Source organism: Paenibacillus silagei (assembly GCF_017874735.1).
GTDB classification, from domain to species: Bacteria; Bacillota; Bacilli; order Paenibacillales; family Paenibacillaceae; genus Paenibacillus_AQ; species Paenibacillus_AQ silagei.
Map to the genome: position 1 here is coordinate 172388 of NZ_JAGGLV010000002.1, position 57671 is coordinate 230058.

45 protein-coding genes and 1 pseudogene (2 of these 46 running past the window's edge) are annotated in these 57671 nt (G+C 53.0%); 13 read left to right on the forward strand and 33 right to left on the reverse strand.

The window, feature by feature from the left end; all coding sequences use genetic code 11:
- The 4 genes from J2Z70_RS04135 to J2Z70_RS04150 all read right to left on the reverse strand — a co-directional run.
- Positions 1-5, reverse strand: the 5' portion of a protein-coding gene (locus tag J2Z70_RS04135) for a response regulator transcription factor (protein WP_036733129.1). Its footprint begins 685 nt before the window's first position; the window shows 5 of its 690 coding nt (coding positions 1-5); it begins with the start codon at positions 3-5; its stop codon lies off the left edge, out of view.
- Positions 6-179: 174 nt separating this feature from the next.
- Positions 180-776: a hydrolase gene (locus J2Z70_RS04140; RefSeq protein WP_209869717.1), complete on the reverse strand. Its 597-nt coding sequence runs from the start codon at positions 774-776 to the stop codon at positions 180-182.
- 27 nt (positions 777-803) lie between these two features.
- Positions 804-2012 (reverse strand): multidrug efflux MFS transporter, encoded by a 1209-nt coding sequence (locus tag J2Z70_RS04145; protein WP_209869720.1) that lies wholly within the window; start codon positions 2010-2012, stop codon positions 804-806.
- A gap of 104 nt (positions 2013-2116) precedes the next feature.
- Entirely contained in the window at positions 2117-2950 is an 834-nt protein-coding gene (locus tag J2Z70_RS04150) for a helix-turn-helix domain-containing protein (RefSeq protein WP_209869722.1), read from the reverse strand.
- Between the two features lie 156 nt (positions 2951-3106).
- On the opposite strand from J2Z70_RS04150, the gene J2Z70_RS04155 reads away from it, so the two are divergent.
- The 3 genes from J2Z70_RS04155 to J2Z70_RS04165 all read left to right on the forward strand — a co-directional run bounded on the left by J2Z70_RS04155 (position 3107) and on the right by J2Z70_RS04165 (position 4949).
- A complete protein-coding gene (locus J2Z70_RS04155; protein ID WP_076081715.1) occupies positions 3107-3343 on the forward strand; it encodes a DUF6199 family natural product biosynthesis protein in 237 nt (78 codons plus the stop codon).
- Positions 3344-3574: 231 nt separating this feature from the next.
- Positions 3575-4156, forward strand: a complete 582-nt coding sequence (locus J2Z70_RS04160; protein ID WP_209869725.1) for a LysE family translocator — start codon at positions 3575-3577, stop codon at positions 4154-4156.
- A 16-nt stretch (positions 4157-4172) separates the two neighbouring features.
- Positions 4173-4949, forward strand: a complete 777-nt coding sequence (locus tag J2Z70_RS04165) for a helix-turn-helix domain-containing protein (protein WP_209869728.1) — start codon at positions 4173-4175, stop codon at positions 4947-4949.
- A 96-nt stretch (positions 4950-5045) separates the two neighbouring features.
- Here J2Z70_RS04165 and J2Z70_RS04170 read toward each other — a convergent pair whose 3' ends face one another.
- The 4 genes and pseudogenes from J2Z70_RS04170 to J2Z70_RS04185 form a co-directional block, all read right to left on the reverse strand.
- A complete protein-coding gene (locus J2Z70_RS04170) occupies positions 5046-11420 on the reverse strand; it encodes a DUF8202 domain-containing protein (protein WP_209869731.1) in 6375 nt (2124 codons plus the stop codon).
- A 656-nt stretch (positions 11421-12076) separates the two neighbouring features.
- On the reverse strand, positions 12077-12757 hold the full coding sequence (locus tag J2Z70_RS04175; protein ID WP_209869734.1) for a hypothetical protein: 681 nt from the start codon (positions 12755-12757) through the stop codon (positions 12077-12079).
- A 183-nt stretch (positions 12758-12940) separates the two neighbouring features.
- On the reverse strand, positions 12941-13495 hold the full coding sequence (locus J2Z70_RS04180) for a hypothetical protein (RefSeq protein WP_209869736.1): 555 nt from the start codon (positions 13493-13495) through the stop codon (positions 12941-12943).
- 107 nt (positions 13496-13602) lie between these two features.
- Positions 13603-14144: pseudogene (locus J2Z70_RS04185) on the reverse strand (GNAT family N-acetyltransferase).
- Positions 14145-14337: 193 nt separating this feature from the next.
- On the opposite strand from J2Z70_RS04185, the gene J2Z70_RS04190 reads away from it, so the two are divergent.
- Entirely contained in the window at positions 14338-15285 is a 948-nt protein-coding gene (locus J2Z70_RS04190; RefSeq protein ID WP_209869739.1) for a serine hydrolase domain-containing protein, read from the forward strand.
- A gap of 912 nt (positions 15286-16197) precedes the next feature.
- Here the strand turns inward: J2Z70_RS04190 and J2Z70_RS04195 are convergent.
- Complete coding sequence (locus J2Z70_RS04195; protein ID WP_209869741.1) at positions 16198-16956, reverse strand: CPBP family intramembrane glutamic endopeptidase; 759 nt, start codon at positions 16954-16956, stop codon at positions 16198-16200.
- A 167-nt stretch (positions 16957-17123) separates the two neighbouring features.
- On the opposite strand from J2Z70_RS04195, the gene J2Z70_RS04200 reads away from it, so the two are divergent.
- Positions 17124-17501, forward strand: coding sequence for a hypothetical protein (locus J2Z70_RS04200; RefSeq protein ID WP_209869744.1), 378 nt, complete (start codon positions 17124-17126; stop codon positions 17499-17501).
- A gap of 78 nt (positions 17502-17579) precedes the next feature.
- Here J2Z70_RS04200 and J2Z70_RS04205 read toward each other — a convergent pair whose 3' ends face one another.
- From J2Z70_RS04205 to J2Z70_RS04220, 4 genes are all read right to left on the reverse strand, one after another.
- Positions 17580-17753 (reverse strand): hypothetical protein, encoded by a 174-nt coding sequence (locus tag J2Z70_RS04205; protein ID WP_155991697.1) that lies wholly within the window; start codon positions 17751-17753, stop codon positions 17580-17582.
- Between the two features lie 83 nt (positions 17754-17836).
- A complete protein-coding gene (locus J2Z70_RS04210) occupies positions 17837-19828 on the reverse strand; it encodes a chemotaxis protein CheW (protein WP_209870203.1) in 1992 nt (663 codons plus the stop codon).
- 18 nt (positions 19829-19846) lie between these two features.
- Entirely contained in the window at positions 19847-20272 is a 426-nt protein-coding gene (locus J2Z70_RS04215; RefSeq protein ID WP_036700854.1) for a chemotaxis protein CheW, read from the reverse strand.
- Between the two features lie 23 nt (positions 20273-20295).
- Positions 20296-21885 (reverse strand): methyl-accepting chemotaxis protein, encoded by a 1590-nt coding sequence (locus tag J2Z70_RS04220; protein WP_209869748.1) that lies wholly within the window; start codon positions 21883-21885, stop codon positions 20296-20298.
- Between the two features lie 308 nt (positions 21886-22193).
- Between J2Z70_RS04220 and J2Z70_RS04225 the strand changes: the two genes are divergently transcribed.
- Both J2Z70_RS04225 and J2Z70_RS04230 read left to right on the forward strand, forming a co-directional pair.
- The gene (locus J2Z70_RS04225; RefSeq protein WP_209869751.1) at positions 22194-23531 is read left to right on the forward strand and encodes an MFS transporter; all 1338 of its coding nucleotides are present in this window, start codon (positions 22194-22196) and stop codon (positions 23529-23531) included.
- A 374-nt stretch (positions 23532-23905) separates the two neighbouring features.
- Positions 23906-24661 (forward strand): PIG-L deacetylase family protein, encoded by a 756-nt coding sequence (locus J2Z70_RS04230; protein WP_209869754.1) that lies wholly within the window; start codon positions 23906-23908, stop codon positions 24659-24661.
- Between the two features lie 268 nt (positions 24662-24929).
- Here J2Z70_RS04230 and J2Z70_RS04235 read toward each other — a convergent pair whose 3' ends face one another.
- Entirely contained in the window at positions 24930-25760 is an 831-nt protein-coding gene (locus J2Z70_RS04235) for a GNAT family N-acetyltransferase (protein ID WP_209869757.1), read from the reverse strand.
- A gap of 132 nt (positions 25761-25892) precedes the next feature.
- Here J2Z70_RS04235 and J2Z70_RS04240 point away from each other — a divergent pair, with 132 nt between their 5' ends.
- Complete coding sequence (locus tag J2Z70_RS04240; RefSeq protein WP_209869759.1) at positions 25893-26930, forward strand: asparaginase; 1038 nt, start codon at positions 25893-25895, stop codon at positions 26928-26930.
- Here J2Z70_RS04240 and J2Z70_RS04245 read toward each other — a convergent pair.
- Together J2Z70_RS04245 and J2Z70_RS04250 are read right to left on the reverse strand one after the other, a co-directional pair.
- Complete coding sequence (locus J2Z70_RS04245) at positions 26927-28306, reverse strand: sensor histidine kinase (protein WP_245367973.1); 1380 nt, start codon at positions 28304-28306, stop codon at positions 26927-26929. The two genes, J2Z70_RS04240 and J2Z70_RS04245, sit on opposite strands and share 4 nt — an antisense overlap.
- 29 nt (positions 28307-28335) lie before the next feature.
- The gene (locus J2Z70_RS04250) at positions 28336-29043 is read right to left on the reverse strand and encodes a response regulator transcription factor (RefSeq protein ID WP_209869762.1); all 708 of its coding nucleotides are present in this window, start codon (positions 29041-29043) and stop codon (positions 28336-28338) included.
- A 157-nt stretch (positions 29044-29200) separates the two neighbouring features.
- Between J2Z70_RS04250 and J2Z70_RS04255 the strand changes: the two genes are divergently transcribed.
- Positions 29201-29872 (forward strand): hypothetical protein, encoded by a 672-nt coding sequence (locus J2Z70_RS04255; RefSeq protein ID WP_209869765.1) that lies wholly within the window; start codon positions 29201-29203, stop codon positions 29870-29872.
- Positions 29873-29963: 91 nt separating this feature from the next.
- Here J2Z70_RS04255 and J2Z70_RS04260 read toward each other — a convergent pair whose 3' ends face one another.
- The 5 genes from J2Z70_RS04260 to J2Z70_RS04280 form a co-directional block, all read right to left on the reverse strand.
- The gene (locus J2Z70_RS04260) at positions 29964-30605 is read right to left on the reverse strand and encodes a cupin domain-containing protein (RefSeq protein ID WP_209869768.1); all 642 of its coding nucleotides are present in this window, start codon (positions 30603-30605) and stop codon (positions 29964-29966) included.
- A 105-nt stretch (positions 30606-30710) separates the two neighbouring features.
- Positions 30711-31589 (reverse strand): methyl-accepting chemotaxis protein, encoded by an 879-nt coding sequence (locus J2Z70_RS04265; RefSeq protein ID WP_209869770.1) that lies wholly within the window; start codon positions 31587-31589, stop codon positions 30711-30713.
- A gap of 56 nt (positions 31590-31645) precedes the next feature.
- Positions 31646-37069 (reverse strand): diguanylate cyclase, encoded by a 5424-nt coding sequence (locus tag J2Z70_RS04270; RefSeq protein WP_209869773.1) that lies wholly within the window; start codon positions 37067-37069, stop codon positions 31646-31648.
- 12 nt (positions 37070-37081) lie between these two features.
- Positions 37082-38248 (reverse strand): small-conductance mechanosensitive channel, encoded by a 1167-nt coding sequence (locus tag J2Z70_RS04275; protein ID WP_209869776.1) that lies wholly within the window; start codon positions 38246-38248, stop codon positions 37082-37084.
- 162 nt (positions 38249-38410) lie between these two features.
- The gene (locus tag J2Z70_RS04280; protein ID WP_209869779.1) at positions 38411-38872 is read right to left on the reverse strand and encodes a GNAT family N-acetyltransferase; all 462 of its coding nucleotides are present in this window, start codon (positions 38870-38872) and stop codon (positions 38411-38413) included.
- A gap of 151 nt (positions 38873-39023) precedes the next feature.
- On the opposite strand from J2Z70_RS04280, the gene J2Z70_RS04285 reads away from it, so the two are divergent.
- From J2Z70_RS04285 to J2Z70_RS04295, 3 genes are all read left to right on the forward strand, one after another.
- Positions 39024-39950 carry a TIM barrel protein gene (locus tag J2Z70_RS04285; RefSeq protein ID WP_209869782.1) on the forward strand — a complete coding sequence of 309 codons (927 nt, stop codon included), beginning with the start codon at positions 39024-39026 and terminating at the stop codon, positions 39948-39950.
- 99 nt (positions 39951-40049) lie between these two features.
- Positions 40050-40475: a VOC family protein gene (locus J2Z70_RS04290; RefSeq protein ID WP_209869785.1), complete on the forward strand. Its 426-nt coding sequence runs from the start codon at positions 40050-40052 to the stop codon at positions 40473-40475.
- Between the two features lie 195 nt (positions 40476-40670).
- On the forward strand, positions 40671-41075 hold the full coding sequence (locus J2Z70_RS04295) for a CBS domain-containing protein (RefSeq protein WP_036733033.1): 405 nt from the start codon (positions 40671-40673) through the stop codon (positions 41073-41075).
- 103 nt (positions 41076-41178) lie between these two features.
- Here the strand turns inward: J2Z70_RS04295 and J2Z70_RS04300 are convergent, their stop codons facing one another.
- From J2Z70_RS04300 to J2Z70_RS04340, 9 genes are all read right to left on the reverse strand, one after another.
- On the reverse strand, positions 41179-41448 hold the full coding sequence (locus J2Z70_RS04300; protein ID WP_036733063.1) for an STAS domain-containing protein: 270 nt from the start codon (positions 41446-41448) through the stop codon (positions 41179-41181).
- Positions 41449-41458: 10 nt separating this feature from the next.
- On the reverse strand, positions 41459-43468 hold the full coding sequence (locus tag J2Z70_RS04305; RefSeq protein WP_342592987.1) for a methyl-accepting chemotaxis protein: 2010 nt from the start codon (positions 43466-43468) through the stop codon (positions 41459-41461).
- Between the two features lie 21 nt (positions 43469-43489).
- On the reverse strand, positions 43490-43882 hold the full coding sequence (locus tag J2Z70_RS04310; protein WP_209869788.1) for an ATP-binding protein: 393 nt from the start codon (positions 43880-43882) through the stop codon (positions 43490-43492).
- A gap of 110 nt (positions 43883-43992) precedes the next feature.
- On the reverse strand, positions 43993-45423 hold the full coding sequence (locus tag J2Z70_RS04315) for a PAS domain S-box protein (RefSeq protein WP_209869791.1): 1431 nt from the start codon (positions 45421-45423) through the stop codon (positions 43993-43995).
- Positions 45424-45601: 178 nt separating this feature from the next.
- The gene (map, locus tag J2Z70_RS04320) at positions 45602-46348 is read right to left on the reverse strand and encodes a type I methionyl aminopeptidase (protein ID WP_036733023.1); all 747 of its coding nucleotides are present in this window, start codon (positions 46346-46348) and stop codon (positions 45602-45604) included.
- Between the two features lie 240 nt (positions 46349-46588).
- Positions 46589-48304 (reverse strand): assimilatory sulfite reductase (NADPH) hemoprotein subunit, encoded by a 1716-nt coding sequence (gene cysI, locus J2Z70_RS04325; protein WP_209869794.1) that lies wholly within the window; start codon positions 48302-48304, stop codon positions 46589-46591.
- 33 nt (positions 48305-48337) lie between these two features.
- Entirely contained in the window at positions 48338-50191 is a 1854-nt protein-coding gene (locus J2Z70_RS04330) for an assimilatory sulfite reductase (NADPH) flavoprotein subunit (RefSeq protein WP_209870212.1), read from the reverse strand.
- Between the two features lie 250 nt (positions 50192-50441).
- Entirely contained in the window at positions 50442-50906 is a 465-nt protein-coding gene (gene lspA / locus J2Z70_RS04335) for a signal peptidase II (protein WP_209869796.1), read from the reverse strand.
- Positions 50907-51127: 221 nt separating this feature from the next.
- Positions 51128-52102, reverse strand: a complete 975-nt coding sequence (locus J2Z70_RS04340) for an aldo/keto reductase (RefSeq protein ID WP_209869799.1) — start codon at positions 52100-52102, stop codon at positions 51128-51130.
- A gap of 194 nt (positions 52103-52296) precedes the next feature.
- Between J2Z70_RS04340 and J2Z70_RS04345 the strand changes: the two genes are divergently transcribed.
- Positions 52297-52719, forward strand: a complete 423-nt coding sequence (locus tag J2Z70_RS04345) for a hypothetical protein (protein ID WP_209869802.1) — start codon at positions 52297-52299, stop codon at positions 52717-52719.
- Between the two features lie 196 nt (positions 52720-52915).
- Here the strand turns inward: J2Z70_RS04345 and J2Z70_RS04350 are convergent, their stop codons facing one another.
- The 3 genes in view from J2Z70_RS04350 to J2Z70_RS04360 are tightly spaced (at most 49 nt apart) and all read right to left on the reverse strand, a layout consistent with a single transcriptional unit that may run on beyond the window.
- Positions 52916-56203, reverse strand: coding sequence for an ATP-binding protein (locus tag J2Z70_RS04350; RefSeq protein ID WP_209869805.1), 3288 nt, complete (start codon positions 56201-56203; stop codon positions 52916-52918).
- Entirely contained in the window at positions 56190-56561 is a 372-nt protein-coding gene (locus J2Z70_RS04355) for a response regulator transcription factor (protein ID WP_076079258.1), read from the reverse strand. Before J2Z70_RS04355 ends, J2Z70_RS04350 begins: the two co-directional genes overlap by 14 nt.
- Positions 56562-56610: 49 nt before the next feature.
- On the reverse strand, positions 56611-57671 hold the 3' portion of the coding sequence (locus J2Z70_RS04360) for a GGDEF domain-containing response regulator (RefSeq protein ID WP_209869808.1). It continues 574 nt past the right edge of the window; the window shows 1061 of its 1635 coding nt (coding positions 575-1635); its start codon lies beyond the right edge, outside the window; the stop codon is at positions 56611-56613.

Here is a 57671-nt window from a genome sequence, read left to right on the forward strand (position 1 = left end):
AACACAAAGGACTCTCCTTCAGAAGAAATACTATCGGACTATTATACTTCACATCGCTGAATTGACAAAGGTTGGGACATGTCCCTTCTTTCCTGGTCCAGAACCGCAGGGAGCTTCGATTTATCTTAAGTGTACCTCAAACCGCCGCAATCCGTTAAGTTGAAGATGTACCTTATGGCTTATTTCAGTCCTGCTGCGATTTCTTCGCTAGTCCGGATACGTCCTATTCGCGGGAAGATCGTCCGGCAGACATAATCATGCTCTTCCCTTGTGCTTGCTGTCATCGCGTCCTCTGCGAATACTTGCTGATAGCCCAGCTGATAGGCTTCTCTGGCTGTAGTATCCACGCCAATGCTGGTGGAGATGCCGCAGAGTACTATACTCTGAATTCCGCGGCGGCGCAGCTGCAGGTCCAGATCGGTGCCGAAGAAGGCTCCCCATTGCCGTTTCGTAACCGTGTAAGTATTCTTGAATCCGGCAATAGCCGGTACAATCTGATCCCAGCCTTCAGGATAATTCACCGGTGCTGCTACGGAATCGGTCACAGGTCTGACCATATCCCTGCCATCCAGGCTGGATACCCTGACAAGCACCACAAAGGCTCCTTTCTGTGTAAAAGCATCCACCAGCTTTACCGCATTCCCTATCACCTGATCAGCTGTATAAGGAGCAGCCTGACGGCCGCTTGCGGCGATGCCGTTCTGCAGGTCAATCACGACTAACGCCGATGTGGCCGCATCAAGGGTTAATGCCGCTGTTTCATCCAACTCTTCCATATCCTTCACTCCTGTTGGTTTATAATTTTATTCTCCTGCTGCCAGACGGGTGGCGTTCAGCTTCCGGTAGACTTTGAAGTATACCCATATAGCATTCATCAGCAGCAATCCGCTCGTAACTATAAATACATACCGCGTGCCGAAGGCCGCAGCCACTTGTCCGCCCAGCACAGAACCGCCGAAGACCCCCAGATACCCTGCCGACATATTGAGGCCGAACACTCTGCCGGTCAGTGCCTGCGGGGTGATCTTTTTGACGAGAATCGATACCGAGGGGACCAGCCCGCCTGCCGCTAAGCCCAACATAAAACGCAAACCCATCAGCTCCCAGGGACTCCGGACAAAGGCTTGCGGGATAAAAATCAGTCCGGCCGCGATCAGGGCGAACAGGATCACCTTATGCGCCCCGATCCGGTCCGAGAGCCGGCCGAGTCTTGGCGCAGCCACAATATTGGCCAGCCCGGAAGCGGAGAAGGTGAGTCCTGAGATCAGCGCCACATGGCTGGCGGTCCGGGACAGCTCGGTTACATAGACCGTCATGATCGGCTCGATCGAGTACAGGGCTACCGTCAAGATGAAGAAGGTTACGAATAGGGTAAGCGTCAGACTTTTCTGCGGAACACTGTCCCAGACATCCTTCATGCGCAGCGTCTTCGTGTGCTCACGGGTGAATGATTCCTTCACGAAGGCCAGTGTCAGGGCAAAGACCACCAGCATCAAGGCGCCGGTCACAAAAAAAGTATTCTGCACCCCCAGATTCTCGGCGGTAAAGCCGCCGATCGTCGGGCCCAGCAGAGAACCGGCGATATTCGCCGTGGACAAGGTGCCCAGTGCATACCCTGCGTTCTCCTTATCGGTCTGAGTGGCAATCAGTGTCGTGCAGGCGGTGCCGTAACCAGTAATTGCCCCCTGCAGCAGGCGCAGTATGATTAAGGTATACACATGATGCGCAAACCCCATGCAGCCGATAACGAGCGCCATCCCTAGACTCGTCCGCAGCAGCATCGTCTTGCGCCCCACCTTGTCTGCAGCCATTCCCCAGACCGGAGAGAAGATCGCGGATATAATATAGGTAATGCCAAAAGCAAAACCGGACAGCTGTGCAACGGAGCCCGCATGTTCCACTCCCAGCTGCCGGATATACAGCGGCAGTACCGGAGCAATCTGGCTCATGCCTACGCCTGTCACGAACATGCCGAACCAGCATACGATTAGGTTTCTTTTCCATACCGGCATAACCATAAGCCTTCCTTCTGTTATGAATCAGCTCTTGTGTGTGCGCACTTCACAATAACATCCTCATGTTATCAGCCGGAATGGCTTAAATACCATGCATTATTTTAAACTCCATGGACATTTTTGCTGTAGAATTCGGAAGGGCTGATACCCTCCATCCGCTTAAAGATCCGGCTGAAGTAGAATTCATCGGTATACCCGAGCTCCCCGGCGATTTCTTTTACCTTTTTGCCGCCGCCTTCGAGCATCAGCTCCTTAGCCTTATCTATTTTGATTCTGCTGAAGAATTCTATTGGAGAATAGCCGGTGATCCCCTTGAATGCCCTGGACAAATACGCAGGTGACAGCTGTACCAGCCCGGCCAGCTCCGGCAAAGTAACGGTAGTGCAGACATGCTCCTGCATGTACCCGATGAGCTTCTCAACCTTCAGGGAGGTGGAGAAATTCTGGTGATTCCGCTTGTTGTTCTGGTAAATGGCAATCAGGAGCTGCTGCAGTGCTGTCTTCGCGGCAAATTCATATCCGGGCAGCTTGGCATTCCAGCCTTCAACCAGCCTGCTGAAGCTCTCTTCAATCTGATAATAATCCTTCAGATCCTGCGCGGTGTGCAGGGGGAGCGTCTCCGGCTGTTCTCCCAGTGACCACTGTCCCTCCATCAGCTGGACCTGTGCATAACTGAAATGTACAGCCAGGAAGCAGATCGGGTCCTCCAGATCGAACTCTATCGAATGAAATACACCGGGGCGGATATAGAACAGCATTCCTGCCCTGAACGGATGCTTCTTATGGTCCACCATCACACTGCCCCGTCCCCCAATGACCAGGATCAGCTCATGATGATCAAGGGTCCGGGCAATCCGCTTCGAATAGGTCCGTGTATCCTTGAATCTTCTGAAGTTGCAGTAATGGATATGAAAAAAAAGATTGCTGATGTTCATTTGTCCCTCCGTATGTTCAAGTTCAATCTATATAGTTGAAACAATGCGCTTCACTCGCTAGTTCAGTGCATTCATTTTTGCTTATTATAAAACTTTCCTAAGCCAAGTGACGTATTAGTTATTAACGGCTGAAATTTTGAACATACAGGGGAGCTGATGATCATCGGAACTTTTGATGGAATTATCATATTGCTGTTCGGAATCGGAATCAATGCGTTTGGACTATATGTCCGCCGGAATCCCACCTTCACCTGGCAGGCGAGTGAGAGCTGGAAAACGAAGGGCGACGGGGAGCCCAGTGACGCCTATATCAGCTCCATGCGCTTCAGAGGGGCAGTTGCCCTATGGATCGGATCCTTCGTTATGGTAATGGGGATATTGAACCTGTTGTAGCACTCCCTTATAACGGAGCAGCTTCGTCAGACATTTCCTGCCTGATTGAGTAAAGGGACTGTCTCAAAAGTAGTTTTTCTACGAGTAGAGACAGCCCTTTCTCACTTCCAAAACCCGTCTACCTTCTTGTTCAAATATTTATGATTTATTTTCTGCTACCCTGCAATAATGTACTATAGCCATTCCCGGTACCGGTGTATATTCATGGAACTACTTACACCGGAGGTCATCATGAATATTCTTTCCTTTATCATCTATTGTATTGTGGTTACCTTCACACCCGGTCCGACCAATATTGTGATTCTATCCTCTGTACAGCACCACGGGGCCAGGAAAACAATGAGATACGTCGGCGGAGCCACACTCGCCTTCGGACTGCTCCTTGCCGCATCCGCTCTGCTGAACCGCCTGCTTGCTGATATCCTTCCGCATATTCTCGGTGTCATGCAGATCATCGGCAGCCTGTACATGCTCTACCTCGCTTATCAGGTGTACAGGATGGGCCGTTCAGAAGCAGCAGGCCAGCAGGCCTCCGGCTTCCTCTCCGGGCTACTGATGCAATTTGCCAATCCGAAGGTGCTGATGTTCACGCTGACCGTTATCCCGAGTTATGTCATGCCCTACTATAGCTCGCCCGCAGCTTCCTTCATCTTCGTCATAGTCATTACGGTGATCGGTTTCCTGGCTTTTACGGCCTGGGTCGTGTTCGGCTCCGTATTCAAGAGCTTTCTGCAGCAGCATCAGATACTGATGAATAGTATAATGGCTCTGTTTCTAGTATACTCTGCTGTAATGGTATCCGGAATTTTATAGAACGGCGGTGGTCAGGGTGGAGCAATTCAATTACAGGAAGTCTGCCGAGATCCTCGCCTTATCGGCCAGCATGACGGATTTCACCTACAAAAAGCATTGCCACGAAGAATACGCCGTCGGCGTTACCCTGCGCGGCATTCAGCAATATACACTGGACGGCAGCTTTCAGGCCTCGCACAGGAATGGGGTCATGCTGTTTAACCCGGAGCAGCTTCATGACGGCAGTTCTTATGACCGGGCCGGCATTGACTATGTCATGCTGTATATCAAGCCTGCCCTGATGGCAGAGATTCTGGGCAAACAGGAATTGCGTTTCGCCGCTCCTATCGTATATGACAGGGAGCTGGCGCAGAGTATCTGTAATCTCAGTCACGCTGTCCAGAGCGGGGCCGACGAGTCACTGGGCAGCGAAATGCTTATTCAGCTGGTTAGCCTCTTGTCCCATACGGAAATACAGACCGCGCAGCGGATTGACAATGCTTTTGTCGCCAAAGCCAAAGAAATGATGTACTTCAGCCTGGACCACGTACTGAAGCTCGACGACCTTGCGCGGGAGTTCAACCGGTCCAAATACCAGTTCATCCGCGAGTTCAAAGCCCATACCGGAACCTCACCCTATCAATTCTTCCTGAACTGCAAGGTCGAGCATGCCAGACAGTTCATCGAGAAGAATAAGGATATCTATGCCGCTGTGGCCGAATTCGGCTTCACGGACCTGACCCATCTGAACCGGCATTTTAAAAGTGTGTATGGCATCACTGCCCATGAGTATATGCTGCATCTGCAAAATTAAGCGGGGGCCTGTTTAAAAGATCTCCTGTTGAAGCATTCCAATAAAGAAGGGCTGCCCTCGTCATTTTCATGACTTGGACAGCCCTTCTGTTTTTAGTTATAACTTGATCATCGTCTCGCCGCCTTCTGGCCGGCTGGTGAAGCTGTGCTTGCGGGAAGCTTCCTCAATCTGATAGAACGCCCAGTGGATCACTGGCACATCGGACCATAACTGCGAAGTTTCTCCGTATAGCGGACCTCTTTCCAAGACCCGGTTAAATACAGTAACTCCCTCGGCACGGGTCAAAGCCTTGTTAGGCTGGAAGCTGCCATCCAGCATGCCTTCCATATAACCAGCGTCTTTCGTCCGACCGATTGCTTGCTCTGCCCAATGACCAAGAGCGTCGTTATAGCTGTGTTTCCCTGTGCCCGTGAGTGATTTCCAGCGTGCAATGACAACTGCCATTTCCGCTCTGGTAATGCTCTGCTCCGGTCTGAAGCTTCCATCGGTCATGCCCTTCATAAGTCCGGCAGCAGTAACCTGACGAATGGCTTCTGCGGCCCAGTGGCTGCCTGCTACATCCGAATAACGGGCTGTCCCTGAACCCTGCAGCTCCAGCACCCGGTACAGAATCATGGCTACCTGCGCCCGGGTCATCGCGTTCTCCGGCTTAAACGTTCCGTCCGGCATGCCTACCATATAAGCTTGGTGGCTTTCGGCACCCCCGTTATCCAGATTAAGAATGGTGAAGGTGCTGAACTTCCCGATGGTGAAGGTCAGGCCCAGCTTGTTATCTCCATACGTTACAATTGCGGGCTTCACCAATTCCCGTTCTCCGTCACTGTGCTCAATGAACACAGCCAGCTTCGACAGATAAGCTTCCCTTGCACTTGCCTCTGCCGGTACATGACTGCTGTCGAGCGGCAGGGTGATTGTTACCGGGCGGCTAGTCATATTGGTCTCAATCGTAATTGGACGATCCACCACGTAGACGTTGCCGTTGTTCAGTACCTTCCGGACAATCTCCTCTGTTCTGGCCCTTTCTTCTACCTGCTTGCGCTCGCTTTCCTGTTTGACAGGAACGAGGTGGAAATACAGATTCGGATTCAGTCCGTTAAGCGAGGCATTCGGAATGGTAATGATTCCGTTATCCGTATAGATTTCCAGGTTGAGTCCGGCTTCCTGCACAGCCTTCACTGCCGCATCCGGCAGCGCCACACGGACATCTTTTACGACATCCTGTTTGTCCGGAATGACAATGCGTACGCTTGGAGAATGCGCAGCCAGGGTCTTTTCAACCGCTTCAAGTGCTTTGGCCGTTGTAAACGTCACTTTATCGCTCTTGCTGCCATCATTGTTTGTCGTTCTTTCAATTTCTGTTTTGGCAACAATTCCATAGCCTATGGCCTCAACATCTACTGTTATTCTCTCTATTACCGGTAGGGCCGGTGTAGGCGTATTAGAAGGAACATAAGGCGTCTGGGAAGGCTCATTAGGCTCAAAAGGCGCGGATTGGCGTCTCACGGTAACCGTGTACGTTTTTTCGCTGCCATCCGTTTCCCGAACTACAATGGTTACGGTATTATCGCCTACATTCAGTGTCACCGCAGCACTTGCTTGCCCCGTCCCGGCAGCCTGGCCGTTAACCGTAATGGCCGCGTCCGGATGAGCGGCTGCCAATGCCAGTTTAAGCTCGGAGACATTGTACTCCACATTAAGACTGTATTCGTACACGCTCGCCGTCACATTGGGTTGAATCACACCAGCAGATGGCGCAATGCTTGCCAGACCGCTCTTCGGAACCAATGCCCGGTAAGCCGCCTGCAATGCTTCCAGTGCTGCGTCCACTTCGGCCTGCGTGGCAGTAGCACTTGCCAGTACTGCTTGCGCGTCGGTCAGCATGGACTCGTAGCTCGTCCAGCTTGCTGGCGTGTAGGTCTCCTTGTCCAGAATAGCGGACAAGTCCACTTCCGCTTGCAGCTTGCTCTTGTCCACTACTGGCACCACTGGTTTCAGCACCAGCGCTTCACGCGCTGCCATCAGCTCCGCCAGTGCCGCGTCCACTTCGGCTTGCGTAGCTGTCGCACTGCCCAGCACCGCTTGTGCGGTGGTCAGCTTGGACTCATAACTCGTCCAGCTTCCCGGTGTGTAGTCTTCCTCAACCAGCGTGGAAGACAGATCCACCTCCGCTTGCAGTTTGCTCTTGTCCACCACTGGTTTCAGCACCAGCGCTTCCCGTGCTGCGGTTAGCTCCGCCAGTGCCGTGTCCACTTCGGCCTGCGTGGCCGTGGCGTTACCCAGCACCGCTTGCGCGGTGGTCAGCTTGGACGCGTAGCCCGTCCAGCTTCCAGGTGTGTAGTCTTCCTCGTCCAATGTGGAAGACAAATCCACTTCCGCTTGCAGCTTGCTCTTGTCCACCACTGGTTTCAGCACCAGTGCTTCACGCGCTGCGGTCAGCTCCGTCAGTGCTGTGTCCACTTCGGCTTGCGTAGCCGTCGGACTGCCCAGCACTGCCTGCGCGGTAGTCAGCTTGGACTCATAACTCGTCCAGCTTCCCGGTGTGTAGTCTTCCTCTTCCAATGTGGAAGACAAGTTCACTTCCGCTTGCAGCTTGCTCTTGTCCACCACTGGTTTCAGCACCAGCGCTTCACGCGCGGCCGTCAGCTCCGCCAGTGCCGCGTCCACTTCGGCTTGCGTAGCCGTGGCGTTACCCAGCACCGCTTGCGCGGTGGTCAGCTTGGACGCGTAGCCCGTCCAGCTTCCCGGTGTGTAGTCTTCCTCGTTCAGCGTGGAAGACAGATCCACTTCCGCTTGCAGCTTGCTCTTGTCCACCACTGGTTTCAGCACCAGCGCTTCACGTGCTGCGGTTAGCTCCGCCAGTGCCGTGTCCACTTCGGCTTGTGTAGCCGTCGCACTACCCAGCACCGCTTGCGCGGTGGTCAGCTTGGACTCATAATTCGTCCAGCTTCCCGGTGTGTAGTCTTCCTCGTCCAATGTGGAAGACAAGTTCACTTCCGCTTGCAGCTTGCTCTTGTCCACCACTGGTTTCAGCACCAGCGCTTCACGCGCTGCAGTCAGCTCCGCCAGCGCCGTGTCCACTTCCGCCTGCGTAGCCGTCGCACTTCCCAGCACCGCCTGCGCGGTAGTCAGCTTGGACGCATACCCCGTCCAGCTTCCCGGTGTATAGTCTTCCTCTTCCAATGTGGAAGACAAGTTCACTTCCGCTTGCAGCTTGCTCTTGTCTGGTTTCAGCACCAGCGCTTCACGCGCTGCCGTCAGCTCCGCCAGTGCCGTGTCCACTTCGGCTTGCGTAGCCGTCGCACTACCTAGCACTGCCTGCGCGGTAGTCAGCTTGGACGCATAGCCCGTCCAGCTTCCAGGTGTGTAGTCTTCCTCGACCAGCGTGGAAGACAGATCCACCTCCGCTTGCAGTTTGCTCTTGTCCACCACTGGCTTCAGCACCAGTGCTTCACGCGCTGCGGTTAGCTCTGCCAATGCTGCGTCCACTTCGGCCTGCGTGGCCGTGGCGTTACCCAGCACCGCTTGCGCGGTAGTCAGCTTGGACGCATAATCCGTCCAGCTTCCAGGTGTGTAGTCTTCCTCATCCAATGTGGAAGACAGATCCACTTCCGCTTGCAGTTTGCTCTTGTCCACCACTGGTTTCAGCACCAGTGCTTCCCGTACTGCGGTCAGCTCCGCCAGTGCTGCGTCCACTTCGGCCTGCGTGGCCGTGGCGTTACCCAGCACCGCTTGCGCGGTAGTCAGCTTGGACGCATAGCCCGTCCAGCTTCCAGGTGTGTAGTCTTCCTCGACCAGCGTGGAAGACTGATCCACTTCCGCTTGCAGCTTGCTCTTGTCCACGACTGGCTTCAGCACCAGTGCTTCACGCGCTGCCGTCAACTCTGCCAGAGCCGCATCCACTTCCGCCTGCGTAGCAGTCGCACTTCCCAGCACCGCCTGCGCGGTGGTCAGCTTGGACGCATAATCCGTCCAGCTTCCAGTAGTATAGTCTTCCTCGACCAGCGTGGAAGACAGATCCACCTCCGCCTGCAGTTTGCTCTTGTCCACCACTGGCTTCAGCACCAGCGCTTCACGCGCTGCGGTTAGCTCTGCCAGAGCCGCGTCCACTTCGGCCTGCGTAGCCGTCGGACTGCCCAGCACCGCCTGCGCGGTAGTCAGCTTGGACGCATAGTCTGTCCAGCTTCCCGGTGTGTAGTCTTCCTCGTCCAGCGTGGAAGACAGATCCACTTCCGCTTGCAGCTTGCTCTTGTCTACTACTGTAATCGTTTTGGAGGCCAAGCTGGTTTTTCCATTTTTAGCCGAAGTCACTTCTACCGTGTATTTGCCATACGGCAGTGCCGCTTCCGGCTTAAAGCTCCATGTGCCATCCGCATTCACAGTAACTGCAGGAGTCCCGATGGTTTGACCATTCTCGTCTTTGATGACTGCCGTTACTGCAGCTCCAGGATCTGTCGTTCCCTGGAACTCCGGCTTGGGATCGGTTACCGTCTCCCCGCCCGGAGCTGTGATCTCAATTGCGGGCACCGGAAGATTAACCGTAATCCCCTTGGCGGCAACTGCAGATTTCACACCTTTGGTTGCTGTCGCCTCAACGGTGTACTCCCCATCGTATAAGTCTCTGCCCGGGGTGAACGACCATGTCCCGTCCGCTTCAACGACAGCATTTCCGCCTGCGCCAGTTACGATCTGTCCATCTTTATCCCTGATTACAATTGCTACGGCAGAACCCTCTTCAGCCTCTCCTGTAATCTCAGGTTTAGGTACATTGACCGGACTTCCCGCAGGCTGGGTGATCTTAAGTGAATCAATGAATTGATCCCTTGGACTCACCGTAAACGGCTTAGCAGGGGCTCCGTAAGTGCTCTTGAGCGAACCCGTGCCATCATAGGCTACGGTAACCGTTTTCCCTTTAACGTCCGTTCCCTCAGGCAGCGTCAAAATCAGCTTCTTGGAATCGGCAGAGTCCACTCTGTAGGGGAGGCTGCTTATAGGCACGGCTGCGCCTCCAATCTGAACACTGAAGCCTGCCAGATTCGCCGTGGTCATCTCCTGGTCGAAGGCCAGAACGATCTCATGCCCATCCTCCGCAATTTGTTCCAGCAGAGAATACTGAAGCTCAGGAGCCTCTGCCGCAAAAGTGAAGTATTGTCCATCCTTGAGCGTCACCTTAACAGCATAGTGTGCTGTATTGCCAAGTATGATGGGACTCAACTCATACTCGGTGGCTTGTGAGAAATCCGTATCCGTATCACTCACTAGCAGCTTTACCGTTTCCGGAGCAGCCGCCGCAGGAATGGCGATCTCCACCTCTCCAACATTCCCGTTATTCTGAACCTTCCAGATCCGTTCGGCCTGATACCAATCTGTCGATCCAAGCTGCTGCGTGAACTTAAGCGGCTCACCGTTATCTCCCCAGATCAGGTATTGCCCGTTGGCAAGCGCAGCCGTATTTCCGCTGTTTGCTTCAGCAAGTCCGCCCAGACCGATTGCGACTTGTGTGTCTTTATTAATGCTTCGGCTTTGCTTCTGGTTCAAGTCCTCCAGATTATCTCTGCCGAGGCCCGCCACATTGTGATGGTATGCCGCATTGGCCGTCTTACTCCACAGCAGTGTACCATCTGTACCAATATAATCATGGTTTAAGGTGATGCCATATTTTACAGCCAGATATGTCTCAATCTTCGCTGCATCAGCACTTGTGATGGTGTCATACAAAATAATTTCCGCTACTTCCGCCTGCAGACCTGTCCAGTTATTACTATTGGGTGCATTCGTAGCTCCGATCACAGGCATGAACGTGAATGGAGTAAAAGTTGTCGATTGAAATCTCACATTTTTGTTCTGACCATCAATACTGGCAGTATGAGCTGTTTCTCCTATTTCGTAATTAATAAGCTGGTAACGATCCCGTATATTGGAACTAGCGTAGCTATATACCTTTTCTCTACCAGGACCATTACTAATATCTGATCCATATCCACCCATAACGATAACTCCGTTGGAAGGTTTAAGATCGGAACTGCCTACGAGAGTGCCTGCACTTCCCGCTTCAGGCCATTTGTAAACGGCATATCCGGACTGGAATGTTATATTTTTATCACCGAGTAATTTCGCCGATGAATTATAATGGGACCAGTTCGCCGGATTCGCAAACTTCACACTCGGATTAAAATTCACTCCGCTTTCATTGTACTGCGGTACTTTTGCCCCATTAGGAAGGTCGAGTGTGAACGCCACAGGGTTCGGAGAACGATCCTCCCAGCCGGTTAATCCTCCGTTTTCGGCTGCCGCCCCATCATCAGCCTTCAGCCATAATACCGGCTCCTGAATGCTCCCGCCTGGAGTACCGCTGGCCGCTTCTGCCTTCGACGGTGCACCTGCCGCCGAGAAACCGCTGGCCACCAGTGTCAGCGACAGCAAGGCTTTTGCCGGCCTGCTCCACCAGCCTTTTCGTTTTGCATGAGATTCCATTGTTAACTTTCCGCCCCTTCTATAGTCCTTGTCTACAACTCGAGGAGCTAAAAGGCAGACGGTTCCTTTTGGTAAATCACCATCTCGAGTTCCAAACAGAACTCTTTGTAATAGAAATACAAGTCTGGCCATTCGAAATCTGCAAATTTCTGAATCCATATGCAAGCTATGCTATCTTCCGTCAACAACAGTGCTGACCTCTTCACTACCAGCACTCCAAGATCGCTCTCTGAATCCCTCCTTTGGCTTGCCATGTAAGAACTGCTGACAGTCTGTCAGACTGCTCAAGGGGAGAAAACTGACGTTCAATCCCTGCATTCAACGGGCGCCAGTTCCCGGACCTAAGCTATCCTGGCACACAGAGTTGTGCCTCCAATCATGTTAATAAGGGCATGTGAACAAAATCTGAACATTTTCGACAAAATGGCGGTTTTTTATACCAAAATCTCATATCACCCTATGAAATATGCGCTAAAACACTGGAAAATGATTCGAATTATATTTTTGTCATTTATTTTTGTCACATCTGCCGATAAAGATTTTTACAGACAAAAACTCCGGCAGTCCGCATAAATGCAGATCCGGAGTCTTCGGCATTCTTCCCTATCATAAATACCAGAACTAATCGCTCTACGCCAATCCTATACATGAATGATTCACTTGCTTGAATCCATTGTCCCGCTGCCCCGGACATCTGTAATAACCTTGGTAGCAATAATCTTCCCGGCCTGATCCAGCCCTTCGATTTCGAACGGAACGCCCGCCGTCGCCGCTTGAAAAGCAAACCAAATTGTCCGGCCCTGCGCCGTCTTAATCAGCTTTGCCTCGGACTTATCGGTCCCGGTCTGCTTTTGCTGAACGATAATCTGCTGAATGGACGGGTCCAGCACCTCACCGAACACCATAGGAAACGGAGTGGAGATTTGCTCCAGCTCAGGCAGCCTCATATAATTCATTGCCGACACGGTAGGGTCTCCGTCCATCCCATAGCCCGCCCCCCAGACCCACTTCCAGCCGATCCAGGTTTTGCGGACATATTCGACTTGAAGATTGCTGCGGTCCTGATCGCCCGAACCGGTCAGAAAAACAAGCTTCCCCCTGCCAACAGTCTCCTCATGTACCACCGTCATGGAATCAGACTCACGGAATAACCGCACAGCCTCCTCCGGACTTGAGCCCAGGGGAATCTGGAGCGACTGATTCATTCCCAATGAGCGGGACATCCGCTGGTCCGACCACCCGCCGGGTCTTTCATACATATATAACAATAAATAGAGTACCGCTACAGAAGCCAGAATCACTCCCGCAGCCATCCCCCATCTCCGTGTAGTTTTCATGAGTGCATCTCCCGTCCCGATTGTTTGCGCTTACAACAGCTTCCATTTAACTATAGATGATTTCGGTCCAGATTACAAAATCCCCCCATAACATATAAAAAGCCTGTAGCGCAAGCCCCTCCGGGACCCTGTCTACAGGCTGTATTTCATTATAGTAATTGAATGGATTCCAATATACTTAGTTTATTTAACTTCAGTAGCTCCGGTAACTTTACCTTCAAGCACAGCCGTTGCCTTCACGTCTTCGCTGGAGAAGTACAGGTTGCCGTCGATTGTAGCATCCTTGTAGAGGTTGAAGCCGTTAGCTTCTACATATACATCACCCTTGATCGTACCGCCTTGAACGCGGAAGTTCTCGCTCTGTACAGTTACTTTTGGTGCTGTAAGGGTGTAAGTAGCTGTAACTTTGTGGTCTGCATCCTGTGCGTACAGGGCAAGCTTGCGGTAAATCTCCTTGCTGGCATCGTTCTTGTCATGGAACTGGCCTGCTACCACTACATCCTTATCCACTGTCAGGTCGTTCAGAACAGCAACGATCCAGGTTCCTTTGTCGCTTACTGCACTAATGAAAGAATCAGCCTGGTTCACGATCGAAGCGGAGGTTTTTGCATCTACCTGTTCTGTTGCTGGTGCAGTTGTCGCTGCTGCCCCTTTGTCTGCATTGTTTTTATCCGATCCACAACCCGACAACAAAGCTACCGATACCCCTGCTACTACTAATACTTTAAATAATTTCATTTTAATTCCCCCTGTTTCTTTAAGTTAACTTTATTATATATTAAAATTTTATGAATACAACGTGATAATTTTCACGAATTTGTGTCTTTTTTCACAAACATTCATATTTACTCTCTCAACGTATCCTCCCACTCCTCTCTAAGCAGCCCCATTCGGATAGAATCATAGTATATTCCGTTATAATATCGGCATTTTCTAAGCCTGGCCTCCATGGTCATGCCCAGCTTCATTCCTGCTTTCATCATTCGCTCATTCCCGGACCAGGTGGTGTAGCCGACACGGACTAGCGGAAGGGTAGTGAATAAATGACCGATCCACAGCTTGAGAGCTCTAGTGCCATAACCGCTGCTCCAATAGGCAGGATCATAGATGACAATCCCCATTTCCAGCCAGTATGACGGCTCATGCTCCCAGTAGTAGCTTACATCACCTATAACAACGCCCTCTACTTCTATTACCCAATTGTTCACACTGCCAATAATTTCGGCTCGCTTCCGTAATATTCTTCCCAGGAGATACACTTATGTTCAAAATACGGCGCATCCCATTTTTTCCATTCTGGCGCTTCCTCTTTATAGACAAGCTCCCACAGCCTGGGCAGATCCCCTTCAGCTATTGGGCGAAACTGCAGTTCATGATCCTGAATCATAGAACCCCTCCGGAACAGTTAATATATTGCCAACTAATCTTATAATAACTGACTAGAGGAAGCCCCGGCTGGTAATAAATGTGTATAAACAAATTGGACTTCCCGGCGTCAGATTGAGATAATACAGGGGAATTCATCAAGCGAATATACAGACATTCAAGTGATAGTTGTATATATAGAAAGGAAAATCCCAATGAACCTGTCCACCCTATCAGCCGCGCTTGCGCCGCTGAATCTGCGGAGCTGTCTGATTCAGCAGCAAGGCAGACTGATCTTCGAGCATTATAGAGATCAGCGCACGGCCTCGGAGCTGGCGAAGATCAACTCCTGCACCAAGAGCATCCTCTCTGCGCTGATCTGCATCGCCATGGACCAGGGGCTGCTGCCCGGCCCTTCGGCTCCGCTCAGCAGCTTCTTCCCGCAAGTCCTGCGCGATAAGGATGCACGGAAGCCGAACATTACGCTCGAACAGCTGCTGACTATGTCCGCAGGCTTCCGCTGGAAGGAATTCGGCGGAGCCAATTCCTTCCCGAAGATGACCCGTTCCCCCCATTGGGTGAATTATGTGCTGGAGCAGCCGCTCGCAGATGAGCCGGGCACCCGGATGGAATACAATTCGGGAATCTCGCAGTTACTGTCTTCGATTCTGGTACAAGCCACAGGACAGAGCACAGCCAGCTATGCCGAACAGGTTCTCTTCGGACCGCTCGGCATCCGGGACTATGACTGGGAATCGGACCCCCAGGGCATTCATACCGGCGGCTTCGGTCTGAAGCTGCGGCCTGTAGACCTGCTGAACTTCGGACAGCTCTATTTGCAGCAGGGGATATGGAAGGATTCGCAGATTATCTCCGGCAGTTGGGCTGTACATTCGGTACAGCCAGTCATGCACACGGAGCCTCCCCGCCACGGCGGATACGGCTGGCATTGGTGGACAGATGCCCTGTCCTGCAGCTCAGCAACCGGAGAATCCAGTCTGGTGGACTACTATTACGCCCGCGGGTATGCCGGACAATTCATATATGTAGTGCCGGAGCTTCAGCTTGTCACTGTGCTGACCCAGGATAACAAGCGCGGGAAGAATAATCCTCCGCCGGATGTGTTCCGTGACTATATCGTGCCTTTACTGGGATCTATTTAAGCTGGCTCCTTAGCTTACCGGCAGCATACCATAGCAGCGGACACAACAAATTGAAAAAGAGTGGAAACGGCTTTGCTTTGCCGTTCATTATGTACAGACGCACAAATCCCCGCTGCCTGATTGCTTAAGGCCCGGGGATTCATGTGTTGATTACGCTATTCAATTCAATCATTTCCTCCAAGTAACAAAAGCCATATCCCTGACATGGTGATTGTTCTCAATTTCATGTTCACTTCATGCTTCCGTGTTGCCCGTTCGCTCCTGTCCGGAGTGTTGCTCCATGTCCTGCATATGGGGTGGATTCCCGCGTACACGATTTCACGAAAAACGTTTTCACGGACGTTTTCCCTACTGTGAGGAATCGCAGTTGTACGCTTCGCTAACCTTTTTCATTGGAATCACGCTCTTTCTTCCGCAAGAGACTGCTCCTGCTTGAATGATAAGCTTCGTTCTTCTTCCAATTAAAGATTTGCTTCTTGGGTTCCCGCATACCCACGATCTGCCAGAAGATGTTATCATCCACCTTCTTAATCAGCAGCCGATTCCGGCATGCTTCGCTAACGCTAGTACATCGGGGCTCTCTCCTTTCCTTCATTCATTGCTAAATTTAGGAATGAGACCATCACCTGCGGTACCACCTGTAATGCTTGGTGCTCTTGATGCTGTGGTTCCTGTGGTGATGTCTACATTATACCTGAGAAACGCTTAAATTTAAACTTTCAAAAACCTGCATATCCCCGCAGAATCTTCGATATTCCAGTAGGATTGCAAATAAAATGCCCATCTCTAAACATTGCTCCGTTTACGGATTATTTGCTCCCGTTAGCTGATCATTTTCATGTATGCGCTATCATTTCATATGAAAATGAATGGCCAGCCTGAGGAATTCCTTCCCCGGACTGGCCGGTGTGTCTACAGGGTGAGACTATGATTTCTGTGCTTGCGGCTGAATACCACGAGCAGATAAATTCCATAGAGCAGATACAGAATATTAAGAATGGAGACGATGAGTACCTCATGCTCCAGATTCTCATTGCTGACCATGGCCAGTGCATCGTAGATAAAATGGAACGCGATCAGCGGAACAATATTCCGGCCTGTCTCCATCAGCAAGGCGAGCACACAGCCCAGCAGCAGCGCATTGATAACCTGGAGAATCGTATGTAAAATATCATTTCCGCCAAAGGCATTGGCCATATGCAGAACCCCGAAGAAGATGGAGGAGAACACAATATAAAAGACCGGACCTTTGGATTTCAGAAGATTCCAGATCACCCCTCTAAAAATGGCTTCCTCAGTATAGCCCACCAGCAGGGTCATAATGACGATGCTGATTATTTCAGGCGCTCCCAGTTCAACGTTGATTCCATTCATCAGCGGCTGGGCCACCGCAATAATGAGCAGCGGGATGTAGAACAGCACCGCCCGGGACGGACCAGCCTCCAGCTTGCGGAAGCCGAAGCTGACGAGCGAAGAATCCTTTCTTTTCATATAAATGGTTACAATAATGCCCATAACCAGGAAGGCGCAGGCCTGGGCATTGCGTATCCCCATATCGCCGAACTCCTGAATGGTAGCGACAGCAGCGGCTATGGATACCATTAGAGTCAGGACTACTCCCCATACCAGCGAGTAAACGAGCGGATGTCTTTGTACAGCAGTGTTTTTCATTTCAGATCTCCTTTATAGTAGGCTAACGTATTGCCGCTTCAGGACAATAATGGTTTAATTTTATGCTATGATGCCAAATTATACGATATCTATATAATCTTCCAGTGGGCATTGCGGTCTGTACATGCTATAATCTCTGAATCCTACAATGAGAATGGAACAACAACATGAACAGTCCTATCAAGATCTTCAAAGTGACCGTGCAGCTGGAAAAGGATGAATATGGTCTTGAGGTTAGCCATTGGCGTCTGCTGGTGGAAACGAACCGCTATTATGAGATCAAGCCGGAGAGCGGACCGGTTAAACGGATCTACAAAGAAAAATTAAATACGGTAGTGGATGACACCAAATCCTATACAGATGGCTATCTGGCCTGTTCAGCGTTCTGTAACGAGGACCGTATAGATGATATGCATACTGAAATGCTGCATGCGCTCCAGCTTAAGATCAAGGCCTATATGGACGAGCTGCATCTGAACCAGCAGGCTCTTGAGCTGCAGTTCAACCACCCGAAGCCTCTGAGAACCGAAGAACAGACCTCCTGACCGTGGCACCACAATAACAAATAACCGGAAGAGTCGCAGGCTTCTGCGGCTTTTCCGGTTATTAGGCGTTGCTATTCCTTAGAGCAGTTCCGCATTCTTCACGGCGTGTTCCCAGCTTGGAAAATAATACAGCGCACTTCTCATCAGCTCGGGCTCCTGCTGCTTGATCTGCTTCTTGTTCATCTTGCCCCCACCAGACTGAAGCTGCTTGATCCTACTGATAACTTCATCTGAAGCCATTGTAATATCCAACTCTTCACCCCTTTCCGGTGTTTCTTTCCATATTTTTCACCATTGCTGCCGGTTCTATACCAGACTGTGATAATGGAAAGTAATCAATGGCTAACGAGATAAGAGGCATCCAGAATCAGAGCGACCCGGCCGTTGCCCAGGATCGTTGCCCCGGACAGATGATTCATCGTCCCCAGATACGCGCCCAGGGACTTGATGACCACCTCCTGGTTGCCGATGATCTCATCGACTGCGAACGCAGCGATCCGGTCAACAGATCTTACAATCACGAGCGGAATCGTCTTGGAACGGCGCTCTGTGCGCGGATAATGCAGCTTGTCTCTGAGCCAGGAGAGCGGAACAATCCGCCCGTGGTTGATAATCGCCTGCTCCCCTTGAACGACCTGTATCTCTTCGGGGGAGATCCGCACAATCTCAGCCACATTATACATCGGTAAAATCAGAACACGCCCGGACACCTTGACCAGCAGCCCCTTGATAATAGCCAGCGTAAGCGGCAGACGGATTGTAAAAAGAGTCCCTGCCCCCGGCTCGGTCTGAATATCTATGATTCCGTTGAGACGTCCAATCTGACTGCGGACAATATCCATCCCCACGCCCCGCCCAGACACTTCACTGACCTCAGAGGCTGTGGAGAAGCCTGGCTCGAAGATGAGACTAACGGCTTCCTGTGCAGTTAAATACCCTGCCTGTTCTTCTGTTATGATCCCTTTGCTGAGCGCAGAGGCTGTAATCCGGGCGGCATCGATGCCCTGTCCGTCATCCTCCAGACGAATCACGACCTGATTCTCCTCATGAAAAGAAGTAAGCGTAATTCTGCCCTTCGGAGCCTTGCCCTGCTGCACGCGCACCTCTGGACTCTCGATTCCATGATCGGCGCTGTTACGGATCAAGTGGATTAGCGGATCACTCAGCTCTTCAATGATCATCCGGTCCAGCTCGGTCTCGCCTCCCTGAATCTGCAGCTCAATATCCTTACCCAGCTTCTGGGCCAAATCCCTCACCAGCCGCGGGAAACGGTTAAACAGCTGATCCATCGGCAGCATCCGGGTCTTCATGACCCCTTCCTGAAGCTCTTTGATAATTCCGCCCATATGATCCGATATCGAGCCGATATCAGGTAGAACCTTGGCGGGATCCGTACGTTGTCCATTAGCGCTCAGATCGGCCAGAGAGGTCTGCTCAATCAGCAGCTCCCCCACCAGATTCATCAGATGGTCCAGCCGCTCCACACTCACCCTGACGGTTGACTGTACCTCATGGGATTTCCCCTTGCCAGGAGTAGAGGACGAAGGTTCTGCAGGCACCGGTCCGGCCGTGGTCTGGACGTCAGTCCCGGCAGCAGGTGCGGGCACGAATGGTGTAATGACAATGCTCTCGACATCGGTCTCCCCTGCCAGCTGCTCGGACACCTGCCGGAGCTCGCGCGGGGAAGCAGCAATTACAGCAAATTGGCTGTAGCGGGCGTCTTCATCGGCTCCCGGCGCCGCCGGGGGCGCCAGGGCAGCAGCAATCACCGGCCCGCAGACCTCTTCGATACGCTGCAAGAGGATATAATGCCGGGCCGCCTTCATCTGGCAGTCCTCTCTCAAGGTGACTACCAGAGCCAGCAGCGAGTAGCCCGCTGCCACGGCCTCTTCCGCCTGAAGCAGCTCCGCTGCATTTAAGACCGGAAGCAGTACCGGCTGAAGTTCAGCCGGCTTATTAATCAGCGCCTTGATCTCCGCAACCACAGCTGAGCAGTCTGTAAATCCCTCCCCGCTAACATACTGAGTGCGCAGCAGCTTCATCGCATCCAGCGCCCGGAAGAGCGTATCAATCAGATTACCGGTAATCTCCGGCTTCTTCTCCCGCACCCACTCCAGCGCATACTCCACCTCATGCGTGAGATCGCTCATCTCGCGGAAGCCCATCGTGGAGGCAGAGCCCTTGATCGTATGGGCTGCGCGGAAGATCGTCTGAATCAGCTCAGCGGTTGGAGCATGCTCCAGCGCAAGCAGGGACTGGTCGATCCGCTCTAATTGCTCGTTCAGCTCTTCTATGAATATATCGCGGTAAGCCGACAGTTCCATCATCATTGCTTGTTCCCCTTTTTACCCGCCCAATATTTCTTCGAGCTTCAAAATACCGATCAGCTGGTCATCCCGCTGCCCCACTCCGTGGAACACCGCATCGCGGCTGCGGTTATGTCCGCCTGCCGGCGGATGAATCTCGGCGTACGTAGTCACCTTGTTCACCTTATCTACAATCAGTCCGACGAATTCCTCGCGGTAGTTAACCACAATAATTCTTGTGCTCCGGGTATAAGGCTCATCCGCCATTCCCAGCAGATTGCGCAGGCTCATGACACAGACCACCTTGCCGCGCAGATTGACTACACCTTTGACTTCATTCCGGCTGAAGGGGATATCTGTAATGCTGAGCATTTTGATAATCTCATGAATCTCTTCAATCCGGATGGCACAGGTCTCGGCTCCTACCGCAAGCTCGATATATTGTTCCTTCTGTAAGGACGACATGGCTTCACCTTCCGTCTGTTGAATTAATGGGTTTTGAATGCGGCTGCCGATTGGGCCAGTTCTTCAGACAGCAGGGCCAAAGCCTGGCAGGTTGTCGCTGTCTCTTCAGAAGCCGCTGCCGATTCCTCGCTGGAGGCCGCAATGGACTGAACCGAGTCCATCACTTCAGCAGCCTGGGCGGACTCCTCTTCACAGGCGGCAGCAATCTCGTTGACCTTGAGTGAGGAGGTGTTGACCATCTTAATGATTTGCTCGAAGGCCTGGCTGGTCATCGAAGACTGCTCTACACTCTCAGCTACTGCCCTCACGCTCTGCTTCGTATTCTCCTGCATGACCTTGATAATCTTCGTAATCTCCTTCGTAGCATCGCTGCTGCGTTCAGCCAGCTTGCGGACCTCGTCCGCCACTACGGCGAAGCCGCGCCCCTGTTCTCCGGCACGCGCCGCTTCAATCGCTGCGTTCAGGGCCAGGAGATTGGTCTGCTCGGCGATATCGTCGATCACTTCGATGATATCCCCGATTTTGCTGGAGTCGTCTTCAAGCTGCTTCATCTGTTGATTGACGGTCTGCATCCCCTGCAGCGAAGTCTCCACTACATATCCGCCTTCCCGGGCGGTTCGTACCGTATCATTGGAGAGCTCTGCCGCTTCCTCAGCACTGGAGGCCACCGAATCAATCGCCAGCGACAGCTCCTTGAACAGCTCGGTAATATTGGTCGCTGCCGCCGACTGGTTCGTGCTGGTGCTGGCAATCTCCTGGGTGCTCGCTGAGATCTGTTCGGAAGAGGCCGCAACGCTCTGAGAGTTCAGCACAATCCCGTTGATTAATTCCTTCAGGTTATGAACCATCCGATTCAGGGCTGTGGCAAGCTGTCCGACTTCATCCTTAGTAGATATATCCGCTTGCTGCGTCAGATTTCCATTAGCCACTTCTGTAGCTACATGCAGCATCTGCATCAGGGGTCTGGAGATCGATCTTGCGATCAGGTAGCCGATCATAATACTGAGGATGACCGCCGCAATGACTACCGAGATTGTAAGGATGAACGCCGAGGAATAAGCGGATTGTGAATGGTTGTTCGCCTCATCTGCCAGCTCAACATTCACTTTGATCAGACCATCCAGATTGTTCAGCACATTCTGCCCCTGGACGGTCAACTGTGTAGTCAGAAATGTATTAAAAGCAGCCGCATCATCTTGCTCCGCTAGAACCAGCGCCTGATCGAACAGCTTCTCATAGCTTGCATACTCCTGGTCAAACGAGGCCAGCAGTTCCTTTTCACGGGCAGTGGTCGCCAGCGGACGGTAGTTATCCAGCTTCTGGTCAATTTCCTGACGGCCTGAGGCAATCTTTTGCTTATAATCGGTAATTTTATCTGTATCTGTTGTATTGCTCATATCCCGTGTATAGACCCGGTTTAGCTGATAGCTGATCTCGGCGGCAGACAGATCTCTGACCGAGATCAGGTTATTGCTGTACATTTCCTTCATATTCTGATTGCTGGTGCGCAGGGATAAGACCGAATAGACTCCAAGTCCTGCCAGGATTAAAGAGACGATCAAAAAAGCGGAGACGATCTTTGTAGCTGTTTTCAAATTCCCGAACCATTTCATGTGGCTTCCCCCTGTGGTTAACATCTTAGCGTCCTTCTTGTCGGCGTTAATCTTACACTCCCCTATCAGCCGGCGGGACATCATTAGCTATATTTCGACATTTTATATCAAAAAAATTATATTCTAATTTGTGTTTTTCATATTTTTTTCGTTAATCTCAGTGTAAATTTCCCCTTTACAAATCGAAATGTTTACTATTCCGTAGTTTGATGCAGAATCCGCTTGACAGAACATAGAAATAAGTTATAAATAGACATAATTAGCAAACGATTCAATCCCATTTTATCCCCCGCGAAAAGAGGCTTGTCATGTCAGCAAAAGTACCTGTGGCCGAAAAACTGGTGTTCTCAGGCGGTCTGCTGGGCCAGAATATGCTCTACAGCTTCATGTCGATGTACATCCTGTTCTTCTATACGGATCTGCTGGGAATTCCGGCAACCACCGCCAGCGTCATTCTAGTCGCAGCAAGTATTATCGATGCTTGTCTTGATCCGCTGATGGGCATGATTACCGACAAAACACGCTCCAGATGGGGAAAATTCAGGCCTTACCTGCTGTTCGCCCCTTGTCTGATCGCGTTGGCGACCGTCCTCTGCTTCTGGGACTTCGGCGGTTCGCGGACCCTGACCCTTGTAATCGCAACCTTCTCGTATCTGCTATGGGGAATGCTGTACACGGTCTGTGACACGCCGCTCTGGGCCTTGTCGTCCGTAGTCTCCACCGATCCGGGGGAACGCACCTTATTCGTCACACTGGGCAAAATCGGCGGAACGCTCGGCGCAGTCGTTATCACCATCGGCGGTATCCAGCTTCTGCTCGCCTTCGGCGGAGAACGGAATACGCAGGCTTATCTGTACTCGGCAATCATTATCGGGGTCATTGCGGCGTTATCGATCTTCCTGACCGGGATGCTCACCAAGGAACGGGTCGTCCCTTCCGCTGAGAAGATCTCATTTCGCCAGAACCTGCAAACGGTGTACAAAAACAAGCCGCTGCTCACCCTGCTCGCCTCTCTCTTGATTATCAACCTGGTGAACGGCATCCGGCAGAGCATTCAGCTCTATTATGTGGTCTATGTCTGGGGGGACGCGGGGTATGCCACGCAGGTCGGGATCAGTCTGGTGGCCGGTATGCTGCTGGGGATGATCGCTACGCCGCCGCTGCTGCGCCGCTTTGCCAAGAAGAAGGTATTCATTATCTCCTGCATTCTTGGGAGCGTAGCCTGCATCCTGCCTTATCTGCTGGGTGACCATAACGTATTGAACACCCTGGTGTTCTTTGGGGTCAGCTTCTTTTTCTCGGGCATGACGACGATTGTCAGTACCTCGATGCTGCTCGATACGATAGATTATTCGGAATGGAAGCTGGGCTTCCGGGGCGAGGGCATTGTGTTCTCAACGAACACTTTCATTACCAAGTTCAGCGGAGCGGTATCGCGAATGATTATCGGAGCCAGTCTCGGCCTGCTCAGCTATGTGGAGAATCAGCCGGCGACTCCGCAGCTCCAGCACGGCCTTAGCTTCGTGATGTTTCTGCTGCCTGCACTGTGCTTCCTGGCCGCTATTCTGCCGATTCTCTTCTATAATATAACGGAGAAGCAACGGGTGCAGATCCTGAGCGATCTGAATCATAGCCGGTCCCTGTAGTGGGGTCCCATACTCATGTTCTCTAACTTGCCCTTCCGGCTCCCGCTTCCTTTTGTTTTTCCCTGATTGAATCGTTCATGGTCAGGGGGGCGGCAGGCGTAACAGACTCAGTTGCACTTACTTCTGGCAAAAGCCACGATTGGAGCAAGTTACGGACCCTACGGCCTTTATTGCCGGATTTTCTGCGCCGTAACATTGATTATGGAGCGAATAAGACCGCCTCAGTCCGCAAGGCAACCCAATAGGCTATTTTCTTGTAAATAACGGCTCTCCGGTCCGTAAGGAGCAGGCCCGGTTGAGTGATTTCTCTTCACCCAACCTACAGAGGGGCTAACTGTACCCTCATCACAGATTAATAGGGAGGTATTTGGATTATGGATATATCCACACTAGCAGCGCTGATGTCCCCTCCGGATCTTAGCGGATGCCGGACGGCATTATGTATACAGCCGCACCCGGACGACAATGAAGTAGGCATCGGCGGAACCATTGCCTCATTCGCGGAACGGGGCTGCGAGATTCACTATCTGACGATCACGAACGGGGATTTGGGCGCTGTGGACGAGCAGGTCTCTTCCGCCGAGATCGCCGCCATCCGCGCAAGCGAACTCGAAGCGGCCGGAAGATCGCTGGGGGCCGCCGTGTTCCACCAACTGGACCATGGCGACGGTACACTGGAGCATATTCCGGCGCTGGCGGGAGAGATTGCTGAGGTCATCCGTACCGTGCGTCCGGATGTGGTCTTCTGCCCTGATCCATGGCTGAGCTATGAGGCGCATTATGATCATATCGTCACAGGCAGAGCCGCCGCCCAGGCGCTTCTGTCATCCGGTCTCCCCCTTTATCCGCGGGGGACAAGCACCCGCCCCTGGCAGCCACAAGCGATTGGGTTCTACTTCACCTCTGAGCCGAACATGGTGATAGACATTACCGCCCACTTCGAGCAGAAGTTCGCGGCCATGGCCCTGCACCGCAGCCAGTTCAATGAAGAGCAGCTGGCCATGTACCGGATCTATTTCCGCGAGCAAGGCCGCCAGCTGGCCGAAGGCAGGGGCTTCGAGCTGGGGGAAGGGCTGAAGGTGTTGTCACCGCTGCACCTGCACTGCTTTGTGGATGCCCGCCGGATATGACGGCTGAGTGCTGGGGCATGTGCTGGCAGGGGCGCTAGGTTGCAGTGGTGTGAGTTGGCGGGGCATGGAGCGCTAGGGCGTTGAGTGGCTGAGAAGCTAGGCTAACGGAAGTTGAGCCGATATTGCGCACGCCACACAATTCGCAAGTGCCCCCGCCTTCCCTTCGCCAATCATTCATCAGCAAGTGTAGAAAATCCACCTATTGTACCGCCCATGTAACGCAAATGAGCAGCAATCCCCCATCTATGCGGAGATTTGCTGCTCTTTGTTAAGCGGGAAGCTCGGACAAACGGTAGTAGGGGATGTTCAATAGCGGCTTGAAGCCCAGCTTCTGCGCCAGTCTGTACGAGCCCACATTCTCTTGGCGGCAGCCCCAGACAGGCTCCAAACCCTGCTCCAGACAGTAATCGATTAGCTTACAGCACACTGAGAAGGCGAAATACTTTCCCCGGTGACCCGGTGCCGATTCGATTCCAATCTCCAGCTGATCCGTTGTCCGGTAAGCCGAGAAGGCGCTGGAGGCCTGCTCTCCCTCCCACAATAAAGTGTATCCTCGGCCTGAAGTCAGGAAGTGCTCCGCGTCACGCCAGAAATACCGGGGAATCACCGCACCCGTCTGCTCGCCGAATCCTTCGCCGTCCATCTGGACAATCTCAGCATCCTGCCGGTACCATTGCGCCTTCGCGCGGTAATAGACCTCCGGATCGAACGTAAAATTCACCCGGGTCTGTATGTACATTCTGCGTGTATCGTCCGCGTCAAGCCGTGCATTATGCTTAGGAAGCATAGCTTCAATCAGCGGGTCCCAGCCCCCTGCCGGATCAGCCTGCAGCCATTCGGCTGAATGCCGGTGCCCCGCCTTGTTCGTAATATAGTCCGATAAGCTCCGGTTAAACTCCTCATTGCCCGAATCCCCATAGACCAGCGACATCCCGTATTCATGAGCTACATAGAAGCTACGGGGGTTATGTACAGAATCCACATACACACTGCCTGTCGTCTGCCCGCTCAGAACTCCTTCAGCGAACAGCGTGTTGATCTTGACTTCCTTTAACAGCGGCCAGGCAAGGGCGTAATCCCGGCTATCTAGCTTCAGCATGCTTATCTCCTCCCATTTATATTTTCACACTTATTATACCTTACTATGTCACCCATAGAGGAATGAATGTTATAATACTCTCAATGTCATGCGAATGACTGAATTCTGGCTCAACCTGAAAGGAAACGACCTATGATGAATACTATTCCCGAAGTGAATTTCGCCGCTTCCCCTTACTATAATCCCGGCCTCAAAAATGTAGTCATCCTCGCCACCGGCGGTACGATTGCCGGCAGCGGCGAAGCCCATAAAACCTTGAATTACGAGCCTGGCGCTCTGCCCGTGCAAGATCTGCTGGATAGTGTGCCGCACCTGGAACGGCTGGCGAACTGCGCCGGGGTACAGGTAAGCAATCTGTGCAGCGCCGATATTACAAGCCAGCACTGGCTTACCCTGGCAACATACATTAACACGCTCTCCCTCCGGGAGGATGTGCACGGATTCGTCATTACACACGGCACCGACACCCTCGATGAGACGTCCTACTTCCTGAACCTGGTGATCAAGACTGACAAGCCGGTAATCATTACCGGATCAATGCGCCCGGCTACCGCAATCAGCGCCGATGGTCCCCTTAATCTGTATCAATCCGTAGCACTGGCGGCAAATCCCGAGGCCTCCGGCCAAGGCGTGATGGTTGTCTTCGCTGAGGGCATCTATAGCGGGCGGGATGTGCAAAAGGTGAACACCTTCAAGGCCAACGCCTTCGATGAGCGCGATTTCGGGTGCCTCGGATATATGCGTGACAGCCATGCCTTCTTCTATACGCGCACCCTGAAGCGGCATACCACCGCAACCCAGTTCGATGTATCTGTTATTCAGGAGCTGCCGGAAGTGTCCGTAGCTTATTTCCATGTGGATGCCAATCCCGGGATTCTGGATTATCTGGCTACGGTGTCCAAGGGGATTGTCATTGCCGGAGCAGGCGGAGGGATCTACAGCAAGCCTTGGATTGACAAGGTGGGGGAGCTGAAGAACAATAACATCCCTGTAGTCCGCTGCTCGCGGATTTCCAGCGGAATTACACTGAAGGACTCGTACATTGACTTGTCCGCCAACTCTATTCCCTGCAACAGCCTGGTCCCGCAAAAAGCCAGAATCCTGCTCTCCCTCGCCCTGACGCAAACCACCGGCTACGATGAAATTGCCGCAATGTTCAACGAGTATTAAACGCTGCCCGCAGATGGCGGGAACTCAAAGGTGAAGACTGCGCCGCCCTCCGGGCGGTTCCGGGCACTCAGGTCTCCGCCGCAGCGTTCCACAATAGCACGTGCGATGGCGAGTCCCAGCCCGGATTCGCCATTTTTTCCTTTGACGAACCTGTGAAACAGGCTGGGCAGCAGCTCCTGCGCAATGCCCGGACCATCGTCAGCAACCGTTAATGTAATCCTTCCCTTACTTGTATGCACCTGTACATCAATACGCTTCTCGGCATAACGGGCCGCATTGGATAATACGTTCAGCAGAGCTTGCAGCAGCTTATCCCGGTCCGCTCTGACCCTCTCCCCATGGTCCCCGGAAACTACCGGATGCAGCGACAGCTTCCTTGCCGCCAATAGCGGGTTGACCCGCTCCACCGCCTCGCTCAGCAGTTCCTCCAGATCCGTATCCTCTGCCTGGTAAATATCCTCTTCACTGTCCAGCTTCGCCAGAAGAGTCATTTCGCTGACCAGATCACGTAAGCGCCCGCTTTCACTCAGAATAATATCCAGTCCTTTACGGACGCCCTCTCCTTCAAATATCCCGTCCCTAATGCCCTCTGCATAACCGGCTATCGACATCAACGGAGACTTCAGCTCATGCGAGGCATTCTGGAAAAACTGCTTCTGCACCCGGTTGAACCGGTGCAGTTCAGCGGCCATCTCGTATACTGCCCTGGCGACAGAACCGATTTCACCGCCCGCCCGGATCAGATTCACCTCGGCAAACCGGCGGTTTTTCACTTTCCCCAGCTCCTGACGCAGGCTGATCAGCGGATCAATCAGCTTCCGCGTAATGAACAGGCTGAACAGAAGCATTACTGCCGCTCCCGCAGCAAAGACAAGAATCAGCCGTTTCAAGAGCGACTGCTCGATGGCCTTGATTCTGCTGACAGGAGTCAGCAAGGTGAGCTTACCTTCGGGAAGTGTGTTGACCTGCACCAGATAACGCGGATCATTGCCATCCCATAAGCTCTGCAGGCTCCCCTGCTCCATAGCTGTGACATCCACCGTTACTCCGGCCTGTACGGGCTGGGCCGGGAGATATCCCGAGACCACATTCCCCTGCTGGTCGCTCACGATGGCCTGTACTCCGCTGTAGAGCGTAGGATATGGAGCTGTAAGCGGCTCGCTTTTTCCCAATGTGAATGCCCCTCCTTCTGTGAATGGAGCCCGCTGCAGACTCGCGGTCAGGGAAGCGCCAAGTGTCCTTAATCCCTCTTGCTCCTTACCAATGAAATGGTCCATCAGCACATAATGGATCATCACTCCCGTGATAGACAGGACCAGCAGCAGAGACAGCCCAAAAGCAACATTGATCTGATGCACCAGCTTCAGCTTTTTCATCCGCAGGCTTAGCCTTTCCACCATCCTCTTCATTCCTGCACCTCTCTCATACGGTAGCCGTGACCCCAGACCGATTCCAGCGGCAGGCCGTCCATTTTTTTGCGGATGCGCTTGATCAGGTGGTCGACAGCGCGGTCGCTGCCGAAATAATCCTCCCCCCAGACATGGCCCAGCAGCTCTTCGCGCGTAAAGGCCCGGTTCGGACTTCCCGCAAAGACCATCAGCATCAGGAATTCCTTGCTGGTCAGCTCCACTTCATCTCCCCGCCAGAAGGATCTTCTCTCCTCAGGATGCAGCAGCAGACTGCCCAGCTCTATCCCTGTATGCACAGCAGGCAGAACAGCCGCAGACTTGGATTCGTGAAGACGATCCCACCGTTTCAGCTGGCGGTTAATCCGGGCTACCAGCTCACGGGGACTGAAGGGCTTGACCAGATAATCGTCGCTGCCCAGCTCCAGACCCAGGATTTTATCCACTTCATTATCCTTGGCAGAGATCATAATAATCGGCACCTCCGCCTCATCACGGATACGCCTGCATAGCTCATAGCCGTCCATTCCCGGAAGCATAATATCGAGCACCCACATGCCGGGAGGATCATTCCTCCATAAATCCCATGCCTCCTCGGCACTTCCAAGTCCAATCGTCCGGTAATTCTCCTTATGTAAATAAGCTTCCACCAGATTGCGTATATTCTCGTCATCGTCCACAACGGCAATGACCGTTTGATTGTTCATCCAGGTAACCTCCGTGATTTGTCTCTTCACCATTATAGCAAGCGGGTGAGCGGGATTGGGCGCTGCCATTGTTTTTCCACATTGCTGACCCTCTCCTGCCACAGAAGCCCGCTATAGTGAGAGCTGTAAGACAAACCACATGAAGGAGTGTTCGTACATGAATCGTCTAATCGTGAAAAGAATGGCTCTATCCACCCTGCTGCTGTCCAGTATCGCCACCCCGGTCTTCGCGGATACGGGAATCGCGCCGCCCCCAGCACAGGGACCCACTGCCACCATAAGCACAGCCGCTGCATCCACAAATGGCAGTAGGCTGCTCCCCTTGCTTGAACCGCAGGTTCTGGCGCTGGTGAACAGCTATGCCCCGGAAACTTCCCAGGATTGGCGGGATACGCTCAGCCGCTACCATGCATTAACAAGCACGAAGGCGCTTAATGTGGTTCTCGCCACGCCAACGTCTGCCGCTCCATGGACAGAAAAAACCGGTATTATGGATGTGCAATTAGCCACGCCTGGAACATTGACGGACGCAGAAACGCTTCCGCTTGCCACTGTGCCGGAATACGGGACAACTGGGGGCAGTGTTAAGGCAGTTCCGTCCGCCTCAGCAGCTGCAAGCCTCACACTAACGGTGCCTGACTCTCTGGAATCCGGCAAGCTTGCCAATGTGGTAACCTTACATGCGGCGTACATCGATGGCTTATTCAAAGCACAAGCTGCACTGGCAGAAGCTGCACAAGACACAGATGCAGCAGCAATTAAGCAGGCACTGTCCGCACTGCTGAGTCAATATAAGGACCTTAACCACAAGCTGGAAGAAGCGAACTAAACCACGCACACCCTGCATTCCATAGAAAAGCAGACCAAGGAATTCCTCCCTGGCCTGCTTTTTCTGTTCATTAGTATAGCGTAGCCGCCGCTTAACGGCGCGGATACATCTGATAAGGATAGAATGCCGCCGCCGGCTGCTGGGCAGCGTAGGCGGGCATGCTTTTGGCGGACGGGTCCATGTTGGTTCCCCCGGCAGACCCTGCTACGGCGCAGCCCGGAGGCGGTCCAAGAATAATCGATTCCTTCAGCGGGGCCACGGCCTTGGCGTATTCCTCTTCATTAATGCAATAGGCGCGCTGGATGACCTCTGCGGGAACGGCCCGCAGGAAGTCTGACCCATACACAATATCCGGTGTCGGCGCATCGAAGATCGCCAGGAAATGGGCTTGTTCGCTCTCGGCCAGAATCCAGTGAAACCATCCCTTCGGGAAGACAGCAATTTGTCCGGCCTTCAGATGATAGGTCATCAGCTTTTGGGTGAACGGATCGAATACCGAAGCAATCAGCTCTCCGCTAATCACGAAGATCATCTCCGTCACGTTTGTGTGCCAGTGCGGCTGGACGATGAAGCCCTTGCTCATATGGGCATTGAAGAACCCGTTACGTATCGCCGGCAGCTGTTCGCCAAAAAGCTGCGTAATATAATTGTTCGCATCCCGCTTATAATTAAGCACCTGATTAGAATCGGCGGCAAGCTTCAGGTCCGGTGCCTGCAATACTGGATCTAGCATGGTTAGTTCCTCCTCAGACTGGATTGTAGCCTTAAGTAACACTGGGCATTCGTCCAGATACTATATGCAGGGGAGGAGCTCTTTGACACTAGAGACCGGTGCGGACTAGATCAGACGAGCGATACTCTCAATCTCCACGGCGGAAGCAGCGAGCTGCTGCATGGAGGCGGTAATCTCCTCTGTGGCTGCGGCCTGACGTTCGCTTTGTGCCAGACAATCCGTAAGCACGGCATCCATCTGGTTAATCTTCTGCTTGATCATCTGCAGAATGCCGGCAATATCCTTCGCCGATGAAGCACTGGATACCGACATTTTGCGGATCTCCTGGGCCACGATGCCGAAGCCCCGTCCATGCTCAGCGGCATGCGCTGCTTCAATCGCTGCATTGAGCCCCAGCAGGTTGGAATTCTCCGCCACCTTGCGGATGAAATCGAGAATCTCGTCGGTCTGCTGCAGATCCTCTACCACCTTCTGGCCCAGCTCCTTCAGATCCCCTACAGTATTCGCCAGATCCGAGGCCGTGCCTGCAATCTCTACCGATGTCGAGCTGATCTCGTCAGAGGTCACCGCCAGCGCATTCGCTGCATCGCTGAGTGTTACCTGATTGCTGAGGCTGATTCCGATCGTGAACACCCCTGTCACTACCCCGTTCCGGTCCCGGATAGGCATGGATGACGATTTAAAAGGAATTCCGTAGATCTCTCTTGGAATCGTAGCGCTGACTTCTTCCCCGCTCTCCAGAGCAGCCCGGATCCCCCCGCTGGGCGGTACCGGAGAACCCAGTTCAATCTTGGCTTTCAATTCCTTCCCTTGCAGATAATAAATGAACTTCTCCCGATCTGCCAAAGCAAACATTACATCCAGCGGGAAAAGCCGCTGCACCAGGGGCAAAGATACTTCAAGCGCCTTCCGCAGCTGGTCCATTTCTGATGCTTGTCCTGATTCCTGTTCGGATTCGTGTTCTAATTCCTGTTCGGTATTCATTGCTTCAACAGCTCCCTAATCCTATTTATTTATGTACATCTCTTATCGCTTGAATCTTATCGCTCGAACAATGTAACACAGTTGCGCCCTTCCGCCTTTGACTGATACAGTGCATCGTCACCCAGCTTGTAGATATCCTCCTCGCGCAGACCGTCAACAAGTACGGCGGCTACGCCGATAGAGACGGTAATTCTTCCGTATTCCGGACTTTGGTCATGCTGAATCCCCAGCTCCGCAATGCTTCGTCTGATCAATTCAGCGAACACACGGGACTCTGGAGGGGTAAGTCCGGCGGCCACAATCCCGAATTCTTCACCACCCAGCCGGAACGCGGTTCCATCCGCCTGTTCAGCCAGCTCCTTCAGTACCCCGCCGATTCTGCGCAGTACCGTATCGCCTTCATAATGTCCGTAGGTATCATTGAATTTTTTGAAATAATCAATATCCAGCATCAGGTAGGTTAAATACCTTTTGCCTGCAGCAGCCTTGTCCACCTCATCCAGGAACAGCTTATTGAAGTATCTGCGGTTGTACAGCCCGGTTAATTCATCGGTGATCGAGATCTTTTCAATCAGTCCGATATATTTGCTCAGCTCCCCGTTGTTGAACTCCAGCTCCTTCGTCCGCTCGGCTACCAGTTCCTCCAGATGCTCCTTATGGCGCCGCAGCTCCTCTTCCGCCTTCTTCCGCTCGGTAATATCCTTGATCGTTCCCTGAATCGCCGGCTTATCCTGATACATAATCCGGACAACCTTGTGAATGACGATAACTTCATGCGACTTATCCTTATGCAAAAGCCTAGTCTCATACTCTTCCGGTGCCTGCTTGCCCTCGACTCGTCTGGCATAATAATGCATCACCTTCTCCCGCTCCGGCGGCGTAATGAAATTCCCGAAGGGCTGCTCCAGCATCCCGCCCGGTTCATAGCCCAGCATCTGCTCCAGCGCCTCATTAACATAGACACACCGCATATCCTGGACCACGAACACCCCGTCCTGCAGGTTGTTGACTAATTGGCGGTATTTCTCCTCAGAGCGCTCAAGCTCATTATACAGACTGGCATTCTCAAGCGAGAAGACCATCTCTCTGGACAGCAGATTGATAATCTTCATCCGTTCCTCAGTGAATACACCGGTGACCAGATTATTCTCCAGATAGATGATGGCAATCGTCTTATTCTGGTTAATCAGCGGCATGCAGACCATCGATTTCGGCTGCTGCCTCACAATATAAGGATCATTCACGAATGGAGTCTCGGAATAGGCATCATTGTAGATCAGGCTCTCCCGGCTCTCCTCCACCTGTCTGATGATCGCAGCAGGCAGATTGTCCAGCTGATGCGACTCATGAATGGCCACAGAGATCCGGTCCGTGTCCGCTTTATATTCCCCTTCGACCAGAAGATTGGCCTTGGAGGTCATCAGGATGCAGCCCCGCTGCGCTCCGGCATTCATGATCACAATCTCCATCAGCGCTTCCAGCAGGTGGTTCAGCTCAATTTCTTTGGAGATGGCCTGTGAAGCCAGAATGATGGAATTCAGATCAATGCTCTCAGTATAATCGGTCACCGTCCTGCCGTGCATGAACTCCTTGTTGCTGATTTTCTGGTCAAGAGCAGGGTATCGCTCCTTGATGAACGCGATCTTCTCCTTGGCGCCCCAGACCGAATAATAGTATTCGGATTGTCTCAGCAGATAGGCGGCGAACTCGTTGAAGCCCTTGTCCATATAGTACCGGGCCGCCAGCTCGTTGCAGAGTGCCTTATAGCGGACGAAGCTTCCCTGCTCGCTGGCCTCAATGGCCAGATCATAATAATAGCCTGCGCGCGTACTGTTCCCGGAGATCCGGGCCCATTCGGCCCTCATCAGATATTCATGCTGGCGGAAGGTTCCCGGTGCATTGCTGGCCCATTTGCGTACCCGCCCAAGCTCCTTGCGCATTTTGGACCTGGCCTTCCGCTTGCCGTTCACACCCAAATCCTTGTAAGCATAAGCCAGATTCAAGAAGGTGTAGAGCGCGAATTCCTCCATAAAAGCCGAACCGGCCAGCGTCCCGATAATCGGATAGGCCCGCTCGATATACTCCAGCGCTTCATCATGCTTCTCGTAGAGAAACAGCAGCTTCATTTTGTAGATATAATAAATCGCAATCCCTGAGTAATACCTCGCTTCCTGCAATTCGTGCAGATAGACCTCTTCGCTAAAGGCTTCATTGTTGAATGAGGTGCGGTCCGGCAGCTCTCCGGCAAGACTGAGGTAATACTGGCGGGCCAGCTGCGCTGTGGCAAGCGACTCCCTGTACTTCGTGTTCTCAATCATAGAGATCGTACGTGCACTTTCCTGAAGCAAAGCCGGGATGTCCATCGACGGATTCCAGAGATTCACATAGAAGGCGGAATGGGCCAGATAGAGCAGATCGCCTGTCCGCAGACTGGCTTCAATTGAGGTGCCGAACCAGTCCTGCAACGTATCCCAAGGCTCGGTCCAGGCGTGGCTGAACAGCGTATACAGGACATGCGCCGCGCCTTTCCACTGCAGATCATTGAATTTGTCATTAATTCTGATCCCGAGACGTCCATAAGCGAAGGCCCCCCGGGTATCGCCGAATCCGGACAACAGCATGGCATAGCCGATAAAAGCAAGCGCCGACTCCGGCGAGTTACCGTATTTCAGCGTCAGCCCCACCTTCTTCAGCACCACCAGCCCGAACAGCGAGGTCTCTCCCGAGATAAACGCCGGCGGTATAAAGTTAACCAGCAGCCGCATCACCAGTTTCATCTCCGGGTCCTGCATCTCCGGCAGTGCAAAAATCGTCTCCGGCGTTCTCGCCCGCAGCGCGGCCTTAACGACCAGCAGCTCCTTAAGGACGGCGGGCATTCCAACCTTGGCCGGAATCTTAATTCCAAGCGCCTTCAGTCCCCGTCTCCCCGAAGCAATCGACTCGGGCATCATGCCAAGGTACATATAATGATTGGTCTGCATCTCATAGATTTCCGCAATAGCCATCCGCTCCGTAGTCTGCTCCAGCAGCAGACGGCAAGCCAGATCCCCCTGATCGATATGATGAGTGAGATAGCTGCATTCCGCATACAGCCTGTAGATCTCCGCCGCCTGCCCCGGGTCTGTACTCCAGATCTGCTCCGGGAGCAATTCCATTGCCGCTTCAAGCAGTAAGAAGGCCGAATCATACCCGTATCCTGCTTTGGCCTTATGTGCTGCCCGCAGATTCAGAGCGACGATCTCACGCGCCTCAGCGCTATCGGTGATTAACTCCAGCCCTTGATTGATATGGGTTGCGATATCGACCAGCTTGTCCTCGACCTCCTCCTCTGTGAGATTCCGCAGCAGGAGCCGGCCGATACTAAGATGAAGCCTCTTCCCCCGTTCTGGATCGAGCAGCTGGTAGAAAGCCTGCTGAATCCGGTCATGGGCGAATTTCAGCCGGATGCCCACCTGCGCAGCCTCGGGGCCGGATTCAGCCAGCGTAGCGGAGAATATGGCATACTTATGGTCAGCAGGGACGATATATTCTTCCTGGACCGCCCGGGTAATCGCAGCGGCAATCACCTCCGGCGCTTCTTCGCCGATCAGCGTCAGCATCCCGTAGTCGAATACACTGCCGGCCGCCGAGCTAAGCATCAGGATATGACGGACCTCCTCCGGCAGATGCTGCAGCTGTCCGACCAGGAAATCCACCACACTGTCATGGACCGGCAGCGCCTCCAGCCGCTCCAGGCTCCAGCTCCATTCCCCGTCCCGCTTGTCGAAATAGATAATCCCCCGCCGGTAAAGATCCTTCAGAATTTCCGTCAGGAAAAAGGAATTCCCCTTGGACCGCTTGTATAACCGTCCGGTAATTCCTTCAACGCGTTCCATGCTGCTGTATAGCGTGTCTGCCACAAGGCTTTGTACATCTGTCTCTTGCAGCGGCTGAAGATGAATACGTCCAACCTCACGGTTTTTGCCGATCTTAACCATCGCGGCGAACAAGGGATGACCTTCATGGATCTCATTCTGCCGGAAGGAGCAGATCACAAACATCCGCTGCAGATGGTTATCCAGCACCAGCTTCTCCACCAGCTGCAGGCTGGAATAATCCGCCCACTGGACATCATCCAGGAAGAGAACCAGCGGCCGGTCCGGTTGCGTCATGGCCTGCACGAACTTGGCAAAGGTCAGGAAGAACCGGTTCGTCTCCTCGGCCGGGCTCAGCGGCTCCGGCTCCGGCTGGGTCCCCATCCAGGAGGCAAGCTCAGGGATTAATCCTGTAATTACACCGCCGTTGCCGCCAAGCAGCCGGGTCAGTGAACGGCTGACTTCACTCCTGTACTCCTCATCCGGACTCTCCAGCAGCTGGCTGACCAGTCTGCGGAAGGCCTGGATGAGCGCACTGTACGGAATGTTCTTATTGTACTGGTCGAACTTCCCTTCCGCGAACAGCCCCTTATCCCGGCTGATCGTCCGGTGCAGCTCATGGACCAGTGCTGTTTTGCCTGCACCTGCATCACCGGAGACCAGCATAACCTGTGAACTCCCGTTAACGCTGCTGCGGAAGGCCGCCTCCAGGGTGGACAGCTCCTGCTGTCTGCCGACTATTTTTTGCGGAATGCGGAAGGTGTTCAGGAGATCCTCCGTTCCAATCACGAAATCCGCCTGCCCGGCCAGGCATCTCTTCAGATCGGCCTTAATGCCGTGAGCGCTGCGGTACCGGTCCTCCGACGACTTCTCCATCAGCTTCATAATGACTGCCGACAAGCCCCTGCTAACCCTGCCTCCGGTTGCATGGTAAGGAGAGACGGCTTCCTTCGCAATAATGGAATAGATCTGCTCCAGCATCTCGGACGATGGATACGGCATAAGGCCGGTCATCATCTCGTACAGGACGACACCCAGTGAATAGTAGTCACTCCGGTAATCAATATTCCGGTTCATCCGGCCGGTCTGTTCCGGTGAGATGTACAGCAGACTGCCCTCCAGCACGCCGCTGTTCTGGAAATCCCGTCTCTCCTTGGACAACTTCACCGCAAGGTCGAAATCAATCACCTGGACAATATCCCGCTCCCGGTTCCAGATGATATTCGACGGCTTGATATCCTTATGGATCACGTTCTGCTCATGGATGGAGCCGAGAATATCCACAACCTTGACCGCCAGTCTCAGTAAATCCTCCTCCCCCGGCTGCTCCTCCGCCAGAATCCGCTTCAGCGAACGTCCGCATATATCCTCAAGGACCATGACATACAGACCGTTCTGCTCTTCAAGCCTCAGGGGACGGATAACCCCTTCTGTAGTGGTGCTAAGCTCAGTAAGCAGCTTATATTCCTGCTTGAAGCGCATCACCGCTTCGGTTCCGGCAAATTCCGATTTCAACACCTTGAGAATGACCGTTTCTGCAGAAGAAGCCTCTGTGCAGCGGTATACAGCTTTTATCGGATTATCTGAAATGGTCTCCAGGACCTGATAATGGTCATTAGCAATCATTGTACTCCACCTTTAGCCTTGTTCTTCCGTAACCTCAATATCGGCATCGAATTTAAATACATAGGCAGCAATCAGCCAGATAATCCAGCAATTCAGTCCAAAGAACAGATAACCGAAATACCCCAGAACCGGCATCTCGGAGAAAATATGAAACTTGTCCAGATAAGGCACAGAGTATTTCCAATAATTCGGGTTGGTGGGGGCATCATCATGGAACCACTCACTGCCAAAGTTCCAGAACTCCCAGAAGAAGCCGTTGAACAGCGTAGCCAGCCCAACCAGAATCACCTTGGACCAGTCTCCGTTCTTCACCGGAGTGAAGGGGGTCCAGTAACCGGCAAGCGCCATCGCTGCGGACAGCATCGGAACCAGCGCAACCCACAGCACCCAGAACAGCAGGTACGGATAATAGCCCATGCCGAAGGCCAGAATCAGCCCGAGAATATAATAGATGATCAGCCACATGCGTGATACGTTCAGCTTAGGCCCATGGCTATAACGGTTGCGGAACAGACGGAAGGTCTTGAGGAGTAAATACCATTCGAAGATGGCCGGAAGGACAGTGGTATAGGATAAGGAGAACCAGAACACATTGCCGAAGTTAGAGAACACTTCATTATTAGGGTAATACCAATTCTCCAGGACGAAGAAATTCAGGTATTCAAAAGCAAACCAGCTGAAGCAGGATACCACCGCCAGCAGCTGCATCACCCGGGGCTTGCGCGAGATGATCGAGGCTCCATGATTTCTCCGGTAGACCAGCCCGTCAAGAATCAGAATAAAGGACCACCAGAGGGGAACAAACGTGTAAGACTCCAGCGAGATAAAGAGCTCCACCCGTGCCCACATCAGGAACCAGCTAAGCGCAAGCACCGGCAGGCTCCACCAGAACCAGACAGGGAAAGGGGTGGCCGCCCCCGCCTTCCGGGGTGCCTCCTCCGTCTTCTTGAAGCCGAACCATCCGGGGAATACCAGGACCAGTGTGATGATCAGGGCCACGACACAGGCGAGCGAGAAATACAGCAGGCTGAACCCGGGGTCAGCTTCGACCTTCTGGGCCGGGAAATCCCCATAACCCAAGGGCATCCCCTTCCATTTCGCCAGACTGCCGAGTAACGGGAGCAGAAAGATAAGTCCGAAGGTAACGATTAAGAATACTGTCTTTTTCCATGTTTTCATTGTGCAAAACCCCGCTTATGTATGTAGTTGAAAGTCGAATTTTGTTGATAGTCGCTAATATTCGATAACACTCCAGTTTATTCCTGCTGGCCGCACACAAAAAAATGCCCCACCGTCCATTTCCATGACGTATGGAGCATCAGTGCGGGGCAACAGAGCCCATTATCCCTTCAAATCCAGCTTCATGCTCAGTGAACGTATCCCATGCTCTTCTTCCTCTTCACCAAGCGATACGAATCCCTGGGAGGCATAGAAGCCAGTAGAATTCGGGGAAGAGTTCACCGTGATCTGCGTGCTCCCTCCCGCTCTCATCCGGTCAACCGCATACCGCAGCAGGGTCTTGCCGATTCCGGTTCCCTTATAAGCATTCTTCACGAACAGCAGAGAGATATGCTGATGATTACGCAGCTCTATGATTCCTGTAATCTCTTGCCCGGTAAGCGCAATGAAGATCTCGTGATTCTCCAGCATCCGCCTTGCAATGGCGGCAAGCTCAATGTACCTGTAGAATTCAATAACACCCTGCGCTGAATAATTGGCGGCAATATGTATATCAAACGCCTCTCGGATCAATGGAGTGATCCGCTTCTCCTCACCCGGCAACAACTGTCTGATTGCTGTCATACGGCCATTCTCCTTTAGTGTGACTGGTTGCTATAACTCTCTAATTATATCATAATTAAGGGAATTTCGCCCATTAATAGTTGCAGATGAACACAGTATTCTGGCGAATAATTTATCATTAATAAAAATCAATATATACGGGGTGAGCGGAATGCAGCAATTTATGATAGGCCAATATGGAGGATTTGATTACGGCAAGTTCCACAAGGATTTCAAGGCCGAATTCTATGGAATTGAGGCTTGTTCTTTCCCCTCCGATGAAGATTGTCAGACGCTGATTGAAGCAGCACAAAAGCACAGATTCCACACAGGAGTCCATTATCCGCTCCGGGCCAATCCTGCCAGACTAAGAGATGCCCTATTTCTCTCACCGGATGATTACGAGCGTTCTGAAGCATTCCAGCAGATCCAGGAAGAGCTGGATTATATGGTAAGGCTACAACCCGGTTACGTATTATTTCATTATCCGAAGCCAGTCATATTAGATTCACGGGTGGACTGGAGTACTTGGCGATTTGCTGACCGGAGGGAATATATCCATGAGGTTGACCTTTCTCTGAATGAACTGATTCAGCACAGTAAATATCTATTTGAATGGCTTAGCCGGAAGGGCCGGGAGTACAGGTTCCAGCCCATTCTGGAGTTCGACGGACTGAACAGTTACGTCTACCAGCATGATTTTCTGGAACAGCTATTGATTACATATCCCGACATTAAGCTGTGTCTGGATACCGGCCGATTGTATCAGCAGGATAAGCTTGACCCTAATTTCGATGCCCGTGCCCTTCTGAGAAAATACACCAAATATGCGGCGTTGATCCATCTGTCGAATGTTCAGATTAACGAAACCATCCAGCACGGCCATTACCCGGTCCTGCCGGAGTTAAGCCCTGGGGAGGGCTGGGCCCCGATCGAAGACTATCTGTGCATTATCCGTGAGGAGAACAGCGAAGCGAAAATCATGTTCGAGCACCGCTCAGACCTCATCTCCGCACAAGATCTGAACCGTTGTTATGCTTGGGTAGATCATATCCTAAACAGAGTCCACAAGAATTCTCCGGCTTCTCCAGGGCGATGATGGCACAGCCTGCCCCGAATATTTGTAAATGCACAGGCACATGCTACAATGGGACCGTATTCGTCCTTGCCTTAATTTAACACAAGAGGAGTGACAGCTGTGGCAATTAATGTGTACCTGAATTTCAATGGCAATACCCGAGAGGCTGTAGAATATTACGCTGAAGTGTTCGGGACCGAACCTCCGCATATCATGACCTTCGGCGAGGCTCCGCCAGATCCGTCCCATCCTGTACCGGAAGAAGCCAAACACCGCGTCATGCACGCCAATCTGATGATTGCCGGCAGCCCGGTCATGTTCTCTGACGTATTCCCCGGTATGCCGTACACGGAAGGGAATAATATCAGCCTAACGGTGACGGATACCGATGCAGAGAAGATTCGTCACTGGTTCAACAAGCTGAAGGAAGGCGGAACTGTGCACATGGAGCTGCAGGAGACCTTCTGGAGCAAGGCCTACGGGAACCTGAAGGACAAATTCGGCATCCACTGGCAGCTTAGCCACGACAACGGCCAGAACGGCTAACTCCCTTAAAGCGCTTAGGATATGACGGTTCTTCCCCTGGAAGGACGGCATATCCTTTTTTCTGTGGCCTCATATCCGCAGCGTAACCGCAACATCTCAAAGTTGTAACCTGATTTTTAATGCGCTTACATCCTGTTCTATGTTTTAATTGTAATAACGTTATGTATTTCATCCTACTGTAAAGGAGACTAACCTATGGAAATATCCTCATTTTTGCTGCCCAAGGATCAGGTTGCGTACATCACCTCCTCGATCTCCATGCGGGAAGCGCTGGAACAGCTGGAGAATCATTATTATTCGGCCATTCCGATTATTGACGATGCCGGTAAATATGTTGGGACCTTGTCGGAGGGCGATCTGCTATGGAAGCTGAAGAACACCGACGGTCTGAGCTTCGCGAATATGAACGAGGTGACCGTCGGCACCATTCAGCGTCATGTGCATAACGAGAGCGTCGAGATCCACGCGCAGATGGAGGATATGCTGACCCTGGCAGCAGACCAGAACTTCGTTCCGGTAGTGGACGACAGCGGAATCTTCCTCGGCATCATCCGCCGTAAGGATATCATCGAGTATTACACACGCAATATTACCGATTAGCAGCATGCGCCACATTGCAGGATCAAGTGATTCAACCGGAAGCAACGGCAAAGGCAGGACCGTCCTGCGAAGGGCGGCCCTGCCTTTGTTCAAGTTAACAGGTCTATATGATTTCAAACACATTGGTCAGGCGGGTCAGCTCAAAAATCTTCCGCACATTGTCATTGAGCCCCGTCAGCCTGATGGTGCCTCCAGCCTCTACACATTTCTTGTAGGAGCTGACAATCACTCCAAGACCGGTACTGTCAATGAAACGGCAGGTCCCGAAATCAAGCAGGAAGCTTGAATGTCCCCCAAGAATATAACCCCGTACTGTCTCCCTGAACTGACCGGCTTCCTCAACCGAGAACAGCTCCGGCATCTCAATGATCATCTCGCTCAAGCTACTCACCCCTGATTTTAAATTTCTCTACAAGAATCTCCAGCTCATTAGCCATGGCACTGATCTCCTGAGCGGAGGCCGCAAAATTATTGACCGTTGCTGCCTGCTCTTCTGTAGCGCTGGATACATTCTCTGTGTTTGCTGCCGCGAGTTCCGAGATCGTGCCCATGGAATCAATCAGCTTGATGATCTGGTCTGAGGTAGCTACTTCATCTCTGGTAATATCCAGAATCTCCTGCACATTGTCCGTGATCATCTCAACAGATTGTATGATATGGACGAAGGCTCGGTCCGTCTCATTCACAATGCTCACGCCGCTCTCTACTGCTCCGGCCGCGCCTCTCATCGAATCTACAGCCTCGGTGATCCGCGAGATCATCTCGTTGACCAGATCCGTAATCTCACCGGCATTGGTGTGGGTCTCATCCGACAGCTTCCGGACTTCACCGGCCACCACACTGAAGCCCCGCCCGTTCTCTCCTGCTCTCGCGGCTTCAATTGCCGCATTCAGAGCCAGCAGATTCGTCTGCTCGGCAATCTTGTTGATGGTACCGGTAATTGCGGATACCTGCTCCGACAACCCGCTGACCGTATACAATGATGCTTCGGTCTCTTTGGTGCTGCTGTGAATGGTATTCATTGCTTCTACGGTATGAATGACTCTGGCTCTGCCTTCCTGTGCCGCCTGATGGGTAGTCTCCGCATTGCCGGAGGTAGCCGACGCCTTGCTCTGCGCCAGCTGCACCAGACTGGAGAGCTGAACGAGCACCTGGGAAGCATTGATGACCGACTGGTTGTTGTTCTCTGCGCCGGATGCAATCTCCTGGGTACTGGAGCTGATCTCCTGAATAGAGGCGCTGATCTCCTCTGAAGATGCCGCCATCTCCTCGGACATGGAGGTGAGGGACAGGGAACCCGCTCTCACTTTCTCAATAATTGCCTCCTGCTTGTCAATCATGGTGTTGAACGATTCACTCAGCAATTGGAGCTCATCCCCGGTTTGAATGGACGTATGAACGGTCAGGTCGCCGTCACCTGCCAGACCCATCGCCCGCTCCAGCTTCCGGATCGGATTCACAATATTCCGGGTGGTGAAGAAATACGCTGCCACCATAGCAACGGCAATACAGACCAGGATGAGGATCAGCGTAGTGTTACGGATTTCGGCTGCCGGAGCCATGTAATCCCGCACATTTGCCGTTGTGGCTACAACCCAATGGCCTGCGGGCTGAAAAGAAACATATTTATGTACGCCTTCATAGGTGTAGAAGCCATGCGCGGTGTCTCCCGCCTTCATCCGCTGGACCAGCGCATTCAATTCAGCATTGCTGCCGCTGTCCAGCTTCTCCTTCAGCACCTTGTCCTGCTCCGGATGCGAGACGATGAGGCCGGTACGGTCAAGCATATATCCGTATCCATGCTCTCCAATCTTCACCCCGGTAACCGGCGCAGCGATGTTCTCAAATAAGGCCGTTCCGATCAGCACGCCGGTAATCTGATCCTTCACCCGCAGCGGTCTGGCGATCGCTACGATGTACTGATTCGTCTCCCGTGACAGGATAACCTCACTGACTGCGTCCTTGCCCTGCAGCGCTTCCTGGAAGTAGGGACGGTCCTTCACATCAGCCCCCGGCTCCCCGGAGCTGCTGGTCATCAGCACCCTGCCGTTTGTATCTGCAATAATCAGCGATTCCAACAGCTTGGTGTTGTCTTTCTGCACACCGGAAATATACTGAAGCGCTGTGCTTTTGAGGGAGGCTACAGACGGATTCCCGGCAAAATCGGCCAATACGCTGTTCATGCTGGCGATCCCCAGATTCGTGCCAACCGCTTCAAGCTCAGCATCCACCGCCTTCGCAGAAGAAGCCGTGGTCCCTCTTAATTCCTCTTCAATCGTCTTCTGCAGGGCACCGGATGCCAGCTGATAGGATACATAGCCGGATATGCCCAGCGGGATGCTGATAATCAGAAACAACAGGATGCTCATTTTAACTTTTAAACTTAATTTCACAGAACTCTCCCCTTCTTGACTCTATAAGGAACAGATACTCTTGCTGATGTACATCGTATGATGTATCATCTCAGCACTGTCCGAGAAGCAGCGGATCAGATACAAGCCCCGGCCTCCTTCTTCCAGCAATTCATCACACCCGACAGCCTCCGGGAACACCACCTTGCCGTCCCCGGCCCCCGAATCCTCAATCTGCAGCTTAAGCAGCTGATCCATAAGCAGATATCGGATGGTAATCGGCTTGCTGCAATCGCTGAGGTTCCCGTGATAATAGGCATTGGTCACCGCTTCGATCAGAATCAGGCGGATATCAAAAGCATAGGCTTCGAGGTCAAGCTCCCGAATAATTCCGTCAATGATCTTCTGATGATGCTCCAGACCGTGAAGCATCACTTCCTTATGAATAGCTTCCATGGCCCACTCCTTAACAATTCTGAAATCGCCGCTCTGCTGATGTTCCCGCTGACACTCTGCACTCTCTGCCTTCTCTTCCCTGGTCTTACATCAGCAGTGCTCCCCGGTCGTCACTTGATATTCAGGCTGAGCCAAGTGCAATCGTCCTGCAGAGCAGCCCCGGCAAACTTCTCCAGAAGATAACTATGCTCCCGCCCGAGCTCTTCTGTGCTGAACAGCAGCTCCATTCCGTCACTATAGAAGCAAAAGCGGTCTCCGGACTCGAACGGGAGGATCTTCTCCTCAAACTCACTGCTCTCAAACATGCCGAGCGGTGCACCCTTAACGGTGACCCTCTCCATGCCCCTGCCCCGGGGGACATAAAGAAATTCATTAATCCCGGCTCCGGCAGCCTTCAGCCGTCCTGTCTTGAAGTCGAGCAGGAAGCAGCAGCCGGCGACATAATCCTCACCCAGATGCTGCAGCGCTTTGGAATTCAGATCGTTCAACACCTGCACGGGGTCCTGTGTACAGGACAGGCTGTCCATGAACAGTACCCGCAGGGCCGAGATATTCAGCGCGGCCGTAATCCCCTTCCCTGTCACATCGCCGATGAAGCCGATGACCTGCTCTTCATTGACTTTATGGAAGATGAAGAAATCGCCGCTTAAGGTTCTGGCCGGAATGTAGAGCTTCTCCAGAACCGCTTTGCTGGAGAGCGGAAAGGATACCGCATGCCGGTGCTCCTGAAGCCGGACCGCCCGCTCCATCTCCCTCTTACTCTCGGTGATATCCCTGAACACCAGCTGCAGCGCCTTGGTCTCCTCATAAATAACCGGCACGCCCGAAATTTCAAGGTCAAAGATGCGGTTGTCCTGCTGCCTGATCAGCCGCTGCTCAATACGGAAGCGTTCCTTCAGGAGGCCTGTTGTCTTCAGCTTGTTATGCTCCGCACTCTGGAAGTACACTTCCTCAAAGAAATCCTCGATCCTTCGGCCGATCAGCTCCTGCTTCGGATTGCCGAACATCCTCTCCGTCTGCTTGTTGGCGAACAGGATCGTGCCCCCGCTGTAGACCAGGATGGGCTCGGGGCAGAGCTCCACCAGATCCCTGTACCGCTCCTCGCTTTCTCTGAGCCGCTGCTCCGAGCGGACCCGTTCGCTGATATCATGAATTACGGTGTACACGCAATTCTTGCCCAGCATCGTCATCATGCCGGTATGAACCTCCACATCGATGGGCTCCCCGCCGGCCAGGATATGGCGGTCGATGAACACACGGTTCTTCCCGTCCATCTCTTCAGGCAGCGCCTTATCCACAAACTCCTGAACCCCCGAAGTCCGGTCAGCGGCCAGATCACAGATCCGGAGCTGCCTGAATTGCCGGATGCTATAGCCGTAGAACTCACAGGCTGCCCGGTTCGCATCAGTAATTCCGCCACTCTCCGGGTCCACCAGCAACGTAATGAGATGATTGTTCTCATAGATGCAGCCATAATGCTCCATACACTGCGCCGGACTCGGGGAGCGATGCAGATTCTTACACGGTTTATCGGTTGCCATTACACAAGCCTCTATTCTATTCAGCATTAAAGTCTACCCATTATATGCAATAAAAAAGAGTCAAGCCGTGAATTCCGACACAGTTAGACAGAAAAACCCGGTCTGCGGCATGAAAACATGACCACAGTCCGGGTTAATCCTTACAAATTGCATGAAGTTATCAGGCTGAAGCTTAGCCTTACAGCTCTGTCAGAATAATCGTCCCCTGCGGAGTTACCGCCAGTGTATGCTCATACTGGGCTGACAGGCCTCCGTCAATAGTGCGTGCAGTCCATCCGTCTGCATCCACCTTGGTCCGGTAGCTGCCCGTGTTGAGCATGGGCTCAATGGTGAACACCATGCCTTCCTTAATGCGCGGGCCTTTGCCGGCCGGGCCGTAATGAGGCACTTCAGGCGCTTCGTGCATCTCCGAGCCAATCCCGTGACCGATAAAGTCCCGGACGACGGAATAACCGTTAGATTCGGCATAGACCTGGATAGCATGCGCTACGTCGCCTATGCGGTTGCCGGCTACAGCCTGCTCGATACCTTTGAATAGAGATTCCTTGGTCGTCGCCAGCAGCTTCTCCGCCTGCTCGCTAATTGTACCCACTCCGTAGGACCAAGCCGAATCCGCCAGCCAGCCATTCAGGTTGACTACCATGTCAATCGTTACAATATCTCCATCCTTCAGCTCCTCATGCTTCGGGAAGCCATGACAGATGACGTCATTCACAGATGCACAGGTGGCATACGGGTAACCGTGATAGCCTTTTTGCTCCGGGGTTGCTCCTTGGGAGAGGATGAACTTCTCGGCAAACTGGTCGATCTCCCAGGTCGTAATTCCCGGCTTGATCAACCCGGCAATCTGCCGGTGGCATTCCGCCAGGATTTTGCCGGCTGCCCGCATCTTCTCAATCTCTTCCATCGATTTCATAATGATCATTCAATTCGCCTCTTCTGTACAGAATCCATTACTCACTATATATAATGGCTCTTGGTTATAATGGGGTATTGCTACTCTATATTATGAAAGAAAACCGCCGAAAATCCAAATAAACAAACAAAATAAACCTGTCTCCCGCAAAAACACCAGAAAACAGGCTCATAATTTGCATTCACGTGATGGCTAATCTGTACAAGTTATTGTTAACTACGGCATATGCAGACCGCCAGGCATCAGCCGTTAGTCGTGGAAATTGAGCCCCGAAGTAACCGCCTTGACATATCCGCTGCGGATCACATAATCGCCGAAGTGCTCACCGGCAAGGCGCTCTCTGGCATAACCATGAATAATCGGCCCGAGGGTGTCCAGTATCTCCCGCTCGTCAATGTTCTCCTTGTATAGCTTGTTCAGCCGGTCTCCGGTAAAGCCAGCACCCAGGTACATATTATACCTGCCCGGACCTTTGCCGATAAAAGCAATCTCGCCGAGCGCCGGTCTGGCACAGCCGTTAGGGCAGCCGGTCATACGGATGATAATCTCTTCATTGCGCAGCCCGGCTTCATCTATGATAACCTCCAGCTTATCGAGCAGGTGCGGCAAATAACGCTCCGCCTCCGCCATAGCCAGCCCGCAGGTCGGCAAGGCTACACAGGACAACGCACTTCTGCGCAGTGCAGAATGATGGGCACCGTCCGTCAGACCGTATTGCTTGGCAAGCTCCGTAATCTTGCGCTTCTTCGCCTGGGTCACACCGCCGATAATCAAATTCTGGTTCGGGGTCAGCCGGAAGTCTCCGCTGTGAATCTTGGCGATCTCGCGCAAGCCGGTCATCAGCGGGTAGCCCTCCTGATCCTGAATCCGTCCGCTCTGGATATAGAGCGTCAGGTTCCATTTGCCGTCCATCCCCTTCACCCAGCCGTACCGGTCGCCATTATGATCGAAATGATAGTCGCGCGCCGGCTCCAGCGTCCAGCCCAGCCGTTCGTGCAGCTCTCCCTTGAACCACTCCAGCCCGTGCCGGTCGATCGTGTACTTGAAGCGGGCGTTCTTGCGAATCGAACGATTGCCGTAATCCCGCTGGATCGTAACCGTTTTCTCCGCCAGATCAATCATCTGCTCCGGACGGCAGAAGCCGATGATCCGGCCCAATTGGGGATAAGTATTCGTATCGCCGTGCGTCATTCCCATGCCGCCGCCAACCGAGACATTGAAGCCGGCGAGCTTGCCGTCCTCCAGAATGGCGATGAAGCCCAGATCCTGGGAGAATACATCTACATCATTGGATGGAGGCACCGCCAGGCCAATTTTGAATTTGCGGGGGAGATAGACCGGACCATAGATCGGCTCAACCACCTTGCTGTCCACGACTTTTTCCCCGTCCAGCCAGATCTCATGATACGCGCGGGTACGCGGGGCAAGATGATCGCTGATTTTGTTGGCCCACTCTTGAACCTCGGCATGAACCTCCGACTGATACGGGTTCGGACCACTCATCACATTACGATTCACGTCACCGCAGGCCGCAAGTGTGGTCATCAGGGTGTCGTTGATCGTTCGGATCGTCTTCTTGAGATTCCACTTGAGCACCCCATGCATCTGAAAAGCCTGCCGCGTCGTCAGGCGCAGTGTCCCATTGCCGTACTTATGGGCCAGCTCATCCATGACAAGCCACTGTGCCGCAGACGCCACACCGCCGGGCGCTACTATCCGCAGCATGAACTGGAAAGCCGGCTCCAGCTTGGAGCGTTCCCGCTCACTGCGCAGATCGCGGTCATCCTGCATGTAGCTGCCGTGGAATTTCAGCAGCCGGTTGTCATCCTCCGGCAGCCCTCCTGTAATCGGATTGCTGAGGGTCTCGACAAGCGCCCCGCGCAGATAATTGCTCTCCAGCTTGATATGTTCAACATCACTCGGCGGTCCGCCAATCGGCTTCACCGCTGGTTCATTATTTGCCATTGCTGATTCTCTCCTCTTTCGCTTGAATCCCGCTTAATAGACATCCCGCTGGTAACGCTGCTCCTGCTGAAGGGTCTCCAGATAGGCGGCAGCCGCTTCCGGGCTTAGTCCGCCCTCCTCCTGGATCACTGTAATCAGTGCCGAATGCACATCATGGGCCATATGCTTCTCATCGCCGCACACGTATACATGCGCTCCTTCCTGCAGCCAGCGGTACAGTTCCTTACTCTGCTCCAGAATACGGTGCTGTACGTACACCTTCTCCTCTGTGTCGCGGGAGAAGGCCACATCCAGCCTGCTGAGGACACCGTCCTTCAGCATCCGCTGCCAGTCCGTCTGGTAGAGGAAGTCTGTAACGAAATGACGGTCTCCATAGAACAGCCAGCTTGGACCCTCAGCCCCCTGCTCTTCACGCTCCTCCAGAAAGGAACGGAACGGGGCAACGCCCGTACCCGGACCGATCATAATTACCGGTACACTGGAATCAGCGGGTAGCTTGAAGTTCGGATTGTTCTGGATATATACCGGCAAGGTGGCACCCGGCTGTACACGCTCAGCACAGTGTACCGAACAGACACCGTAACGCTCACGCCCATGTGACTCATAACGCACAGCCCGCACCGTGAAGTGTACTTCATCCGGGTTGGCATTGTAGCTGCTGGCAATGGAATACAAGCGGGCCGGAAGCTTGCGCAGGATGGTCACGAAGATGCTGGCAGGAGCATTCCAGGGTCCATAGTCTTGAATAAGATCCAGCAGATCCCGGCCCTGAATATACTCCTTCAGCTCTTGCTGCCGCCCGGGGGTCAGCAGTTCCTTAAGGGCAGGTGCGGAGGTAAGCCCAGCAGCCTGTTCCAGGAGCGGCTTCGTCAGCACCGTAATTTCGTAATGCCGCAGCAGCGCCTCCTGTAGCGTGCCTTCTTCCCCCTTTTTGTTCAGCGGAACACGTTCATCCGCATTCCAGCCCATAGCGGCAATGATATCTGCTACCAGCTGCGGGTGATTCTCGGGGTAGACGCCAAGAGAATCCCCCGGCTCAAAGGTAATATTCGATCCGGCAAGCGACAGCTCCAGATGGCGGGTCTCGCGGTCTGAGCCGCGGCCGTTCAGATTAAGATTCTCCAGTACTTCGGCATGGAAAGGATGATTTCGTGAATAGGCGGATTCCAGCGACTCTGCGCTCTCAGCAGCCTGAACCGCTGCATCCGCAATTCCTGCAGCATTCTGCGCGCCGTTAAGAGCGCTGATGACCTGGCCGAACCACTCGGCCACCGGCTCATCATAATCGAGGTCGCAATCTACACGCGGGCTTAACCGCTGTGCGCCCAGCTCTTCCAGCTTCTGATCGAAGTCTTTGCCGGTCTGGCAGAAGAATTCATAGGAGGTATCGCCCAGCGCGAGTACCGAGAAGCGCAAGCCTGGAAGCTGCGGCGCTCTTTTGCTGTAGAGGAATTCATGGAAGGCACGGGCATTATCCGGCGGTTCCCCTTCGCCATGGGTGCTGACCAGCAGCAGCAGGTTCTCTGTCTTCTTCAGTCCATTTGGCTTGAAGCTGTTCATCGCGGACACCGTGACCTTGAAGCCCTGCTCCTCCAGCTTGCGGGAGAGGCTCACGGCGAGCCGCTGGCAGTTGCCGGTCTGGGAGCCGAACAATACGGTCACTTCACGTGATGCTTGCTGCGAAGCGGCAGTTGCCGGCTCTGCTACTACTGCTGGAGCAGCGGGGGAACCTGCCTGGACGCTTGATCCCTGGCTACCCTGTAGCGACAGGGCAGATAAGTACCCGCTTAACCATACCTGCTGTGAAGGTGTCAGCGTGGGCAGAAGCTGATTCAGCAGCTCTGCCTGGTTCTCATTAAAAGGACTGTTTGTAACTTGTAGTTGCAACAATATCGACCTCTCCTTAGCGTGCAATCTTCTTTCCTCTTAATATCATGAACTCAGGCTAACACAATACCGGCAAACGATCAACGAATCATATAACAGGCATCATATTCTTTAAAAGGTAAATACTTGAATAAAATGCACAAAACCCGGCTAAATCATAGTAAAATGCTCTGATTTAGCCGGGTTCATTACTAATTATGATAAGTTGCATTAGATAAAATGATAGACCGGAGATGTCTTTGCCTGCCATTTATAATAGTCTGCGGGTTGCTCTGTGCCGGAAATGGTCCACAAGCAGGTAGATTAGAATGAGAAGGCCTCCGGCATTGATCGCCAGATCGGCCAGATTCATAATCCCGCCATGATTCCCGAAGACCAGGAAATCTGTAACCTGGTGATAAAGTGCCCGGTCAATGGCATTGCCGATAGCCCCGCCAACCAGGAAGCCGCTGGCTGCTTCGAGCAGGGGGCCGCGGATTTTACCCTGACGCCGGTAATAGAAGATTGCTGCTACAAAAATCACGGCAACAATAGCAAAATACTTCCCGAATCCCTGAAAGGAGCTGAAGGCCGCACCGCTGTTCTCATAGTATACAAACCGCAAATGCGGCGTCCAGGAAGGAAGCATCTCCCCAAGCTCCATATGGGTACGCACTATCCACTTGGTCGCCTGATCAAGCATCAGGACGAAGACAGCTATCAGATAAAAAAGCATCGGCAGTTCCCCTATCTTCTCTAGTTGTTCAACTCATGATCAGGGTCATAGTCAAGGCCGTGGTCAAGGTCACTGTTTGTCACAGAATCAGTCTACCATATTCATCTGGATACTTACAAAAATATAGCCGGACCATCCCGTCAGGGACAGTCCGGCTGTTATTCTTCAGGTCATTACGTATCGTATATGCGCTACGGGATGGACAAGGTCCAAGGCTCTGCTTACCAGGCGTAGGCTTCCGGTGCCGGTTTGCCCGGTCCCGGGAAGATCTCGTCCAGCTTCTTCAGTGTGGCCTCATCCAGCGTAATCTCGGTCACCCGCAGGGAGTCCTCGAACTGCTGGATCGTACGCGGCCCGATAATCGGTGCGGTCACAGCCGGATTCGCCAGTACCCAGGCCAGAGCGACCTGATCCTCATGCTCGCCCAGCTCCTTGCAGAGCGCGGAGAACTGCTCCAGCTGGCTGCGGTGCTGCTCCAGCTTGGCTGAACGGGCACTGCGCACCCCGGTCTTCGCGAGTGCATTGCGTCCCAGCAGGCCTCCGGCCAGCGGACTCCATGGAATGACACCCAGGCCCAGCTCCTGTGAGGCCGGCAGCACTTCCAGCTCCGGCGTCCGTTCCAGCAGGTTATAGAGATGCTGCTCGGAGACAAGGCCTAGGAAATGGCGCTCCTTGGCCTTCGCCTGGGCAGCAGCGATATGCCAGCCTGCGAAGTTGCTGGAGCCGATATAATCGGCTTTGCCCTGGGACACCAGGAGCTCGAATGCGCCCCACAGCTCGTCCCACGATACGTTCCGGTCGATATGATGCATCTGATATAGTTCAATATGATCGGTCTGCAGGCGCCGCAGCGAGCCTTCGAAATGGCGTCTGATCTTGTAGGCAGACAAGCCTGAGCCGGAATTGGGACCGTCCTGCTCGTCGAACATGTCATTGTAGACCTTGGTGGCCAGCACTACCTTCTCACGCCGTCCGCCGCCCTGCTGAAACCAGCGGCCGATAATTTCCTCCGTCCAGCCCCGCCGGTCCTGGCCGCCGTACACATTCGCCGTATCGAAGAAATTAATGCCCGCATCGAGGGCCGCATCCATAATTCTGAAGGCTTCCTTCTCCTCCGTCTCCGGTCCGAAATTCATCGTCCCCAGACACAACTGGCTGACCTTTAACCCCGATTTACCCAAATAACTGTACTTCATCGCAATTCCTCCCTTTCACTCCTGCTAGATTGGCTGCTTCATATTCACTATAACCCTTAGAGTCCACTCTAAAGCAAGTTTTGCTGGGATACTTAAGACTAGAACTCAAAGCTTGGTCGTCGCTGCGGTGAACATTTGGCCCTCCGGCCGCTGCCCAGTTTGGAGCACAATGTCTGCTGTTTTCCACATACAATGTGGCCGGTTTTTCGATTACATTCGGCCCACACATCTCCGCCAAGCCCAATGTAGTCGGTTTTTCGATTACATTCGGCCCACACGCTTCCGCCAAGCCCAATGTAGTCGGTTTTTCGATTACATTCGGCCCACACGCTTCCGCCACGCCCAATGTGGTCGGTTTTTCGATTACATTCGGCCCACACATCTCCGCCAAGCCCAATGTAGTCGGTTTTTCGATTACATTCGGCCCACACGCTTCCGCCAAGCTCAATGTAGTCGGTTTTTCGATTACATTCGGCCCACACGCTTCCGTCACGCCCAATGTGGTCGGTTTTTCGATTACATTTGCACCACACACCTCCGCCAAGCTCAATGTAGTCGGTTTTTCGATTACATTCGGCCCACACGCTTCCGTCACGCCCAATGTAGTCGGTTTTTAGCATACATTTTGGCCCCGTCCCACATTCGCCTCTCCGTTCCCCGTCATCCCTTTCCCCCCCACCCGGGAGAACCCCCAAATATATAAAAAAACAAGCCCCAGAAAGAGACTTGTTCCGCTATAATTATAATCGATCATATTATTGCACTACCCATGCACCTACTAAGCAGATACTCAGCACTTACTCTATACTCACTCTAACCCTCACCAAGCGCCGCTCCATGCCCGGCTTCACCGTTATCCGGGAACAGCACCTCGCCTGTCTTCAGTTGAATGTCCACAATCTCCTGAAGCGTACCCGACAGCTCGCCGGGCGGATAGGGCTTGGTCAAATATTTCTGCACATTGTCCATCATGCTCTTATCATCCTTGTCCAGCGCCGAGGAGATGACAATCGGCACCTTCTCGGTCCGGGGATCGTTCTTGAGCATGCGGATCAGATCCCAGCCGTCCAGCTCATCGCCCAGCATCAGATCGACAACGATCGCTACGAAGGGCGTTTTGACAGCCTGGTCAAAAGCTTTTTGCGGATGATAGTGATGGGTGACCCGGAAGCCCTTACCCTTCAGCTCCTCCGAGAGCAGCAATGACAGGCTATAATCATCCTCCACAATCATCACATCCGGCTTCTGCTCCTTGCCAGCGCTCCATCTTAACGAATGTTCCTCCTCCGGGTGGCCGGTCTCTGCCTGCATCACCGGAAGACGGAACCATACCGTCGAGCCTTCGCCCTCCACGGATTCAATCCCGATCGTTCCCTTCTGCTTCTCAATAATCTCCTTGCAGATGGCCAGCCCGAGACCTGTACCGCCAATTCGCTTGGAGGCACTGTTGTCCACTCGGCGGAATTTCTGGAACAGCTGCCCGATCTGATTCTTCGGAATCCCGAGTCCGTGGTCCTGAATCCGTACCATAATCGATCCCGGTTCGTTATGAAGCATGACCTTAATTTCACCTGCGCCCGGCGAGAACTTGATCGCATTGCTCAGCAGGTTGGTCAGCACCTGGATAATCTTATCCTTGTCTACCTCAACCTCGGGATTCAGCGCCTCGTCCTCCAGCAGAATATGGTGGGTACCGCTCAGCTTGTACTGATCGATGACACTCAAGACCGTCTCGCTAAGGTTAACCTTCTCCACATTATACAGCTGTGTGCCGGACTCCATCCGCTGCAGGTCCAGGAAGTCGTTAATCAGCTCCGTCAGACGCTTGGCTTCCTTATGAATCGTCTCCAGATATTTCAGCTGCTTCTCCGGCTTCATGGTTTTGGACAGGAGCAGCTCCGTGAAGCCCAGTACACTCGACAGCGGCGTCCGCAGCTCATGGCTGACGGTGCTGACCAGCTCCGACTTCATCAGGTCCAGCTCATACTCACGGGTAATGTCCCGGTGGACGAACAGCGTCCCTACCCGGACCTCCCGGCGGAAGACCGGTATGGCATAGGCATCCACATGCTTCATGTCTTCCTTGCCGATAGAATACTTCATCGCACTGGACTCAGTGGTATGCTCGGACATCGCCTTCTGGTAAAAGCGACCCAGCTCTTCCGATTCATTCACCTGTAGGGTGAAGTGCTCCATCCAGCGCTCCTTAGGAATCAGCATGCCTTCCGTCCAGTCCTCATAGCTGAACAGTTGGCTGAGCGCCTTGTTGATGTGCTGAATGACGCCGTCCGTGCCAACGAACTGGATGCCCTCATTGACATTGTTCACAATATCCTGATTCAGCTTGCGGCCATTCTCAATCTCCTCGTACATGAACAGGCGTTCAATGGCCAGGGCGACCCGGTTCATCATCCCCTGGATTTCGTCGGTCTCTTCCTCCGTGAACGGGTGCCCGATGCGGGTTCCGCAGAAGACTGCCAGAATCTCATCCTCAGCATTCACCACAGTCGTATAGTAGTCGTAACAATACACCTCATTGGCGGAGATCCCCTGCTCTCTGACCGAGCCCACCCGCTTCACCATGTACGACTTTTCCACGCTCAGGCGGTACAGAATCTCCTTGCTGCCCTCACCGATGTACCGCTCCACATTCTCCGGCGGAACCCCTTTGACCACCGCTATCTTATCCTTGACCAGTAGAAAAAGACTGGAGTCGAACGAGTACAGACGGTTCATGAATTGGTTGAACTTGTCGGCAAATTCCTGCTTGTCCAGCGTATAGGTGATCTCATGATTCAGCTGATTGTTAAGCTCCAGCATCATGGATGTCTGCTCCGTGCTTTTCAGCGTCTCCGCCAGCTCCTGCTGCACATTCTTCATCGAGGTGATGTTATTCGCAATCAGGATATACTGGTAGATCTGGCCTTCATCGTTCAGATAAGGCATGACGGTCAGCTGCAGCCAGAGGGGTGCCCCCTCCTTGGTCTCAAGTTCCGTCTCTCCGCTCCACACGCCGCCGGTCGACAGCTTGCGGATCATTTGCTCTACCTGCGGTTCTGCAATATTATGCAGCTCAAACAGCCGGTAAGTGTATCCGATAATCTCGGAGCTCTTGTAGCCCGTGTAGACGCTCAGATTATCGTTCACGTAGGTGAACACGCCTTTGTTCGACAGAATGCCGACGGCAGAGGTCTGATTCAGCGCCTTCATCATGCTCTCGATTTCACTGAGCGACCGCTCCAGCCTGAACTGCTGATCCTGAAGCTCGTCCTGCTGGGCATGCAGCTCTTCATTCTGCATCATCAGCTCTTCCTCTTTATCCTGGATGCTGTGGGCCATATTCAAGAAGGCCTCATAGAGCCGTCCGATCTCATCCTGCTTATGCAGCTTGCCGAGCATAACCGCCTCGCCGGCCGCCAGCGAATTCGTCGCTTCCTCCAGCTTCACAATCGGATCGATGATAACTTTGAGCATTTGCCAGATCAGCAGGGTGAAGAACAGCAGCAGCAAGGTGCTGAGCATAAAGGCAATGAAGGTGAACGTATCCGCCTGCCTGATGGAGCGGGAGTTCAGCTCATTCAGCAGCGCATCCGAATTGGCTTTGAATTGCTTCGTGTAGCTCAGGAATTCATTCACAGCCCGGGTACTGCCGCTTTGGGACAGGTTCCGGATTCCCTCGTAATCATTATTCTTCACTAAGAGCATCACTTCAGGCAGGGTCTGGCTCTTGTACTGTTCATAGAAGACCTTGAGGTCATCTCTGTACCGGACTTCTTCAGCCGACAGCTTCAGGGAGGAGTACTGCTCCAGAATGCCGTCAAGCCCCTTAACCGCAGCGTTCAGCAGCGCAAGCTCGTTCTCACTCTGAGTAGCCACATAACCTCTCGCCCGGAAAAAGACCTCGCTTAGCGTCACCGCCAGCTCGTTGATCGTCGCCGTCTTATGTTGCAGCACTTCACGTTTCTGATCCAGCTGTTCCTGCTGGGCATTGATATAGAAGACAAGCCCGATTCCTCCGGCCATAATGGCAACGAACAGCAGCAGAAGAATCCGGTAATATTTCGTTTTGATGCTCCGGCCTTTAAGCTTAAGGTTTCTCACTCAGAATATCCTCCACGAGCTGCAGCAGCTCCATCGGGCTGAACGGCTTGGGCATGAAATAACGGGCTCCTGCCTCCCTGGCCCGGTTACGGTCCATCTCCTGTGCCTTGGCGGTCAGCATCATAATCGGCGTCCGGCTCTTCAGCTCCCCGTCCAGCTCGCACAGCACTTCAATGCCTGTCATGACGGGCATCATGTAATCCAGAATCACCAGGTCGTAAGGTTCTGCCGCCAGCCTGGCGAGCGCCTCGCCCCCATTCTCGGCAGTATGGGTCTCCACATTCTCGAGATCCTCCAGCGTATCCTCAATTAGCATGCGCAGAACCTCTTCATCATCTACAATCAGTACCTTTTGCACCATAGCTCACTCTCACCTTTCAGTCATCCCTGCTTGGGATGCATTGCATTTAGAACAGAAACCGGTGGGCCAGACGCTCAATCCGGGTCAGCAGCTCCGGCAGATGGAACGGCTTAATGACATAATCATCCGCCCCCATCTGCAGCGCATGGACAATGTCCCGCTGGTTATTGCGGCCAGTCAGCATGATCACGAGAATGTTCACCTCAGGATAGCCGCTGCGGATCTTCTCCAGCACCTCAAGCCCGTCAAGCCCCGGCATGACGCCGTCCAGCAGAATCACATACTTCTCTTCAGGAGCATACCAGTCCGATTTCAATAAAAGCGCGCCGTCCGCGTAACTCGTAACCTTCACTCTGGCGTTAGTCCCGGGCTGCCAGGCAGCGAAGTGAGTCGTCACCATTCTGCGGATCAGCGGATCATCATCCACAATAATGACATTCAGCAGCGTCTCGCGCTGGCCCAGCAGCAGATCCTGGCTGTAGAGGGTGCTCTGGTTCCTGCCGTTATGCTTGCTGGCATAGAGCGCCAGATCCGCTTCCTCTACCAATATATCGGCATCCTGCACCTCTCCGTTAACCTCGGTCACTCCGCAGGAGAAGGTAACATGGAAGCTCTCACGTTTGGCCTGGAATTCCCGGGCCGCGAAGACCTCCTGAATCCGCTCCATCACAAGCAGCGCCTGCTCCGCAGGCGTATTCGGCATGAACAGGGCAAATTCCTCGCCGCCATAGCGGCAGAAGGTATCCTCCGTGCGGATGGACTGCTTCACCAGCTCCGAGAAGCTCTGCAGCACCTCGTCCCCCATCAGATGCCCGTAAGTGTCGTTAACCTGCTTGAACAGATCCAGGTCCAGCAGAGCAAGGGAGAAGGTCCGCCCAGTCCGTCTGAAATCGGAGATCAGCTGCTTCATCGTCTGGTTGAAGTACTTGCGGTTGAACGCCCCGGTCAGCTCGTCGACAATGATCGATTCCTGCCACTCCTTTTTCAGCTCAAAGCGGTTCTTGATCAGCACCAGGAATAAATCGATGTCCACCGGCTTCTGTATGTAATCCATAACACCCAGCGAGTAGGCATACTTCTGAACCTCTATCGAATGCTCTCCGCTAA

What these genes read in the sequence shown, in the direction of transcription:
- J2Z70_RS04315 (WP_209869791.1), bottom strand. Translation starts at nt 45,423, where the DNA reads ATGGCAACCGATAAACCGTGTAAGAATCTGCATCGCTCCCCGAGTCCG.
- J2Z70_RS04215 (WP_036700854.1), bottom strand. Translation starts at nt 20,272, where the DNA reads ATGTCGTCCTTACAGAAGGAACAATATATCGAGCTTGCGGTAGGAGCC.
- J2Z70_RS04180 (WP_209869736.1), bottom strand. Translation starts at nt 13,495, where the DNA reads ATGAAATTATTTAAAGTATTAGTAGTAGCAGGGGTATCGGTAGCTTTG.
- J2Z70_RS04175 (WP_209869734.1), bottom strand. Translation starts at nt 12,757, where the DNA reads ATGAAAACTACACGGAGATGGGGGATGGCTGCGGGAGTGATTCTGGCT.
- J2Z70_RS04225 (WP_209869751.1), top strand. Translation starts at nt 22,194, where the DNA reads ATGTCAGCAAAAGTACCTGTGGCCGAAAAACTGGTGTTCTCAGGCGGT.
- J2Z70_RS04280 (WP_209869779.1), bottom strand. Translation starts at nt 38,872, where the DNA reads ATGACAGCAATCAGACAGTTGTTGCCGGGTGAGGAGAAGCGGATCACT.
- J2Z70_RS04145 (WP_209869720.1), bottom strand. Translation starts at nt 2,012, where the DNA reads ATGCCGGTATGGAAAAGAAACCTAATCGTATGCTGGTTCGGCATGTTC.
- map (WP_036733023.1), bottom strand. Translation starts at nt 46,348, where the DNA reads ATGATCATTATGAAATCGATGGAAGAGATTGAGAAGATGCGGGCAGCC.
- J2Z70_RS04160 (WP_209869725.1), top strand. Translation starts at nt 3,575, where the DNA reads ATGAATATTCTTTCCTTTATCATCTATTGTATTGTGGTTACCTTCACA.
- J2Z70_RS04155 (WP_076081715.1), top strand. Translation starts at nt 3,107, where the DNA reads ATGATCATCGGAACTTTTGATGGAATTATCATATTGCTGTTCGGAATC.
- cysI (WP_209869794.1), bottom strand. Translation starts at nt 48,304, where the DNA reads ATGGCAAATAATGAACCAGCGGTGAAGCCGATTGGCGGACCGCCGAGT.
- J2Z70_RS04190 (WP_209869739.1), top strand. Translation starts at nt 14,338, where the DNA reads ATGAACCTGTCCACCCTATCAGCCGCGCTTGCGCCGCTGAATCTGCGG.
- J2Z70_RS04150 (WP_209869722.1), bottom strand. Translation starts at nt 2,950, where the DNA reads ATGAACATCAGCAATCTTTTTTTTCATATCCATTACTGCAACTTCAGA.
- J2Z70_RS04295 (WP_036733033.1), top strand. Translation starts at nt 40,671, where the DNA reads ATGGAAATATCCTCATTTTTGCTGCCCAAGGATCAGGTTGCGTACATC.
- J2Z70_RS04285 (WP_209869782.1), top strand. Translation starts at nt 39,024, where the DNA reads ATGCAGCAATTTATGATAGGCCAATATGGAGGATTTGATTACGGCAAG.
- J2Z70_RS04255 (WP_209869765.1), top strand. Translation starts at nt 29,201, where the DNA reads ATGAATCGTCTAATCGTGAAAAGAATGGCTCTATCCACCCTGCTGCTG.
- J2Z70_RS04245 (WP_245367973.1), bottom strand. Translation starts at nt 28,306, where the DNA reads ATGAAAAAGCTGAAGCTGGTGCATCAGATCAATGTTGCTTTTGGGCTG.
- J2Z70_RS04270 (WP_209869773.1), bottom strand. Translation starts at nt 37,069, where the DNA reads ATGATTGCTAATGACCATTATCAGGTCCTGGAGACCATTTCAGATAAT.
- J2Z70_RS04220 (WP_209869748.1), bottom strand. Translation starts at nt 21,885, where the DNA reads ATGAAATGGTTCGGGAATTTGAAAACAGCTACAAAGATCGTCTCCGCT.
- J2Z70_RS04340 (WP_209869799.1), bottom strand. Translation starts at nt 52,102, where the DNA reads ATGAAGTACAGTTATTTGGGTAAATCGGGGTTAAAGGTCAGCCAGTTG.
- J2Z70_RS04230 (WP_209869754.1), top strand. Translation starts at nt 23,906, where the DNA reads ATGGATATATCCACACTAGCAGCGCTGATGTCCCCTCCGGATCTTAGC.
- J2Z70_RS04260 (WP_209869768.1), bottom strand. Translation starts at nt 30,605, where the DNA reads ATGCTAGATCCAGTATTGCAGGCACCGGACCTGAAGCTTGCCGCCGAT.
- J2Z70_RS04210 (WP_209870203.1), bottom strand. Translation starts at nt 19,828, where the DNA reads ATGATGGAACTGTCGGCTTACCGCGATATATTCATAGAAGAGCTGAAC.
- lspA (WP_209869796.1), bottom strand. Translation starts at nt 50,906, where the DNA reads ATGCTTTTTTATCTGATAGCTGTCTTCGTCCTGATGCTTGATCAGGCG.
- J2Z70_RS04200 (WP_209869744.1), top strand. Translation starts at nt 17,124, where the DNA reads ATGAACAGTCCTATCAAGATCTTCAAAGTGACCGTGCAGCTGGAAAAG.
- J2Z70_RS04140 (WP_209869717.1), bottom strand. Translation starts at nt 776, where the DNA reads ATGGAAGAGTTGGATGAAACAGCGGCATTAACCCTTGATGCGGCCACA.
- J2Z70_RS04170 (WP_209869731.1), bottom strand. Translation starts at nt 11,420, where the DNA reads ATGGAATCTCATGCAAAACGAAAAGGCTGGTGGAGCAGGCCGGCAAAA.
- J2Z70_RS04310 (WP_209869788.1), bottom strand. Translation starts at nt 43,882, where the DNA reads ATGGAAGCTATTCATAAGGAAGTGATGCTTCACGGTCTGGAGCATCAT.
- J2Z70_RS04265 (WP_209869770.1), bottom strand. Translation starts at nt 31,589, where the DNA reads ATGAATACCGAACAGGAATTAGAACACGAATCCGAACAGGAATCAGGA.
- J2Z70_RS04250 (WP_209869762.1), bottom strand. Translation starts at nt 29,043, where the DNA reads ATGAACAATCAAACGGTCATTGCCGTTGTGGACGATGACGAGAATATA.
- J2Z70_RS04240 (WP_209869759.1), top strand. Translation starts at nt 25,893, where the DNA reads ATGATGAATACTATTCCCGAAGTGAATTTCGCCGCTTCCCCTTACTAT.
- J2Z70_RS04275 (WP_209869776.1), bottom strand. Translation starts at nt 38,248, where the DNA reads ATGAAAACATGGAAAAAGACAGTATTCTTAATCGTTACCTTCGGACTT.
- J2Z70_RS04235 (WP_209869757.1), bottom strand. Translation starts at nt 25,760, where the DNA reads ATGCTGAAGCTAGATAGCCGGGATTACGCCCTTGCCTGGCCGCTGTTA.
- J2Z70_RS04300 (WP_036733063.1), bottom strand. Translation starts at nt 41,448, where the DNA reads ATGATCATTGAGATGCCGGAGCTGTTCTCGGTTGAGGAAGCCGGTCAG.
- J2Z70_RS04195 (WP_209869741.1), bottom strand. Translation starts at nt 16,956, where the DNA reads ATGAAAAACACTGCTGTACAAAGACATCCGCTCGTTTACTCGCTGGTA.